Source organism: Phaeobacter sp. G2, from assembly GCA_025163595.1.
Classification (GTDB): Bacteria; Pseudomonadota; Alphaproteobacteria; order Rhodobacterales; family Rhodobacteraceae; genus Pseudophaeobacter.
The window spans coordinates 1-55,976 of record CP104100.1 but is presented as its reverse complement, the minus strand read 5'-3'; the positions used below and the strand labels follow the sequence as shown (position 1 = coordinate 55,976).

Genomic DNA, 55,976 nt, shown 5'->3' with positions numbered 1-55,976 from the left:
TCGCCCTCATTTCAGTTTGACCTATCGGTTTTGGAGGCTTTGCTCAGGCTTGCAGCAGCGAAAGCGCCAGGGCTCCAGAGGATGCGGCGCCTGAGTAAGCGTTCAGTTCGGTCCGTGCCAGATAGGTATTGACCAGTTTTTCCAACTGTTCCGGATCCGAAAACATGGTGAGATCGTCAGACCCAAACCGTTTTTTTGCAGCGTCCTGCATGATGCCGACCTGCTGGTCGATATCAAGCAGTGCCAGATCACTTGGCAATCCAAGTGCGGTCTGCATCATGGTTTGAAGCTGCGGCTGACCAATGATGTTGAGCCATTGTCCGGTGATTGACAGTTCTTCGCCTTCGTCATCGAAGGTGACCAGATCCACCAGTTCCCGTTCAGCATAAAGAGCGATCTGCATGGAAACGTCCTGCTGCCCAACCGCGTCTTCAAAAGACTGCACCACATTTTTGTCGGCGACTTCCTGCATTTTGTAGGTCAGGCCGGTCACGGGAGCGAGGCCGGGGCCAAACTTGAATGCATTTGTGAAGTCGATCCAGCGGTCGTCGCCTAGCTTGTTGGCCAAGGCATCATCCGCTTCGCTCCCATCTTCAAGCACTTTCTGAATCATCGCCTTTGAATTGATCTCACTGGCGAGACCAAATGCATTCAAGGCCACTTCCAGCAGGCGATAGTCAGAAACCAGATCCTCTGCGGTTTTGACCTTTTTGATGTTTTCCATGAAGTACTCGTTGTCGCGCTCCAGGACCGGGTCCTTGTTGAAGTGCTCAAACTGGCGGTCGTAGGTAGACTGCAAAAAGGCCCAACCAGTCAATCCGGTCGAAGGGATGGTGGGTGCAAAGCTCATGACGGACGGATCGCCATCAAGCGTTCTTCCCGTGGCAGCAAAGTGCGCAGGGACTTCAGACACCTGTAATGATTGTCTTCCAACAGGGCTTCTGTTGCTTCGGCCAGGGCCGAGCGGCTATCGGCGTCGACAAAGACCTGGCTCAGCTCTTCGATCCGACGCAGCATAGGCAGACGATCTTCTTCTGGGTCACTATCGCCGGTCAGAACCAGCTGCGCTGCATAGCACACGCGGCGGACAGGTGTATTGGCGTTTTCGGGATGGATGGCATCCCGTAGGCGCAGGATATTGGCATCCGGGGTAACGATAGACAGACGGCTCCGTCGGTCACCATTTTCGATGACAGCACCATTTACCAAAACCCGCTCTTTAGGGGCAAGTTTAAGAACAAGTCCACTCATATTTAGGTTGCTCCGCTACGGAGGCCGCGCAGGACGGCCATGTTGACTTCAATCAGCGCTCTCACATTCGCTTTACGCGATAGGACCTTGCTGGTGTGTTGGCGGGTGAACTCGGCTAGGTAAAACAGATTCTCTTTAACATCTTGCGGCAATTGGTTCTCTTTTGCAGCAAGATCAACTGCGAAGATGGTCCACATCTTGCGATTTTTATGCAGTGCCTCGGCTAATACAGCAAAGCCTTCGGCGCCCTTTTTCGTACTAGCGGTCTTGTGGGCGGCAAGTAAATTTTGGGTCGCACGAGCAACGATATCATACTCATGATCTGTGGTTGTCTTGGTCGAGGCATTCGCCGCGGTATAGGCACTCTTCGCTTTCAGAAGTGCGTTCACGTGTTTTCCTAACGTATTATTTCTTCAGATTCTCTGAGAAGGGACCCAGGGCGTGAAAGACACGCCCTGGGTTAGGTCTGTTAACGGAACAGCTGCTGTAGAGTTTCCGGAGCCGAGTTGGCAATGGACAGCGCCTGAACACCAAGTTGCTGCTGTGTCTGCAGAGCTTTCAGTCGGGCGGATGCTTCTTCCATGTTGGTGTCGACAAGCGAACCAATGCCGGACTTCATGGCGTCGGTCACTTTGGTGACAAACTCGTTCTGACGCTCGATACGTGCAGCCGAGGCACCCAGAGCCGCAGCGCCATCAACGGCAGCCTGGATCAGGGCTTCGATGTCGTCAATCGAGGCTTCAGCAGTTGTCGCATCAGTCATGTCAACGGATGACAGGGTGAGGCCGGCTTCAAAATCAACCGAATCGACGGTGATGTTGGAGGCGGTCACAGCACCAGATGCATCACGGTCCAGCGAAGACAGAACAGTGATGTCGCCACCGGCGGTGTTCAGCAGGTTGGCGCCGTTGAACTGAGACGCGCCAATTACCGAAGTAATCTGGTTTTTCAGCTCGTCCACGTCAGCTTCGAGTTTGGTGTGATCAACGTTTTCACCAGTTGCCGCAACAACTTTTTCCTTCATCTCTTTCAGAAGTTCGGTGATCTGCTCGGCGCCTGCAGTTGCAACAGCAACAGTGGATTCACCCAGCGACAGCGAGTCGGATACGGCTTCAAAACCTGCAACGTCCGATTCCATAACCTTGGAAATCGCCCAGATGGCAGAGTTGTCTTTGGCGGCGCCGACTTCTTTACCAGTAGAGATCTGGTTCTGAGTATCTGTCAGGTCGCTGTTGATGGAGGACAACGTCTGCAGAGCAACCATTGCGCCATTGTTTGTCAGAATGCTGGTCATAGCTTTATTCCTTTAGCGAGTGAGACACTTTGGTCTCAGTAGTTTTCCCTGCCCCGAAGGGCGTTTTGGCGTCTTTCTGACAATGCGTTCAGCCTGCCGGCTTTCGCGCCACCTCAGTTATGAGATGCAAGGAGACATTGCCGCGAAAGGTGCTAAGGGAGTGCTAATGCCGAAATCTACAATCCGTAGAATTTTACTAAACCCTGGCGCGACTTAGCTCGCCTGGCTTAGCTGCGTTTCTCCAGACGTTGACCCGTTATGGTGCCATAGCTTTCCTTGCGCCCGGCGCGGTCATATACATCAAGTCCCTTTTTGACCCGGCGCAGCTCAGCCATACGTGTAGCGACACTGCGGATGCCTTCCATGGCACTGTTGAGCAGCTCCTGGTTTCGCGAGACCTTTGTCTGCACTTGCGCGAGGTCCGCGCGTTCGAGTGTGCCGATCTCATTGAGCTGCGCGATGATTGTTTCTTTGCGGGTCAACAGTTCCTGGATCTGGTTCAGTTCACCGCGCACCAGGGCGCTGCGTTCCTGGTCCAGAATTTCGTCCAGCTCATCAATAAGGCTTTGAGGAGTCTGGTGAGTCAGTTGTGCGTTTAGATCAGTCATTCGAGGAATCCTTCATTGCGTGATACAGCGATTCGGCGAGGCCAATGCCGCCGGCTTCGGTAATTTGTTCGGCCTGGGCGCGGATCAGAAAACTGCTGAACTGATCTTCGCCCTCGCCGCCACCGCCAAGTCCTTCGCGGCTTTTTCCAAGCCCGGCAGATTTCAGCATTTCTGTAAGAAAAGAAGCTTCTAGCTGTTTTGCAGCATCGCGAATCGCAGCATCCTGTGATGCCGCCTGAAGCTTGGGCGGCGGTGGGGGCGCCGGATGAACTGTTGTTAGATTGGGCATTCTGCACCTCGTCTCTAGGTTTAATTCAGATTTGCTTGATTTTTTACAGACTGCCCCAAGAGCGGTTAAAATTACCGTAACTCCTTTGGCCTAAAGCTGGGGATATCGAGATAGAACGTCTGGAATCCTAATGCTTACAAATCTACTCTTTGGTCAGGTGCGCTCAGGCGCTGCAGACCCAGTTGGCGCCAAGGCGGCAGAAGGCCCGCAGCGGCAGCAAGCAAATCGCAGCTTTTCCGACCACCTGGACGATCGTGCCAGACAGCAAGAGACGAGATCGGCGGCGGAAAGAGATCGCTCGGTTCGGGCGGAGAAGGCAGAAGAGCAGCGGGAAGCAAAAGAGCGATCCAAAGCAGTTGACCAGAACGGCTCCAATGCCGGTAAATCAACTGCAGCTGAGAGCGCGGATGCACCTGACCCCAAAGACGGGGTGAAAACCGCCGAAACCGCTGTAGATTCGGACGCGATCGAAGGCAATATTCCCCAGCAAACTGAAGAATTTACCGAAGGCGCTGCTGCAGAGGGCTCTGAGGCTGATGCAACAGACGGTGACACCGAGGCTGATGCAACAGACGGTGACACTGAAGCTGAGACTGCAATGGTGGCTGGTGAAACAGAGAGCGCGGCGCAGGGGGCAGAGGTGCCGCCTTTGGGCCTGCGCCAAGACGCTGACCTGAAACCAACCACTGCAAGCGCCTCAGCAGATCCTGAGATGGCTGGAAAGACCGGCAAGACTGCACCTGTTGCCAATGCGCCTGTTAGCAATGCAGCGGCCGCTATCGCGGGTGGTGAAGGCGATGATGTCACCGCGCAGGTGACACTGGCAGAGGCCGCTCCCGAATCGATGACTGAGGCTGTTGAGGGCGAGGCGGTAAATGTTAGCCGCACGTCTGCTCAGCCAGCCGCCGCCGGCCTGGCTGCTGCGACGACAGCACAGACATCGACTGCCGCACAGAAAAGCTCCACCCAGGCGGTAGCGGCACAGACCCAAAGCCCAGCCGATGCTGTGGACGCGGGTCAGGCTGCAAAACCGGACCAGGCGCAGAGTGATACGCCAGAGGTCGCATCCACTGTACTGGCTGGTGCCCGGTCTCAGGATGGTGCTCTTCGTCCAGGCGATTCGCGTACCACCACCGGCAAATCGACACCTATGCCACAAACCGCCGGGGTGAATGAGGCCAAGGCCGCGCAGGTGGATGAGCCCGCCGCAGAGACCAAAGCCGAGACTTCGCAGCGGGAAACAACTGGAAAATCCGCGAGCTCCGGTGAGGTTCTGGCAGCCGTTGCGGGGCAAACCCGCACCGCAGCTCCCACTGAACCGGGCCGCCGCGCAGAAGGCCGCGCACGCGAATCACGTGAAGCGCAGGCCGTGGTATCCGGAAATGCGAGTGCCACTCCAGCCACCAAACCGACAGCCGCAGCTGTGCAGATCAGCGCTGTTCAACAGGCCTTTACGGCCCAGATGCTTGCCGGGGATGCCGCAGCTAAGGGCGGGCAGAGTGCCGATTCGCCACTGCTGAGCTTTGAAACCCCGTCGAATTTGCCGGGCCTGTCACAGCTATTGACCGAAGCCGTTTTTCAGCCCGGAACTGTGCATCGACCTGAAACCCCACGCCTGGTTGCGGCGCAGCTGGCCCAGGCTTTTGTTGCCAAGGGGGAGCGCAACGTTGATGTGGCGCTGAACCCAGAGGAACTGGGTCGGGTCAAGATGCGGGTCTCCACCAGCGAAACCGGCATTACCGTGGTCATCCAGACCGAGCGTGCTGAAACCGGCGACCTGATGCGCCGCCATATCAACGAGTTGGCGGATGAGTTCCGAAAAATGGGCTTTGAAACGGTTTCCTTCGAATTCAACGGTGGTGGCGCCTCGGGTGGTCACACCAGTAGCGAAGGCGATAGCAAATCCGGACCGGGCAGATCCGGAACAACTGAAATGGACGACCTGTCTGCAACTGAGCTTGCAGAAAAACAGGTACAACATCTCCGGCTGGGAAATGCCGGCGTGGACATGAGGGTCTAACTGATGACAACCGAAGTTTCCGGCAACAACTATAACACCGCAACAACAAACAGTTCCGCCGCTGGTGGCGGTACCAACCTGACATCTGATTTTGACACCTTCATCAAGCTGTTGACGGCGCAGGCCAAATATCAGGATCCGACAGAGCCGATGGACAACACGGAATACGCCTCACAGCTGGCGGAATTCTCGATGGTTGAACAGCAGGTTCTGACCAATGACAACCTTGGCTCGGCGCTGGAGCAGTTGGGACTGGGCAATATGGCGGCGCTGACCGGCTGGGTGGGCATGCAAGTGCGCGCAGCCACGGCGGCGAGTTTTGATGGCGTCAACCCGGTCAATGTGTCGCCCAACCCTGCAGCCGCAGCGGATGAAGTCACGCTGGTGGTGCGAAATGCCGATGGTGACGAGGTCAACCGCATTGAGCTGCCGGTGAGCGCGGAGCCCTATGATTGGGATGGAACCGATTTCAGCGGTGATATGGCCCCGGCCGGGGACTATACCTTTATCGTTGAGAGCTCGGTGGATGGTGAGGTTGTCCTGTCAGAGATGGCGGAAGTTTACACCACCGTTCAGGAAACCCAACTTGCAGGCAGTGACGTGGTCTTGATCAACGAGACCGGGTTTGCGATTCTGGCAACCTCTGTGACCGCGTTGCGGGATCCAAGCGCAGAAACACCTGCGCCAGAAGAGGCTTGATTCAGCGGGCGTCGCGAGGTCTAGAGAGGGTGCCCTGCGGTTAAACGGGGCACCGACCGGAGTGTGATGCCCTGCAAGGCCTGGATATAGATTTTGACCAGCGGTTTTTTCGATCGCTCACGGCGCAGGGGCTAGATGTCGCTGCGCCCTTGCCGTTGCAGGGGGGGCGCTCTAACCGGGTCTGGCGCTGTGGCGACAGGGTGGTAAAGCTCTATCAGCGTCAGCATGACAATCCGCTGTTTGCCAATGATCCCGCTCGGGAAGCCGCCGCGCTTGTGGCTCTTGCCGGGACTGGCATGGTGCCTGTCCTGTTGGGGGCGGGGCGCTTTGAAGGCCATGATTGGCTGATCTATGGTCACATCACCGGAGCGCCCTGGCAGCGCGACAGCGGCCATGTTGCCCAGCTTTTGGGTCGGTTGCATGACCAACCTGAATTCAGCGGCTTGCCGCGCGGCGTCAATGGCAGCGCCGCGCTGGAGGCGCAGGGGGATGCGATTCTCAACCGGTGCACCGCAGACCCCGATCGTGTGGCAGAGCTGCGGGCACTGCGCCCCATCGGTCAGGTGCCACCTTTGCCGCTGCTGTCGCTGATCCACGGGGATCCGGTGCCGGGAAACCTATTGGCGCATGATGGCACGCTGACCCTGATCGACTGGCAATGCCCGCAAATGGGCGACCCAAGCGAGGATCTGGCGCTGTTTTTGTCACCAGCCATGCAGGTGCTGTACCGGGGCGCTGCGCTGTCACCGGCTGAAGAGGAGGCCTTTCTTGCGGCCTATCCTGATACAGCGGTCGTGGGGCGCTACCTGTCGTTAAAGCCTTGGTTTCACTGGCGTATGGCGGCGTATTGCCTGTGGCGCTGCGCCGATGGAAATCCGGTGGACCAGCACGCCTTTGAGCTGGAACGGGCAGCCATGGATCAATCCTGCATTCCCAACAGAGCATAGGCTGGTGGCATGACGATGCGGCGGGCTGGGCCAAAGGGAAACCGGGCCATGCCCTGCATCACCGGCGAATAGGGCAGATCAGGCGCGCGGCCCTGTACCAGATCCGCCAGCAACCGCCCGGCATAGCTGCCCATGGCGACGCCATTGCCGTGATAGCACAGCCCCGCAAACATCCCCGGAGTATCGGGAACCGGCCCAACAAAGGGCACAAGGTTACGCGACATGCAGACCATCCCGGACCAGAAATGGGTGCCTTCTACGCCACGCCAGGCCGGAAACATGGTGTCAAAATGCTTGCGCAGAAGTCGGCGAATAGAGGCCTCTGCACGGGGCGAGGCAAACAGCCCGCCGCGCATACCAAACAGGAACCTCCGGTCCGGCATCAGGCGGAAATAGTGCAGCAGGTTGCGGGTGTCATAGGCCATCTGATCGCTGAACCAACCCTGTGCCTGCAACTCGTCATCCGTCAAAGGGCGGGTGACCATGACGCTTGATTGTGCGGGCAGATACCGACCTGACAGCCACTTTGGCAGACCGTCCCAAGAGTATCCATTGGTGGCAATGATCACTTGTTTGGCGCGAACTTGCCCACCAGGGGTGGTTAGGAGATGCCCGTCGGACGCGGACGCCAGGTGGGTTACGGGGCTGTTTTGGAAAAGACTGGCACCTGCGTTTTCAGCGGCGCGGGCAATGCCAAAGAGATACTTGCGCGGGTTGAGGCCAAACCCAACAGGTGCTGTCAGGGCGCCAAAGAAGGTTCCGTTCAGACCCTGATCTGCGAGCGCGTCTTGTTCCAGAAGATGCGCGGTGCCGCCCGCCGCGGTGATTTCCTCGGCTTCGCGACGCAGGGCAGCCATGGCGCGCGGGCTGTGCGCCATCCGGGTTTCCCCCTTGGAATGGGTGTCTGCTGCGATCCCGTGGCGGTCCAGCAGGCCGCGTACCAGATCAATTGCGGCCAGCTCTGCCTCCATATAGGTTCTGGTGGCTTCATCGCCGAACTTGCGCTGCATGGCGCTGCCCGACAGCATGGTACCGCCCAGGCAACAAAAGCCGCCGTTGCGCCCGGAGGCGCCCCAGCCGGGGGTTTCCGCCTCCAGAACCGCAACGCGGGCGCCACTTTCTGCCAGATGCAGCGCAGCTGACATTCCGGTAAAGCCACCACCGATGACTGCAACGTCAACCTGCATCTCTCCGGCCTGCTGAGGCCAGAGAGGGGCGGCTATGGTCTCATCCCACCAGCAATTTTCGCGGGGGCCGGGACCATAGGCATAGGCGGAAAAGATCCGCCGCATCAGCTGCGCTCCGCGGCATTTTCATCGCGCTTTTGCCGTACGATCTGGCGTTTGTTGACCAGCGAGGCGGTAAGGACGCCGATGGTGACAATCGCGATCATCAGGGTCGAAAGCGCATTGATCTCAGGAGACACCCCAAGGCGCACCGCCGAGTAGATCTTGATCGGCAGGGTTGTGGCCGCAGGTCCCGAGGTGAAGGAGGCGATAACCAGATCGTCCAGCGACAGGGTAAAGGCCAGGAGCCAGCCTGACACCACCGCAGGCGCGATAATTGGCAAGGTGACCAGGCGAAAGGCCTCGACGGGGGAACAGCCCAGATCCAGCGCCGCCTCTTCCAGCGACCTGTCAAAGGTCACCAGCCGTGAAGAGACCACCACTGAGACATAGCACATGGAAAATGTCGTATGGGCCAGCACGATGGTCAGCACACCGCGATCCAACCCAATGCCGATGAACAGCAAAAGCAGCGATAGGCCGGTGATGACTTCGGGCATCACCAGGGGCGCGTAGATCATCCCTGAAAACAGGGTGCGCCCCATAAACCGTCCCCCACGCACCAGAACATAGGCGGCCATGGTGCCCAGAACCGTTGCGATTGTTGACGAGACCACCGCGACTTTGATCGTCACCCATGCGGCGTTGAGAAAGGCTTCGTTCTGCATCAACTCGCCGTACCATTTGGTCGAGAACCCCGCCCAGACGGTGACAAGTTTGCTTTCGTTGAAACTGTAGATCACCAGAATCAGCATCGGCACATAGAGGAAGGCAAAGCCAAGCGTCAGCGAGACCGTATTGAACCAGCTCATGCGTTTCATTGTTCGGCCTCCTGCTGTTTTTGCTGATTGCGCTGGAACAGCACAATGGGAATGATCAAGAGCAGCAACAGCACAACTGCCACTGCAGATGCCACGGGCCAGTCGCGGTTGGAGAAGAACTCTTCCCACAGGACCTTACCGATCATCAGCGTGTCAGATCCGCCCAGCAGCGATGGAATGACGAATTCGCCCAGCACCGGGATGAAGACCAGAAAACAGCCGGCGATGATGCCGTTTTTCGACAGCGGGATAGTCACCAGCCAAAAGGCCGACAGGCGCGAACAGCCCAGATCCTCGGCGGCCTCAATCAGCGATTCGTCCAGCCGTTCAAGGGCGGCATAGATCGGCAGGATCATAAACGGCAGATAGGTGTAAACGATACCGATATAGACGGCGGTATTGGTGTTGAGGATGGTGAGCGGTTCGGAAATCACCCCGGTCCACAGCAAGAACTGATTGAGAAAGCCTTCGTTCGACAGGATGCCCATCCAGGCATAAACCCGGATCAGAAAGCTGGTCCAGAACGGCAGAATCACCAACATCATCAGGGTTGCACGCCATTCTTCGGGCGCGCGTGCCATGGCATAGGCCATCGGATAGCCAACCAAGAGCGTCAGCGTGGTCGAGATCAGGGCGATCTTCAGCGAGCTGAGATAGGCTTTCCAGTAGAGATCATCCTGGGTCAACCAGGCGAAGTTTTCAAAATCCAGCTCTGACAGGAAGGCCCAAATTCCGGTCGCCCAGTCAAAATGCGGCGTATAGGGCGGACGGGCCAGGGCCACATCGGAAAGCGAGATCTTAAACACGATGACAAAGGGCACCAAAAACAGCGCCAAGAGCCAGAGATACGGGACAGCGATCAGGGTAAAGCGGCGCATTATTCAGCCAACAGAACGCCTGCCGTGGCGGTCCAGGACAGCCAGACAGTGTCTTCCCAAGTGAAAGCACGACGTGAAATGCGGCGGGTGTTGGCGCTTTGCGCCTTGATCACCGCGCCAGAGGGCAGTTCGACATGATAGGTGGAGATATTGCCGAGATACGCGATATCGAGGATCTTTCCCTCCACCGCATTATCGACATCAGTGGGTTTGTCAGAAGTAATGGTGACTTTCTCTGGGCGTATCGCCAGATGACAGGGCTGACCGTCGGAGAAAGGGTTTGGCGATTTGACATTCAGGGGCGCTTGCCCGTCCTTCCAGGCCATTGAATAGCTGTCTTCGCCATTTGGGGTGGCGGTCCCGCCGATGATGTTCACCTCGCCGATGAAATCAGCAACATAGACCGAATTGGGCGTTTCATAGATACGGTCCGGGGTCGCGACCTGGATGATCCTGCCGTTGTCCATTACCGCGACGCGGCTGGCGACGGTCATCGCCTCTTCCTGGTCATGGGTCACAATGACAAAGGTGGTGCCGGTCTTTTCCTGAATGTCCATCAGCTCAAACTGGGTGTCCTGACGCAGCTTTTTGTCTAGCGCACCCAGGGGTTCATCCAGCAGCAGAAGCTTGGGCTTTTTGGCAAGTGAGCGTGCCAGAGCAACCCGCTGACGCTGACCACCCGATATTTGGTGCGGCTTGCGGCTGGCAAATTTCTCCAGCCGGGTCAGGCGCAGCATTTCGTCCACTCGGTTGCTGATCTCGGGCTTGGCCATGCCTTCGCGCTTCAGGCCAAAGGCGATGTTTTCCCAGATGCTCAGATGCGGGAACAGCGCGTAGGACTGAAACATCATATTGGTGGCGCGCTTGTTCGGAGGCACCGGCGCCATGTCTTGACCGGCCAGAAAGATCTTTCCCTCAGAGGGGGTTTCAAACCCGGCAAGCATCCGCATCATGGTGGTCTTGCCGCAGCCCGATGGGCCCAAAAGCGCAAAGAACTCTTTCTCATAGATGCCGATGGTCAGGTCGTCGATCGCCGTGAAATCACCAAATCGTTTTGTGACGTTCTGAAACTGGATCAAAGGCTTGGCCTCTGGATCGTTCCAGGGTTCGAATACAGGAATGGTCAAGCTGCGTCCCCCGCAATTTCTGAAAACGCGGACTGCAAGCCACGTTATCAGAGGTTTGTCGCAATTAGGCAATGGCAGGGCGCGCTGGGCGCCCCGCCGGATCAAGCGTCTGAGATCAGGTGCCTGATTTGATTTTGGTCCACATGCGGGTCACCACACGCTGTACCTTGGGGGCATAGGGGGTGGTGGTGAAGAGGTTGGCCAGTGTATCCGCATCGGGGTAGATCGCCGGATCGCCGACCACGTCTTCAGCCAGGAACTCTTGCGAGGCCATGTTGCCGTTGGCGTAATACACATAGTTCGATGCGGCCGCCATATTCTGCGGATCCATGATGAAGTTCAGGAAGGCATGCGCCGCATCCGGGTTTGGTGCATCAACTGGGATGGCCATCTGGTCAAACCACATCTGCGCGCCCTCGACGGCTGCATGATAGGCGATTTCGACGCCATTGTCGGCCTCAGCAGCGCGATCGCGGGCCTGCAGCACGTCCCCGGACCAGCCAACAGCAACGCAGATATCGCCGTTCGCCAGACCATTGATATACTCGGACGAGTGGAATTTCTGGATATAGGGGCGAATGCCCATGAAGACGGCTTCGGCCTTGGCCAGCACCTCGGGGTCATGGCTGTTGGGGTCTTCGCCGATGTATTTCAGCGCGGCCGGGATCATTTCAGCAGGCGCATCCAGGAAGTGCACGCCGCATTCGCTCAGCTTTTCCATATTGGCGGGGTTAAAGACCAGCTCAAGCGAGTTGATCGGCGCATCGTCGCCCAGCAGTTCTTTGACTTTGCCGATGTTTACGCCGATGCCGGTGGTGCCCCACATGTAGTTGATGGAATAGGCATTGTCCGGGTCATATTGTTCGGTGCGGGTTTCCACGACATCCCACATGTTCTTGTGGTTAGGCAGCTTGGACATGTCCAGCTTTTGGAAAGACCCGGCGATAATCTGACGCTGCAGGAATGTGCCACTGGGCACCACAACGTCATACCCAGATCCACCGGCCAGCATTTTGGTTTCCAGCAGTTCATTGCTGTCAAAGACATCGTAGATCAGTTCGATACCGGTTTCAGTCTCGAACTTTTCCAGCAGTGCTTCATCAATATAGTCGGACCAGTTGTAGACGCGTACTTCGTCTGCCATGGCGACCGAGCCGAGCAAGGCGACGGCGGTGGTGGTTGTGAGCATTTTGAGTGTCATGGAAATCTCCCTGTGGGTACCGGTGTGAGCCCGGCTGAACTAGATTTGATCAAGTTTTACCTCATTCGGCAATACTGTTTATGTTTCCACCGGGCAGAACTTCGTGCAAGCTGCTCAAAATTTAGGAGGATAATCGCAAGTGTCGGTGACCAAATTAGCATCTCACGCAGACCAGGCCGCCCCGGATGATAGGCCAAAACTGCCCGCCCATGAGACCGTCTATCAAAAGATGCGCGCGCAAATTCTCTTTGGCGAGCTGGCCCCAGGGCAGGCGGTCACCATCCAGGGGCTGACCGAGTCATTGGGGGCGGGCATGACCCCGGTACGTGAGGCCATTCGGCGGTTGATTTCCGATGGGGCTTTGATGTTTCAGGGCAACCGCCGGGTCTCGGTGCCCTTGCTGCGGTCTGAGGATATAGATGAGCTGATTTTTGTAAGAAAAACAATAGAGTCAGAGCTTGCACGCCGGGCTGCTCTGCGCATATCTGCCGATCAGATCGCCCGTTTGGAAGCCATTGATACCGCCCTGGATCAGGCGATTTCTGCGGGGGATGTCACCGGCTATTTGGTGCAGAACTACAGCTTCCATTCCGAACTCTATGCCTGCGCCGACGCGCCGATCATGTCGGATTTGGCAGACCGGCTGTGGCTGCGCTTTGGTCCTTCGCTGCGGGTGGTCTGCGGTCGCTTTGGAACCCAGAGTTTCCCGGACCGCCATAAGGACATCATTGAGGCCATGCGTCGGGGGGAGGCAGAAAAAGTGGCGCTGGCGATGGAAAAAGACGTCGAACAGGGCATGGAACAAGTGAGTCAGGGGCTGGTCAGCGCCAACTGATTCGATTGACAAGGAGAAATTTGATCATATTCTAGGGCCAATCTCTCATTGACGGAGTCTGCCTGATGAACGCGATCACCAATCACATGCCCACGGCCGAATTGCAGGCTTTGGATGCTGCCCACCATATGCACCCCTTTACCGCCAACGGCGAATTGGCCGAAAAGGGCAGCCGCATCATTACCCGTGCGACGGGTGTTACCCTGACCGATAGTGAGGGAAATGAGATCCTAGACGCCATGGCGGGCCTGTGGTGTGTCAACATTGGCTATGGCCGCGATGAGCTGGCCGATGTGGCTGCGCGCCAGATGCGGGAACTGCCCTATTACAACACCTTTTTCCAAACCACCCATGTGCCGGTGATTGCATTGGCCGCCAAAATTGCTGAGCTGGCACCAGGTGATTTGAACCACGTGTTTTTTGCGGGTTCAGGATCTGAGGCAAACGACACCAATATCCGTATGGTGCGGCACTATTGGGCGCTGAAGGGTAAGCCAACAAAATCGGTCATTATCAGTCGCCATAATGCCTATCACGGCTCTTCTGTGGGCAGTGGCTCGCTGGGCGGTATGAGCGGGATGCACGCGCAGGGCGGGCTGCCGATCCCGGATATTCATCACATCAACCAGCCCCATTGGTGGGCCGAAGGTGGCGACACCTCCGAGGATGATTTTGGTTTGGCACGGGCGCAGGAGCTGGAAGCCGCGATTCTGGAACTGGGCGAAGATCGGGTTGCCGCCTTTATCGCTGAACCTGTCCAGGGCGCTGGCGGTGTTATCGTGCCGCCTGCCACCTATTGGCCTGAGATCCAGCGCATCTGCGACAAATATGAAATCCTGCTGATCGCGGATGAGGTGATCTGTGGGTTTGGTCGCACCGGCAATTGGTTTGGCTCGCAAACCATGGGAATTCGTCCGGATATCATGACCATCGCCAAGGGATTGTCGTCCGGCTATGCGCCCATCGGCGGCTCAATTGTCAGCGATGAGGTTGCAGCGGTCATTGGCTCGGATGAGTTTAACCATGGCTATACCTATTCCGGCCATCCCGTGGCCTCGGCTGTGGCGCTGGAAAACCTGCGTATTCTCGAAGAAGAGAATGTCGTTGGTCATGTTCAGGATGTTGCGGCGCCCTATCTGAAAGAGAAATGGGAAGCGCTGGCAGATCACCCGCTGGTAGGCGAAGCCAAGATCGTCGGCATGATGGGGTCGATTGCCCTGGTTCCGAACAAAGACAGCCGGGCGGGCTTTGCGACCGAGGCGGGAACTGTCGGGTTTATCTGCCGCGAGCGCTGCTTTGCCAATAACCTCGTTATGCGGCATGTGGGCGATCGGATGATTATTTCACCACCACTGGTGATCACCCCTGAGGAGATTGATGTCCTGATCGCGCGGGCCCGGAGCTCGCTGGATGAGTGTTATGCAATTCTGCAGGAAAAGGATCTGCTGCACAGCGCCTGACCCTGCGCGGCAAAGAACAACCTGGCCAAAGCACCCCAGGCCTTGCACCCCATCAGGTGCGAGGCCTTTTTGTTTATGGTGAACAAGAGTTCCCCAGTGTTAGCGGAAACTGCACAAATCTGTCGCAAATCTGTCGTTGGGGGGCGCTGTGAGTCCAAAGTGTCTATCGTTGCGGCCTAAGCTGGTCTGATAATTATTAATGGATGATGCGGTTGCATCCCCCGGCAAGGGTATGCTTACATCACGTCAGAAGCGCAGAACCAATCTGCCGATTATAAAAAACGGGGAGCCTGCTTTGGCTGATGCGTCTAATACTGACGCGTTCGTAGAATTCGAACGCGTGCAAAAGAGCTACGATGGTGAAAATCTTGTCGTAAAAGACCTGAACCTCATTATGCCCAGAGGTGAGTTCCTCACCATGTTGGGCCCCTCGGGTTCCGGTAAAACCACCTGCTTGATGATGTTGGCTGGATTTGAGACGGCAACCCATGGCGATATTCGCCTTGGTGGCACCTCGATCAACAACATCCCGCCGCATAAACGTGGCATCGGCATGGTGTTTCAGAATTATGCCCTGTTCCCGCACATGACCATTGCCGAAAACCTCTCCTTCCCGCTGGAAGTCCGCAAGATGGGCAAATCCGAGCGTGAGGAAAAGGTAAAGCGCGCGTTGGATATGGTGGAAATGGGCAGCTTTGGTGGCCGTCGTCCTTCGCAGCTTTCTGGTGGACAGCAGCAGCGTATCGCCCTGGCGCGGGCGCTGGTGTTTGAGCCCGAGCTGGTTTTGATGGATGAACCGCTTGGCGCGCTGGACAAACAGCTGCGGGAAAAGATGCAGTTTGAAATCACCCACCTGGCGCACCGCCTGGGCATTACTGTGGTCTATGTGACCCATGACCAGACCGAAGCCCTGACGATGTCGGACCGGGTTGCGGTGTTTGAAGATGGCCGCATTCAGCAGTTGGCGCCGCCAGACAAGCTGTATGAAGAACCGCAGAACAGCTTTGTTGCGCAGTTCATCGGTGAAAACAACACGCTCGAAGGCACCGTCAAAGAGATCAACAACGGTGTCGCGCTGGTGCAGCTGGACGGTGGTGAGCTGATCGACTGTCGGCCCGTCAACGTCAGCAAGCCGGGCGAGCGGACGCGTGTTTCGATTCGCCCAGAGCGCGTTGAATACAACAAGGATCGTCTTGCCGAAGGGGTTCATACCCTGAAGGCAGAAGTGCTTGAATTCATCTACATGGGTGACATCTTTCGCACCCGACTGCGCGTTGCAGGCAACGATGAATTTGTGATCAAGACACGGAATGCGCCTGATCAGGTCCGTCTTAAACCCGGTCAGCAGATCGAAATTGGCTGGTTGCCCGACGACTGCCACGCCTTGGACGCCTGATCCATACCGTACACAAGCACAACTCCCGGCGAGTATGACCGGGAGGGTAAATATTAACGAACGAAATTCAACAAGGAGTGACTTCTCATGAAGATGACAAAACTGTCAGCATTGGCTATGACCACGGCGCTGATCGCGCCGGCGGCCTTTGCCGAAGACATGGCAAACGAACTGACCCTGGTATCCTGGGGCGGTGCCTATCAGGACAGCCAGAACAAAGCCTATGTTGAGCCCTACCTGGCGGCAAACGATGGCGTTAGCGCCGTCTGGGACGAAAGCTCGGCTGAAGCGGTTGCCAAGCTGCGCGCCATGAACGAAGCCGGCAATGTGACCTGGGATCTGGTCGACGTTGTTGCGTCTGACGCCATGCGCCTGTGTGACGAAGGTCTCGCTGCAGAGCTGGACCACGACGCAGACCTGGCCGCCGCTCCCGATGGCACACCTGCCTCGGAAGACTTTGGCGACCTGCTGGTTTCTGACTGCTTTGTGCCTCAGATCGTTTATTCGACCACCTTTGGCTACCGCACCGACCTGGTTGGCGCCGAGGCACCTACCTCTGTTTGCGACATCTTTGACCTGGCAAAATTCCCAGGCAAACGCTCGCTGCAGAAGCGCCCAATCGACAACATGGAATGGGCTCTGTACTGCGACGGCGTTGCCAAGGACGACATCTATGACGTTCTGGGCACCGACGAAGGTGTAACACAGGCCCTGGCCAAGCTCGACACCATCAAGGACAGCGTTGTCTGGTGGTCTGCTGGTGCGGAAACACCACAGCTGTTGGCCGATGGCGAAGTGATCATGGGCTCGACCTACAACGGTCGTCTGTTCTCGGCGATTGCCGAGCAGGATCAGCCAATTGGTATGCTCTGGGACATGCAGTCCTTTGACCTGGACGGCTGGATCGTTCCCGCCGGTCTGCCAGCGGACCGCAAAGCCCGCGCAATGGACTTCCTGAAGTTCGCCACCGACACTCAGCGTCTTGCTGATCAGGCGGCGTATATCTCTTACGGTCCTGCACGTGCCTCCTCGGCACCGCTGGTTGGTAAGCACGCAGTGCTGGGCATCGAAATGGCGCCTCACATGCCAACAGATCCTGCCAACTCTGGCAATGTGCACACCTATGACTATGAGTGGTGGGCAGACAACCGTGATGATCTGGACGCAAAATTCCAGGCCTGGTTGCTCCAATAATCTGACCTCGTTGTGATAACGGGAAAGGGCCCGGCATTGTCTGGGCCCTTTCTCCACCAATCAAAAAAGACCCGACGGGGATCCCCACCATGAGTGACACCACCCAAAATGGCCCTGTGCTGGCCGCTGATGGCACGCCGCTAAAGCGTAGCCTCGCGAAGGCACTGCGGCTGCAGAAGCTCAGGGCTTTGATGCTGATTGCACCGCTGCTCCTGTTTATCCTTGTGACCTTCATCCTGCCTGTTGGCGATATGCTGTACCGTTCGGTAGACAACCGAATCGTTCAGGAAATCCTACCCAAAACGGTGACAGCGCTCGAATCCTGGGATCCCGCCTCATCGGAATTGCCAGACGAGGCGGTTTTTGCCGCGCTGGCGGTGGATCTAAAGGCCGCGGCAGAGATCAAGGTGCACACAAAAGTGGCAAAGCGCCTGAACTACGAGAACCCAGGCCTGTCCTCGGTGTTTCGTAAATCCGGCCGCAAGATCAGAAAATGGGATGTTGAAAACGAAGGCCCCTACAAGGAACGCCTGATCGAACTCAACGATGGCTGGGCTGATATCGAGCTGTGGCGCACCATCAAGACATATTCCGGGACCCATACCGTGGGGTATTTCCTCAATGCGGTAGACATGAAACTGGGCGCTGATGGTGCCGAGATCCGTCCCGAGACAGAACGCATTTACAACACCATGTTGATCCGAACCATGCGGATGTCGCTGATCATCACCTTCAGCTGCATTATGCTGGGCTATCCGGTTGCTTGGCTGCTGGCCAATATCACCACCCGCAATGCCAACATGTTGCTGATCCTGGTGCTGCTGCCATTCTGGACCTCGCTGCTGGTACGGACATCATCCTGGAAAATCCTGTTGCAACAGCAAGGCGTCATCAATGACGTGCTGGTCTGGATAGGGCTGGTTGGTGATGACAATCGACTTGTGTTGATCAACAACGAGTTGGGTACCATCATTGCGATGACCCATATCCTACTGCCCTTTATGATCCTGCCGATGTATTCGGTGATGCAGACAATCCAGCCCACCTATCTGCGGGCGGCCAAATCGCTGGGCGCCACCAACTGGACAGCCTTCTGGCGGGTTTATTTCCCTCAGTCCATTCCGGGCATTGGCGCGGGATCGATCCTCGTCTTCATCCTGGCGGTTGGCTACTACATCACGCCTGCCCTGGTGGGTGGTACCAAAGGGACCTTCATCTCCAACCTGATTGCCTATCATATCTCGACATCGGGCAACTGGGGTCTGGGCGCGGCACTGGGCGCGATCCTTCTGGCGGTGGTGCTGCTGCTGTACTGGGTCTATGACAAGATTGTCGGCATCGACAACGTGAAGCTGGGGTAACCGACAATGAGTGCACTTCCTCCATATGCGACCACTGGCCAACGGGCCTGGTACTATTCCTTCCGGGTAATCTGCGGGCTTATCTTCTTCTTTCTGATTGCTCCGATCGTGGTGATCATCCCGCTGAGCTTTAACGCGCAGGACTTCTTTACCTTCACGCCGGAAATGCTGCGGCTGGATCCTGAAGGGTTTTCGCTGAAACACTATCGCGATTTCTTTGGCAACGATTCTTGGCAAAGCGCGATGTGGAACTCGCTGAAGATTGCCCCCATGGCTACGCTTGTCTCTGTGACTTTCGGAACCTTGGCGGCGATCGGCCTCAGCCAACCCCATGTGCCGTTCCGTCGGGCCATCATGGCGATTCTGATTTCGCCAATGATCGTACCGCTGATCATTTCCGCTGCGGGCATGTATTTCTTCTACAGCCGTATTGGCCTGCAGGGGACATATCTCGGGGTGGTTTTGGCCCACGCGGCCTTGGGTATTCCCTTTGTGATCATCACCGTGACGGCAACGCTGGTGGGTTTTGACCGATCGCTGACCCGTGCGGCGGCAAATATGGGTGCGGATCCGGTGACTACTTTCTTCCGCATTCAGATGCCTTTGATCTTGCCTGGTGTGATCTCTGGCGGCCTGTTTGCCTTCATCACCTCATTTGACGAGGTCGTGGTGGTTCTCTTTGTCGGCTCGGCTGGTCAGAAAACCCTGCCCTGGCAGATGTTCATCGGCCTGCGTGAGCAGATCTCCCCCACCATTTTGGCGGTGGCGACGATCCTGGTCGCGATCTCTATCGTGTTGCTTGCAACCGTGGAAATGCTGCGGCGACGTTCGGAACGTCTGCGGGGCATGAGCCCAAGCTAAACGCGGTAAATCACACAATATTATTAAGGAGGCCCCAGCGTTCTTGGGCCTCCTTTTTTATTGGGGTTTCGTGACTTGGGCCAAAGCGCCTATGCTGATCAAACAGATCCAACACGCGCACTGAGATGATGAAATACCCCTTTTCAAGCCCAGAAGTCGAAGCGGCATATCGCCTGCCGGACGAGACCGCCCGTGAGGGGCTCTTGCTGTTGCGCGACATGATTTTTGACATCGCTCGGGGTCGGCCAGAGATTGGGCAGATCGAAGAAACGCTGCGCTGGGGCCAACCGGCCTATCTGACACCGCAGACCAAGGCCGGAACAACACTCCGCCTGGGCGTGCCAAAATCCGCAGGGTTTGCCCTGTTTGTGCATTGCCAAAGCCGCCTGATACCCGAGTATCTGACAGCCTATCCGATGTGGGATCGGGTGGATGGAACCCGCGCAGTTCTGTTTGATCAGGTCACAGAGATAGATCCGCTGCGCCATGGTTGGCTGATCGAACAGGCCCTGACCTATCGGCTGCGCAAAAAGACGGCAGCAAAATAGCGCGTCCCAAGGTCAGCGTCCCAGGGTCAGCGGCGTTTGCGGTCTACCTTGCGTTTGACCTTTGCCGCCTTGTGTTTGGACCTGCTGCTTTTGCGTTTTGCGGTATGTCCTGCGGGGCTGCGTCGACGACCGCCGCCCTTTCCGCCCCCGCCAGCATAGCCGCCTCTGGGCAGGGCTTCCTCCTCGATTGACAACAGTTCCAGCTCCAGCCCGCCAGTGACTGGCGCCGCCTGTGTCAGGCGAACGGTGACGCGCTGGCCAATCGAGATGGTGAACCCGGTATCGGCCCCCATCAAGGTGCCGGCCTCGGCGTCAAAGTGGAAAAACTCCCGCCCAATGGTGCGCACCGGCACCAGGCCATCGGCGCCGGTCTCATCCATTTTCACAAAGGCACCAAAGCGGGCGATACCGCTGATCCGGCCGGTGAACTCACTGCCCACCCGTTCCGACAGATAAGCTGCCAGATAGCGGTCGGTGGTGTCGCGTTCGGCAATCATCGAGCGGCGTTCGGTTTCGGAAATATGAGTGGCGGTTTCTTCCAGGCGGTCGATCTCTGCCGGTTGCAGGCCATCGTCTCCCCAGCCATGGGCGGAGATCAGCGAGCGATGCACAATCAGGTCAGCGTAGCGCCGAATGGGCGAGGTGAAATGTGCGTAGTTGCGCAGGGCCAGGCCAAAATGGCCAAAGTTTTCAGGTGTGTAATAGGCTTGCTGCATCGACCGCAGGGTCGAGATATTGATCAGCTCGGCGTCATCGGTGCCCGCTGCGCCATTGAGCAAGGCATTCAGGTGCTTGGTCTGCAAGACCTGGCCCTTGGCCAGCGGAAAGCCCGCAGCCATGGCCGTTTCCCGCAGGGACTCCAGCTTTTCCGGGGCCGGTTCTTCGTGCACCCGGAACAGCAGTGGCGAACGCTTTTTGATCAGGGTCTCGGCGGCGGCCACATTTGCGAGGATCATGAATTCCTCAATCAGCTTATGCGCGTCCAACCGGTCACGAAAGGCCACCGAGGTGACCTGACCATTGTCGTTCAGCACAATTTTGCGTTCAGGCAGGTCCAGATCCAGCGGCTCGCGCCGGGCACGGGCCTTTTTCAGCGCTGTGTAGGCGGCATAAAGTGGTTTGATCACCGGCTCCAAAAAGCGCTCGGTGCGCTCCGTCACCTGGCCATCCATGGCGTCCTGGACCTCGGCGTAATGCAGCGAGGCAGCAGACCGCATCAGCCCGCGCACAAAGCGGTGCGAAATCTTGTTGCCCTCGGCGTCGATTTGCATGCGCACTGCCAGACAGGGGCGCGGTACGCCCTCGTGCAGCGAGCACAGATCGCCCGACAGACGGTCAGGCAGCATCGGCACCACGCGGTCCGGGAAATAAGAGGAATTGCCGCGCTTGCGCGCCTCACGATCCAGCTCGCCGCCGGTTTTGACATAGGCGGCAACATCGGCGATGGCGACCCAGATGATATGGCCACCGGGGTTCTGAGGATCGGTATCCGCTTCGGCGTAGCAGGCGTCATCGTGGTCGCGGGCATCGGCCGGGTCGATGGTGATCAGCGGCATGTCGCGCAGATCTTCGCGCCCCGATAGCCCCATGGGTTTGGCGGCATCTGCTTCGGCCACCACCGCATTGGGAAAATCATCGGGAATACCATGCTGATGAATGGCAATCAGCGACACCGCCTTGGGGGCAGAGGGATCGCCCAGCCGGTTGATCACGCGGGCGCGGGGCAGGCCCATGCGGCCCTTGGGGCCAGCCTGCTCGGCCTCGACCAGCTCACCATCACGGGCGCCCTGCATGGCGTCCTCAAGCACGATCCATTCATTAGAAGAGGACTTTTCAATCGGTACAATGCGGCCGCCCTCGGCGCCCTTGCGGAAGATGCCGATAACCCGTTTGGGGTTCACGCCAATGCGGCGGATGATGCGGGCCTCGTAGTGGTGATCGGATCCATCTACCTTGCTCAACCGGGCCAGAATGCGGTCACCCTGTCCCAGGGCAGGGCCTGCGGGGGTGGTTACCACCAGCACGATCGGTTCGACCCCTTCGCCGTGCCACTCCAGCGGCTGGGCATAAAGATCGCCATTCTCGTCCGGCGCCTTGACCAGCAGCACCGTCACCGGGGGCAATTGCTCGGGGTCGCGATAGGTTTTGTTGCGTTTTTGCAAATGCCCTTCGGCCTCCAGCTCCTTCAGCAGGCGCTTGAGATCAATCCGGTCGGCGCCCTTGATGCCAAAAGCCTTGGCAATGTCGCGTTTCGATGTCTGGGTCGGGTGGGCGCTGATCCAATCGAGGATCTCGGCCTTGGAGGGAATACGGGTCATATACCCCGCCTAGCATGGCTGGGAGGAGAGGTCATGGGCAAAAGCGCTGCGTCAGATGCAACTCTGCTATCGGTGGTCGGGCAGATCCGCCGCAGTGTCGACATCCCTAAGCTGATCAGTGAGCGCAATGCGATAGCCGGGCAGACTGCGCAAGCTGTCCGCCAGCGCCTGTTCGCTGGACCAGCGCACATTGCGAAACAGGCTGCGGGGCAGGCGTTTGGGGTGTTTGGCCCCGACCAGCCAATAGCCGCCATCCAGTGCGGGGCCAAAGACTGCGTCATGCCCCCCGAGCGCGGCAAAGGCGCGGGCAATATGGGCGCGGGTCACGCCGGGGATATCGGCGCCAATCAGGCAGACCGGTCCGGGGCCAAATTTGCGCAGCATTGCCCCCATGCGCTGTCCCAGATCCCCCCGCCCCTGCGGCTGACGGGCCAAATCGCCAGGCCAGACGCGCGAGGTGACGGCCAGATCTGGCGCAACGGCCAGAACGAGCTCCCAGCGGGGATCTCGCAAGCGGCGGATCAGCCGGGCAGATTGATGGCGAAACCACCAGGTGGCGGCAATCTTGCCAATGTCACGCCCAAGCCGGGTTTTGACCCGGCCGGGGCGTGGCTCTTTCACCATGATGATTAGAACCGGCCTCACGCCAGCTCCAACACCATATCGCGGTGATCAATGCCAGCATCATCATAGATGGGTCCAAAGGCCTGAAAGCCGAGCTTTGTGTAGAACCCCAGCGCGTGGATCTGGGCGCCGAGTTTGACGCGGGCGATGCCGGGTGTTTTTTGCGCAATTTCGATGGCTGCGCGGATAATATCCGCCCCGAGGCCAGTGCCACGGGCGCTTTGCAGCACACAGACCCGACCGACCTTTGCCACATCGCCCTGAAACAGGATGCGTGCGGTGCCAACCGGGGCGCTGCCGTCCTGTGCCAACAGATGGGTTGCGACTGCGTCAAACGCGTCCTGTTCTTCCGCGATTGGCACGCCTTGTTCTTTGACAAAAACGGTGTGGCGCAGGGCAAGGCAGGTGGCAAAATCCCGGGTCTCGGCGATTGTGATGCTCATGCAAAATAGTCTTTCAGGATGCGGGCATAGATGGATTTCAGCTGGGTGATCTGTTCAACCGGCACACATTCATCAACCTGATGCATCGTCTTTCCGACCAGGCCAAACTCAACCACTGGGCAGTGATGTTTGACAAAGCGCGCATCCGAGGTGCCGCCGGTGGTCGACAGCTCGGGTTTGATCCCCGTCTCGGCCTCCACGGCACCTGCAACCAGATCCGAAAGAGCACCGGGCGGGGTGAGAAAGCTCTCACCGGAGATTTTTATCTTCATCTCGATTGAGACGCCAAATTCTGCCGTGACCCGGTCCACCTCGGTCTGCAACCAGCTGCTGAGACTGGCGCCACTGTGGCTGTCGTTGAAGCGGATGTTCACCGTTGCGCGGCTTTGGGCCGGGATCACATTGGTCGCAGGGTTGCCGGTGTCGATGGTCACAACCGCCAGGGTCGAGGCATCAAAATGATCGGTGCCCTGGTCCAATTGGTGGCTGGCCAGGCGGTCCATCAGCCGCGCCATGGCGTTGAGCGGGTTATTGGCACGGTGGGGATAGGCGGAGTGCCCCTGTTTGCCGGTCACGGTGAACCAGGCGGACATCGAACCGCGGCGGCCGACCTTGATCATCTCGCCCATGGTTGTGGGGCAGGTGGGTTCACCAACCAGACAGACGTCCATCTTTTCCCCCGTTGCCGCCATATGGTCGAGCAAGGCAGTGGTGCCGTCGATGGCATCGCCTTCCTCATCGCCGGTGATGGTCAGGATCACCGCGCCGTCGGGTGGGGTGTCGGTGACAAAATCAATGGCAGCGGCGGCAAAGGCCGCAACGCCAGATTTCATGTCGGTTGCCCCCCGGCCATACATCACCCCGTCTTTTATCTCAGCGCCAAAGGGGGGCATGGTCCAGGCGGTCTCATCCCCCAGGGGCACCACATCGGTATGGCCATTAAAGCCAAAGCTGCGCCCATGGCCCTTGTCCCCCCAGCGGGCAAAGAGGTTGGAAATGCCACCACGATCCACCCTTGTGCAGGTAAACCCAGCTTGCGACAGCAGCTCTTGCAACATCTGCAGCGCGCCACCTTCTACAGGGGTTACAGAGGGGCAGCGGATCAAATCCGCAGTCAGACGAACCGGGTCGATGGGGGCCATGTGGGTGCTCCTGTGCGGCGTACGGGGGCACGCCCAAAATTAGGTTTTGAGTGATTTAACGCGCTTTTGGAGCCCGTGCAAACAGAGCCAGATCACGCTGTAAGGCGCAGCCCAACGCCGTCGCGGCCTGTCTGGGGCCTTGTGGCGCAAAAGCTGCGCCCTGATCTTGGGGAAACTTACTAGCTGACACCTCGTAAAAATGCGTGGTAAAGAACAGTTAATAAAAAAGACCAGAGGCAGGTCACCAGCGAGCGGAACCACAAAAATGTGGATTTTGCCAATATATAAAGGGCCAAAAAGGTCCAGGCAGCGCAGCGGATCTTTCGCTGTGGCGTGACGGGTGAGTTGTCTCTCCAATTGAGGATTGGAGCAAGGCAAATGGCGACAGCATCAGAGCTGGGATACGATACAGGTGCGTCTGCGACCGAGATGGCCGAAACGATTTTTGGCGACGGTGTCACCGTGGTCAGTGCTGATTACAGCGGCGACAGCCGATCATCGGCGATCTATTCAAACGGGGACGCCCTGGCCCCCGGCGCCACCCCCGGGGATAGCGGCGTGATCCTGTCAACGGGACGGGCCAGCAGCTACACCAACTCTAGCGGTGATCCCAACCGGGCGACTGACACCTCGCGCAATACCAGTGGCGAAAACAACAACTCGGATTTCAATGCTGCGGCCGGTGCCAGAACCTATGACGCCTCCTACCTGGATGTGAGCTTTATTCCCGACGCTTCGGTCATGACCGTGGAGTTTGTGTTTTCCTCCGAAGAGTTCCCGGAATATCAGGGCTCGATCTATCAGGATGTGGTGGCTGTGTGGGTCAATGGCTCGGTGGTCGAAATGGACGTCGGCGGTGGCGCCGCAAATCCGGGCAATGTCAGTGCCTCGATCAATGAAAATCTCTACCTTGATAACACCGGTGATGATTTCAACACCGAGATGGACGGCCTGACCATCACCATGACGTTGACCATGTATGTCAATCCCGGCGAGGTAAATGACATCCGCTTCGGCATCGCGGATGTGGGAGACAGCAGCTACGATAGTAATCTGTTGATCGCAGCTGACTCGGTGCAGACCGATCTGGTGGCGCTGACCGATGAGGTCCATGTGGCAGCGGATGGCAGCAAGGTTGTCGATGTGCTGGCCAATGACGTCAGCCCCTCGGGCGGGGTGTTGACGGTCACCCATGTCAACGGGGTGGAGGTCTCCGCTGGGTCTGTGGTGACGCTGCCGACGGGGCAACAGGTCGAGGTGAATGCAGATGGCACCCTGACGCTGCACGGTGACGGGGATTTTGAAGATTTCAACTTTACTTATACCGCCAGCAATGGGGACAACAGCGATACCGGCTTTGTAAAAGCCAGCTCGATTCCGTGCTTTGTGGCCGGGACGTTGATCCGCACCCCGGAGGGGGACGTGCCGGTTGAGACCCTGCAGCCCGGCGATCTGGTGACAACCAGAGACCAGGGGCCGCAACCGCTGCGTTGGATCGGATCCCGCAGTGTCCGTGCTGAGGGCGAGTTTGCGCCGATCCTCATCCGTGCGGGCAGCTTTGGCACCCACCGCGATCTGATGGTTTCGCCGCAACACCGCATTTTGCTGCGTGACGCCTATGCAGAGCTGTTGTTCGGTGAGGGCGAGGTGCTGGTTGCAGCCAAGGATCTGCTGAATGGCGGCAGTATTTCCCGCCAGTTTGGCGGTGACGTCACCTATGTGCATCTGTTGTTTGACCAGCATCAGGTGATCTATTCTGAAGGGCTGACAACCGAAAGCTTTTTACCCGGCCCGCAAACGGCTGAGCTGTTTGAACAGCCGGTCTTGCAAGAGATTTATGCGCTGTTCCCCGAACTCGACCCGGAAACCGGCTTTGGCTATGGCGCGTCTGCCCGGCCTGGGTTGAAGGGATTTGAGGGCAGGCTGCTTGCGGCAGTGCAGGCCGCCTGATCTGATGTGCTGGCTGGGCATCATCGATTTTGCGCGAGGGTGTTCGGACCTGTCCGGGCTGGTTCAGGCCCTGCGGGCTGAGGGTGGTGACGACGCCTTGATGCTGCGCGGCACCCTGGTGGTTGAAATGTCGATCCCAGACAGTCCCCGACTTGAGCCCCTGTTGCAATTTTCCCAGGATGGCGACTGGCCGATCTCCCTGGGGATCCAGGCAGTGCCGGGCGGCGGCGTCAGCCTGATCTTGCACCAGAGCGGCCGTCTCTCCCATGCGACGCTCAATCCCAGCGGGGCAGGGCACAGCGGACAGGTCAGGCTGACCTATGCCTGGGACAGTCTGGCAGGATACGCGCGCCTTGCCCTGGAATGCGCCGACAGTGATCGGGTACAGATCGCCTTGCTGCCGCCGCCATGCCCCTGGCGCTATCAGGATCTTAAAACTCTGGTCTCCCCGGGACCGTTGCGTTTCACCTCGGCGGCGCTGACCTATTTGGCTGTGTCCAACGCGCTGGAGCCCGTAGGACCGATGCCAGGTCTTGCTCCAGAGACGCCGGTGGCAACACCGCAGGGGTATCGCCCGGTTGACACCCTGCAGCGCGGTGATCTGGTCCTCAGCGAGTCCGGCGAAAGCCTGCCAGTTTTGCATGTCTTGCGCCGCGAAGTGCCAGCCATGGGGATTTTTCGCCCGGTTGTCCTGCGGGCGCCTTTCTTTGGATTGCAGCAGGCGATTCAGGTTTCGGCCTCGCAACGGCTGGTGCTGAGCGGCAGTGAGGTGGAATATCTGTTTGGACGGCCCGCAGTTCTGGTACCGACGCGCCATTTGATGGGGACATCGGTGGCAACAGCTGTGGCAGTACCGGATCATCCCAGGGGCAAGGGGATGACCACCCGTTATACGCAGCTGATCTTGCCGGATCACGCGCCGTTGCTGGCTGCGGGCGGGGTTCTTGAAAGCCTGTACCTGGGCAGCCTGCGGCGTGATGCAACACGTCTCAAAGCCAGCCAGTTGGCGGCAGTGGATCGCGCCACGGTGCCGGAACATGGCCCCCCCAGGTATCCGGTTCTGGGTGCTTTTGATGCTGCGGTTCTTGCGGAACGACGGGTGGCCTGAGGGGTTCAAGCTTGCTTGAACCTGTTGAACCACCTAAGACTTATTCAAAAGTGACGTATCCGGTTCTGAGGTATTGATTTGCGCGCTCTTCGCTTTATCCCCCCGTTTCTGCTCCTTCTTTGGGGAAATGCGCTGGCGGCGCAGGTGGTCGATGTCAATACGGTGACCCGTCCGCCCTTTTCAATGATTGAAAACGGGCGTGAGACCGGCTTTACTATCGAGCTACTGCAGGAAATTGCCCACCGTCAGGGCTGGGACCTTGCCATTCACCGCAAGGACACCTTTGCCGAGATGCTGACGGGGGTTCGCGACGCAGAGGTGGATCTGGCTGCGGCAAATATCTCGATTACCTCGGCCCGTGAAGCAGAAATGGATTTCAGTCAGCCGGTGTTTGAAAGCGGGCTACAGATCCTGGTGCAGGCTGCGGACGTGCGGGAACCATCGTTGATGAAGGCGCTGCTGTCCTGGGATCTGGCCCTGGCGATCGGGCTGGCGTTTTTGCTGTTGCTGGTTGGCGGCATGTTCATGTGGGCCCTGGAGCGTCGTGCCCAACCCTATTTTGACCGTCCCCTGAAAGAAGCCTGGTTTCCGTCTTTTTGGTGGGCGCTCAATCTGGTGGTAAACGGCGGCTTTGAAGAACGGGTGCCGCGCACTGCTATTGGGCGGATGTTTGGCGTGATGCTGGTACTGTCTTCCCTGTTTATCGTGTCGATCTTCGTCGCCAAAATAACTGCGGTGATGACGGTCGACGCCATCAGCGGTTCGATCTCCTCTGTGAATGACCTTTACGGCAAACGCACCGGCACCATTGAGGGGTCCACCGCCGCTGGTTTCTTGCAGCGCCGTGACATCGACTATCAGGGCTTTGAAACCCTGGATGAGATGCTGGCGGCCTTTGAGGCAGGGGATATTCGTGTCGTGGTTTTTGATGCACCAGTTCTGAACTATTATGTGCAGCATGGCGGCAGCGAATATGGCCGCACCATCGGATCAGTCTTCCTGCGTGAATACTACGGTTTTGTTTTCCCACAGGGATCTGAATTGACCGAGCAGGCCAACCGGAGCTTGTTGGAAATGCAGGAAGATGGCAGCTATGAGGCGCTGTATCGCAGCTGGTTTGGTCGATTGAACTAACGGTATCCCCGGCCAGAGCCTATCTCTGGCATTTTCCCGTTGCGTAGCCGCTAGTGAAAAACGGGTTCTTCGCCCTCAAAGAAGGGGGTCATCTGGGCCACGATCACGGCGTTTTCTTCCAGCGCACGTTGCATCAGCGCATGTTCTTCCTCACCAATCTCGTGGCCTTCTTCCTGACGTTCGGCAAGGGTGCCATAGCCGGTGACATCCAGCGGTGCAGTATCGGCCTGTTTCAGGATGGCGACAGTCTCGCGGACGGCCTCTGCCTCATCGACGCCAGAGGCATAGATCATCAGGGCTGCCCCGGTTGCGCCTTCGGGCAGACCATCGCCTTCTTTGCGACCGATCTGAACCAGGAGCGTATAGACCTGTTGGCGGGATATCTTCTTTTTTTCCATATCGTCGCCATAGCCCTGTCGGCGCCTTGGGGTCAATCGAATTCAGATTGTTCAGGCTTGCGGCAGGCCTGCAAAGGTTTCAAACCTATAAAACCCGTGGTCAGCTACAGGAGATCCCATGCGGTTTTCGCTTTCACAGATTTCGCCCCAGGTTTGGAAAAACGGTGGTGGCTCTACGCGGGAACTGGCCCGCGAAGACACCGCCAAGGGGCACATGATCTGGCGCGCCAGCCTGGCGCGGATCGACCGGGACGGGGCGTTTTCTAATTTCCCCGGCCTGTCGCGTATTCATTGCATCGTTTCAGGCGCTGGGTTGCAGCTGTCCAACGCCGATGTGCAGCTAGTGGCGGACCCCCTAAAGCCGTTGCATTTTGATGGCGGGCTGGATCTCACTGCGCGGCTGAGGCTGGGCGCTTGCGAGGCCTTTAACCTGATCTATGACCCAGACCGTATGAGCGCCGAGATGAAAATCTGCGACGCGGGCCGACACCACTTTGACGATGGAACCCAACTGATCTTTGTTCTGGAGGGATCCCTGCGGCTGGAGACTTCTGCGGGTGTTGAGCAGCTCAGCAGCGGCGAGGGATGGCAGGGTGTCGCTGGTGGTATTGTGGATATTGCGCAGGATGGCAGGGCGGTGCTGCTGCGCTTGGGGCACCTTTAGACAGGTCAGTAGGTAGTCACAAATGTCCGACTAAAATAGCCGCTCAAAACAAAATGCGCGCCCCCTTGGGATCAAGGAGACGCGCAGCATGGAACCTTAGCGCGGCGGGATCAGTCGCGCAGCAATTCGTTGATACCGGTCTTGGACCGGGTCTGTGCATCGACGCGCTTGACGATCACCGCACAATACAGGCTGACGTTGTTCTTTGATGGCATCGAGCCAGAGACAACCACCGAATAGGGCGGCACTTCGCCATACATCACTTCGCCGGTTTCGCGGTCGACGATCTTGGTCGATTTGCCGATATAGACGCCCATGCCCAGAACCGAGCCTTCGCGCACGATGCAGCCTTCGACCACCTCGGAACGGGCACCGATAAAGCAGTTGTCCTCAATGATGGTGGGGCCGGCCTGCATGGGTTCCAGCACGCCGCCAATGCCAACGCCACCCGACAGGTGTACGTTTTTACCGATCTGGGCGCAGGAGCCAACGGTGGCCCAGGTGTCAACCATGGTGCCTTCGTCCACATAGGCGCCGAGGTTCACAAACGAGGGCATCAGTACCACGCCGGGGGCGACATAGGCGCTTTTGCGCACGATGCAGTTGGGAACGGCGCGGAAACCGGCCTCTTTCCACTCGGCATCGCCCCAGCCCATGAATTTGCTGTCGACCTTGTCCCACCAGCTGGACCCCTGCGGACCCCCGGACTGCATTTCCATATCCTTGATACGGAAGCCCAGCAGTACGGCCTTTTTGGCCCACTGGTTGACGTGCCAGTCGCCGCTGTCCAGTTTTTCGGCAACCCGCAGCGACCCGGAGTCCAGCGCCTGCAATGTGGCCTCGATGGCTTCGCGCTGCTCACCTTTGGTGGCGGGCGTGATGCTGTCACGGGCCTCCCAGGCGGCTTCGATCGCGGTTTCCAGCTGAGCGTTGGACATTGGGGGGTACTCCGGCATGTGTGTAAAATTAGGATTCGCAGCTTTCTAACGGCAATCTGCGCGCAGGTCATGCCCGGATTACGGCCAAAATGACGCCCTACCCGGCGTTTTGACCTCTTTAGCGTACCCGGCGCAGGTGGCGGCGCAGGATTTCGCAGGCGGCAGGGGCATCCTGGCGCTGCATCGCCTGCACAATGGCGGCGTGATCCTGATCTATGCGGGGGCGCCACTGGTGCCGCCAATTGGCAAACAGATGCCGCGCCGAGGCAATGTGCAGATCATCAATCGAGGCCAGCAACCGGGGCATCTGGCAGGGGGCCAGAATGATGCGGTGGAAAGCCCGGTTACAGCGCTCCCAGGTGGCCATGTCCTCGGCTGAGTCGCAGTCAATACGGGCCGCCTCTGCGGCATCCAGATCCGCCTTGGTGATCCGGGCAAACCCATGGGTGAGCGCCAGGACCTCCAGAGCAACCCGCATTTCGATCACTTCGCGGATCTCACTGGGGTTCAACGCGCTGACACGGGTGCCGCGCCGGGGTTCGGAAATCGCCAGCCCGTGGGCTTCGAGCCGCAAAAGTGCCTCGCGCACCGGCACGTGGCTGGTGTCAAAATTCCGGGCAATATGGTCCTGTCGCAGCTTTTCCCCTGCCTTCAGCGCGCCGGTAACGATCTGCTCGCTCAGAGCCTGATAGATTGTATCTGCGATTGTTGCGGTCATGACAGGTCGATAGGGCGGCTGCGATGGTGGTGCAAGGCTCAGGCCAGCGGATCCGGGGCAATATTGCCGCCACAGAGCAACACCGCCACTCTTTCGCCCGCGGCGGGCTGATAGGCGCCCGAAATCAGCGCTGCCAGGGCGGTGGCGCCGGCGGGTTCGACCAGTAGCCGGCGCTCGCGCCACAGGGCGGTCTGGGCCGCGGTGATAGCCGCATCCGTGACGGTGAGCGAGGTCAGATGCCCGGCCTGGCGCTGCTGCTGTGCCAGATCAAAACAGATCGAACCGATCCGCCGCGCCCCCAGCGCATTTGCGGCGACGCCGGAAACCTCAACATCCACTGGCGCCCCAGTCGCCAGGGCCGCATGCAGGGCGCAGGAGGTTTCGGGCTCCACCGCGATGATCTTTTTGGCGCCCTGGAACCAGGCCATGGCGCCGGCGATCAAGCCACCGCCACCAACTGCGATGATTACCGTATCAGCCGCCAGACCCTGGTCCTGCCATTCGGCAAAACAGGTGCCCTGACCGGCGACGGTGCCGGGGGCATCATAGGCATGCACCTGTCCGGCGCCGGTGTCCTGCTCATAGGCCTGGGCCTGTTCCAGCGCATTGGCATAGGCGCCAGAGACCACCTGCAGATCAGCGCCAGTGTTGCGGATCAGGGCGATCTTGGCGGGGCCTGCCATTTCCGGCACATAGATCCGCGCCTTGTGGCCCAGCTGATGGGCGGCATAGCCGACGGCGGCACCGTGATTGCCCCCGGATGCGGCGACCAGACCTGCGGCTGGCACATCCTGGCTCAGCAATGTGTTAAAGGCACCGCGCGCCTTGAAACTGCCGGTGTGCTGCATGTGCTCCAGCTTCATCTCGATGGGATAGCCCAGGCCAAACCCCAGCGTCTGCATTACCGGTGTGATCTGAATATGGCCTGCGATGCGGCCAGCGGCGGCTTTGATTTCGGTGGTCCAGTCCATGTGCAGTCTCCCCTGGCTGTGCGGGCCAGACCTTAGCGATTGTCGAAGGTGATACAAGCCTTTGCAGCGGGCTACCAATTCTGTTCAAACTGCGACCAGCGGGGCTGGTGCCTGTCACCCCAGGGAGGCTAAGCTGAACCGCAATAGTTCAAATAGGATTGCCTGATACACCATGAGTGATGATCGCCATAGCCGCTTCCCGGATGCCCATTCAGACCGAGATCGCGCCGAACATGTAGAACTGACACCGCAGTCCGCCTCGCGGGCCTATAGTTTGGCCTTTGCGGATGAAGAGTTCCTGTGCCGCGAGGAGCTGCGCCCGGTCCGCCTTCAGTTGGAACTGCTCAAAGCGCAGCTGATGCTGGACGAACAGGGCATTGACAGCACTATCGTCATGTTTGGCGGCGCCCGTATTCCCAGCCCGGCCAACAAGGAAAGCGCCCGGACACAGACGTTGGCGGATCTGTCTCATTTCTACGATGAGGCGCGCGACTTTGCGCGCATGATGACCGAGAGCTCAATGAAGACCGGCGGGCGCAAGAATGTGATCGTCACGGGCGGTGGCCCGGGGGTGATGGAAGCAGGCAATCGCGGTGCGCTGGATGCGGGGGGCAAATCGGTGGGCCTGTCCATCGTGCTGCCACACGAACAGGCACCAAATGGCTATGTCACACCCGAGCTGAGCTTCAACTTTCACTATTTTGCCATCCGCAAGATGCATTTCCTGATGCGGGCGGCGGCGATCACCGTGTTTCCGGGTGGCTTTGGCACCCTGGATGAATTGTTTGAGAGCCTGACTCTGATTCAGACGGGCCGGATGGAGCGGGTGCCGTTTATTCTGTTTGGTCGGGCCTTTTGGGAGAAGATCATAAACTGGGATGCGCTGGCGGATGCCGGCACGATTTCTGAGCAGGATCTTGAGCTGTTTAAGTTTGTCGAAACCGCCGAAGAGGCGGCCGAGATCATTCATAACTGGTCGCCTGAACCCGCCCGCGACAGCCTGCCTGGTCGCGAGCGTTAGGGTCCAATCATGGCCGGTGTTTCCCTCGATCGGAGGGAGGCGCCGGGCTAGGCGAATTCTGCTGGCAGAACGCCAATTTCGATGCCCTTGGGCAGGCTGGTCACGATCCGGGCGCCATCGACATCCTTGATCGCATAGCCATAGCCGCGCAGGCGGAACTGCCATTCGCGGGGGCTCAGCGCTTTTTCGCGCTCTTCGCGGATCAGGTCGAGCACATAGGGCTCAAGATTGCTGTTCGCCGCCTGCGGCACCTGTGTTTCCAGTTTCATGCTCAGTCCTCATGGATTCTTTTGATTGTTTCTGAGGGTGAAACTGTCGGTCGGCTGTGGCCGGAATATATCCGGTTTGAGGAAAGAATGTGGCAGGGCGGCAGTGTCGCCGGAAGGCCACATAAAAACGCCTCGGGCGTAAGACCCCGAGGCGTCAGTGTATCAGGACTGCGCGGGGCAGGTTCGGCGTTTATGATTTTACGCCTGTCTCTGCCTCGATCTGCTTACGGCTTTTGCGGGCGCGTTCGGTTGCGGATTTCAGCTGACCACAGGCGGCCATGATGTCTTCGCCGCGGGGTTTGCGGATCGGCGAGGCATAGCCAGCATCGTGGATGATATCGGAAAAGGCGTGAATGCGGTTGCCAGAGGAGCGTTTGTAGGGCGCTCCGGGCCATTCATTAAACGGAATGAGATTGATCTTGGCCGGAATGCCTTCGATCAGCTTGACCAGACGGTGGGCGTCTTCCTTGCTGTCGTTTACATGATCCAGCATCACATATTCAAAAGTGATGCGTTCGGAATTTGCCAGCCGGGGATAGGCGCGCAGGGCCTCCAGCAGAGTCTCAATGTTCCAGCGTTTGTTGATCGGCACCAGTTTGTCGCGGACCTCATCCGTCGTGGCGTGGAACGACACCGCCAGTAGGCAGCCGATTTCCTCCGCTGTGCGGGCGATTTCCGGCACCACGCCTGATGTCGACAGGGTGATGCGGCGACGGCTGAGCTGGATGCCTTCGGGATCCATGGCGATCTTCATCGCGTCGCGGACATTGTCAAAGTTATACAAAGGCTCGCCCATGCCCATCAGCACGATGTTTGACAGCAGGCGGGCCTCTTCGGTGTTGCGGGTGCCGGGCACGGGCCATTCGTCCAGATCGTCGCGCGCCATCATCACCTGACCGATGATTTCGGCGGCTGTCAGGTTGCGCACCAGTTTCTGGGTGCCAGTGTGACAAAAGGAGCAGGTCAGGGTGCAGCCCACCTGGCTGGAAATGCACAGGGTGCCGCGATCGGTTTCGGGGATATAGACCACCTCAACCTCGTGACCGCCGGCAATGCGCACCAGATATTTGCGGGTACCATCCTCAGAGACCTGTTTGCTGACCACCTCGGGGATGGCGATCTCAAACCCGTCTTCCAGCTGAGCGCGCAGAGCCTTGGAGAGATTGGTCATCTCGGCAAAGTCGCGTTTACCCCACTGGTAGATCCACTGCCAGATCTGGCCGACTCGCATTTTTGCCTGCTTTTCAGGGATGCCAATATCAATCAGCGCCTGGCGCATTTTCTCGCGGGTCATGCCGACGAGATTGGTCTTGCCGCCCTCGGGCAGCTTGCGGGGCAGGGTCAGAACGTCTTGGGTGATCGGCGCGTTGGCGGTCATGGCAGCGTGACTCTAAATCAGGAGGGTGGATGCGGCTCTATATAGGAATTTGTTCAAAGATCAAAAGGAATCCGATGTCGGTTTCGGCACTGGGGCAAAGCTGCAGGCGGCAAAAAGGCCGCCCAGCGGGTGCGGGGCGGCCTGATCTCAGCGCTGAATTTGGTGTTTCAGGCCTTATTCTGTGGCCGGTTCCCAGGCAAAGACCTGAAACGGCGCGTCGACTGGGGTGTCAAACAGCGAGTTGGTGAAATTCGACAGGATTTTCTGGGCATAGATCACCAGGAGGTCCATCATCGCCTTGTTGTCGTATCCGGCTTTGAAGAAACGCGAGGTTGCGGCCTCGCTCGGGTGGCCATGTGTTTCACGGATGGCCAGCGCAAAGCTGCGCAAGGCTTCCAGTCGGTCGCTTGGCAGTGGGGTTTCATCGCGCAATGCATCAATGATTGCAGTGTCGATCTTCTCGGCCTGCGCGATCATCGTATGGGCTGGCACGCAGTAGTGACACTGGTTGGCAACATTGATTGTCAGCCAGACGACTGTGCGTTCTTCCGGGCTGAAACCGGAGGCCTCTGCCAGTCGGTGGAGCTGAAAATACCCTTCCAGCAGGGAGGGGCTTTCGGCCATGACGGCATAGAGGTTTGGAACCATGCCATAGGTCTTGATGGCCTCTTCCAGCCGGGGTTTTGCGGCCTCTGGGGCGGTTTCAAGGGTATGGAGTGTGGCGGTGACCATGTCGTTAATCCTCTTGATTGGGTTTGCGATAGCTAGGGGCGTCGGCAAAAAAGGATAACTGGCAGTAATCAACAAAGGTATGTGCAGCATAGAACCAACTTCCCGAATATGTGTTTTGGCGTGAAGGTTCTGTGGGTTAGCGTGGTCTAATCGGCGCACGACAAGGTTTCCCCAGGGCGGGCGCAGCGCGCCTTGGGACGCACTGCGTTTGGTCGGTCGGTTGTGGGGGTACGGGGGGAGCGAAAGCATAGAAAAAGCCCGGTCAAAGGACCGGGCTGAAACGGAAAAGATAGATCTTTAAAGATGTGCAGCGGTTAGCTGCCGCAGCGCTTTTCGGCGTCTTCAATGGCTGCGGTAAACCCAAGCAGCGAGAAGGTGTCCTTGGTCTGGGTGCCCCGCGCTGAGCGCGCCGTCAGCACCGCACCAGCGCCACGTTTCATGGCGGTGATGATCTTGGCATCATCTGCCGCCGTCGCAGGCCAGGCCCATTCGCCCTCGGTGAAAAGTTCAAACTCGCTGTCGCCAATTGTCATGTTGACCGTTGATCCGGGCGCAAAGGGGTAGCCACCGGTAAAGGTCACCTGACCATTGCCGCCATTGTCGGGGCGGAAAAAGACAAAGAGCTGAATTTCACTGCGGCGCACGGCGACCACGCGGCCATCGCGGGTATTGACGGTTTCTTTGGGGGCAGACACGCCCCAGCATTCTTTTGGGCTGTCACCCTGAAAGACGCTCCAATCCACATTGGCACCGACGCGATTGTCGGTGGTGGTTTGCTGCGCGGTTGCAGTTGTGGCCATAGCGGCCAGACACAGGCCCGCGATCACACGGGCGAGTTTCGATGCCATTTGTCCCGACTCCAAGACTGTCTCTACCTCAATTTCTGTGAGAGCGAGCAGCGTTTAGACCGCCGTCTCTACCAGATGCTCTCGCTTGCCATACACAAGCACACTAACGTAACAAGCGCTACGGGCGAAAGTGCGTTTGGCAGGAATTCGCCAAGAAAAGAGGCTGAAACGATGACAAAACCAGTTCCAATGGCAGAAGTTTGGCGCGGATCCCTACTGGAGAGCCTGCATCTGGGCCATGCGGTGATCTGCGATGACAGCGGTCAGATTGTGCGCAGTTGGGGCGATGCGGATGCGGTGATCTACCCGCGCAGCTCGGCCAAGATGATCCAGGCGCTGCCGCTGGTTACCTCTGGGGCGGCCGCCAAATATGGGCTCAGCTCAGAACAGTTGGCACTGTCCTGTGCCTCCCATAATGGCGCTCATATCCATACCGACCGGGTGAATTCCTGGTTGGCGCAGCTGGAGCTGGGCGATGATGATTTCCGCTGCGGGCCGCAAGAGCCGGATGATATCCCGGCCCGCAACGCGTTGATCAAGACCGACACCAGCCCCTGCCAGGTGCATAACAACTGTTCCGGTAAACACGCCGGGTTTTTGACCCTGAATCAGCACCTGGGTGCTGGGCCGGACTATGTCGAGATTGACCACCCGGTGCAGCAGGCCTGCCTCACGGCTTTTGAAGAAGTTACGGGCATGGAGAGCCCCACCTATGGCATTGACGGCTGCTCGGCGCCAAACTTTGCCACCACGGTACATGGCCTGGCGCGGGCGATGTCCTGGTTTGCCTCGGCTGCGGATCGCTCTGATCGGGCGTCGGATGCGGCGGCGCAGCTGGTTTCGGCGATGGCGACCCATCCGGATCTGGTGGCGGGAGAAACCCGCGCCTGCACCAACCTGATGCGGGCCATGGGCGGCAAGGTTGCGGTGAAAACCGGAGCCGAAGCGGTGTTTGTTGCCATCATTCCCGAAAAGAAACTGGGCGTTGCGGTGAAGATCACGGATGGCGCCACCCGCGCCAGTGAATGTGTCATTGCCTCCATCCTGGTGGGGCTGGGAGTGTTGGAGGCGGACCACCCGGAGACCCGTAAATATGTCAATGCGCCCCTGTTGAACCGGCGCGGCATTCATTGCGGCTCGGTGCGCCCCAGTGCCGAGATGCTGTTCTAGCCTGAGCCACCTGCCAGGGGTCTGAAAATAAAGGGGGGGCTCCCGCCCGTCGGCGTTTCGGGGCCGAAACCCCTCCCGTTGGGCCCGGCGCCGCGCTGTCGCGCGGCGCGGCAGCGCCTGGAACCGGGGGCGCGGTGATGGGGTTAGAGCATGTCCCAGATAAGTTTGATCGCCAAGGCAACCGAGGTAAGCACCAGCAGGGGTTTGATCAGGCCCGCGCCTTTGGTCTGGGCCAGAGTGGCGCCAGCCTGTGCACCGGCAATCTGCGCAACGCCCATGCACAACCCGGTGATCCACCAGGGCGTTGCCACCAGGGCAAAGGCGCAAAGCGCCCCGGCATTTGAGGCCAGGTTCAGCAGTTTGGTATGGGCGGTTGCCTTGAGGATGCCGTAGCCCGCAAGCGAGACAAAGGCGAGCATATAGAAGCTGCCAGCCCCCGGTCCCAGTAGCCCGTCATAGGCCCCACAAAGCGGCACCATGGTCAGGGCAAAGGTCGCGGGTCCAAGGCGGCGGGTACGATCCTGATCGCCAAGCCCCTTTTTGAAGGCAAAAAACAGAGCAATGCCGATCAGCAAAACCGGCAGGATCATCCGGATCCAACCGGTGGGCAAGATGGTGATCAACAGGGCGCCAAGGATGGAAGCCACAAAGGCAATCAGCGCTGACCCTGCCTGATCCCGCAGTTTAACATGGCCGCCTTTGGCATAGGCGCGAGCGGCCGTGGCGGCGCCAAACAGGCCCTGGATCTTGTTGGTGGCCAGTGCCGTGACCGGATTGGCGCCGGCCAGCAGCAGCACAGGCACGGTGATCAAGCCACCGCCCCCCGCAACCGCGTCGATAAACCCGGCAACAAACCCCGCTGCCATCAGCAACAGCAGGGTCTCAATACCCACTTCCAGCATCTGGAATTATCCTTTGAAATCGGCGCGGGCATAGCCCTGAATGTACAACAGTGCGGTCAGATCACCATGGTTGATGCGGATCTCACACTGGGCCGCGACCGAAGGTTTCGCGTGCAGCGCCACGCCGGACCCGGCGCGCAGCAACATGCCCAGATCATTGGCGCCATCGCCCACAGCAATCACATCCGCCTCGCTGATCGCAAGCTTGGCGGTGATCTGCTCGAGCGCTTCCACTTTTGCTTCGCGACCGAGGATTGGCAGGCCTGGCTTGCCGGTGAGTTTTCCATCCGCCACCAGCAATGTGTTGGCGCGGTTCTCATCAAAGCCGAGCTCAGCCGCGATGCGGGTGGTGAAGGCGGTAAAACCACCAGAGACCAGGGCGGCATAGGCGCCTTTGGCCTTCATCGTGGCCAGCAAGGCCGGACCACCGGGCATCAGGGTGATGCGGGTGTCCAGAACCTGGCCTATCACCGCTTCGGGCAGGTCTTTCAGCAGAGCGACCCGTTCCGTCAGGGCGCCATCAAAATCCAGCTCTCCGTTCATGGCGCGGGCGGTGATGTCTTTTACACGGGGGCCAACGCCGGCCTCTTCGGCCAGCTCGTCGATGCATTCCTGCTCGATCATGGTCGAATCCATATCGGCCAGCAGCATCTTTTTGCGCCGGTTGGCGGCGGGCTGCACAACCAGATCCACGCCAAGCGCCTGCAGGTCTTCCCAGACTTTCCATTGATTGTCTGGCCGGGCTTCAAGCGCGAATTCTGCTGCGATATCAGGGGCAAGCCAGATGGCTTCGCCGCCGCCCCAGGCATTGCGCAGGGAGTCGACCAGGGCCGGGTCCAGGCAGGGTGTGGCAGGGTTGCAAAGCAGCGTGGCAATATACATGAGACAGTTCCATCTGGCGCGTGGGTTGCGCTCTCATAGCCTCCGGAGCCGTTGGGAACCAGCCCCCAAACCTTTGGGCGCCGCGAGCCGACCCCTGTTTAGGACGCAGGACGAGGTTGTGATGGCGATGGAACGGCGCTCCAGCGGGGGAATGAGGTATTGCTGCCAAGATGACCCTCACCATGGCGATGATCGGTACTGTCAAAATGGCTCCGGTCCTGTCCCATAGGGCGCTTCGGGTTGCCAAGGGCCCGACTGCAGGGGAGGCTCAGCAGTTGTTGAGAAATTGCACCCGCATCGCCCCGTTGGGCCAATCCATGCCTGGCTTCGATTGCTGAAACAATTGCTGAGCGATGATTTGATATTTTTGAGGTGTCAGCACTCCGATGCTGATCATGGTCTTTTTGGCCCAGCAGTCGGCCTGCGCTTCGGCTCCAGGGAAGTAATTGCCCAGAGTATGGCCCAGCGCATGGTGGGCGCATTCGTGATAATAGAAGAATTCGACAGTGGCGGGATGCATGTTGGCGGTGACATTGGGATTCCACAGCACAACGGGCATGCCGTTTGGCGCATTCGTGGCAATCGCAATGTCAGAAATTGTCTGGTCCGGAAAATAGCTGACCGGAATGTTCTGTGCGTTGAAGCAAGTGGGATAAGATTGTGCCTGGGCGGTTTTTCCAAAAATCATCAGGCCAAGGCAGGCGGCAAAGAGAAAACGAATCATGTCTACTACTCCAGAATCAATGGTCTTGCGCAGTCGGAGGAGATGCCCAGAGCTGCGATGATTACCCTGCCCAAAGCCTAACACGGAAGTAACGCTCGCCAAGAAGTTTCCGAAAGGCGTCACGATGTGTCGTAAAAATAATCCAAAGCGGCGCTTACTCGTCTTTTTGCACTTGCAGCACGCCTGACTGCCCCCTAGCTCTGGCGGCGGGACACCCTTCCCCAACGAAGGGCAGATATCTGTAAGGATAGCATCTATGGCTACTCAGCAACCGGCGACGCGGCCGGGTAATCCGCGTTTTTCTTCTGGCCCCTGCGCCAAACCCCCTACATTTGAATTGTCCAAACTGGCCGACGCCCCTCTGGGTCGCAGCCATCGCGCCAGCGTCGGCAAGGCCAAGCTGAAGGATGCCATCGAGGGCACCCGCGAAATTCTGGGCATCCCCGCAGATTATCGTATTGGTATTGTTCCCGCGTCTGACACCGGTGCGGTCGAAATGGCCCTGTGGTCGCTTTTGGGCGAACGCAAGGTGGAGATGCTGGCCTGGGAAAGCTTTGGCGCGGGCTGGGTCACCGATGTGGTGAAGCAGCTGAAAATCGACGCCGAAGTGAAAACCGCCGACTATGGCCAGATTGTCGATCTTGCCTCGGTGGATTGCACCAACGATGTGGTCTTTACCTGGAACGGCACCACCGCCGGTGTGCGGGTTCCCAACGCCGACTGGATTGCCGATGACCGCGCTGGTCTGACCATCTGCGACGCCACCAGCGCCGCCTTTGCGATGGATCTGCCCTGGGACAAGCTGGATGTGACCACCTTCTCCTGGCAAAAGGTTCTGGGCGGCGAAGCGGCTCATGGTGTGATCGTGCTGTCGCCCCGCGCGGTGGAACGGCTGGAAAGCTACACCCCGGCCTGGCCCCTGCCCAAGATCTTCCGCATGACCAAAGGCGGCAAGCTGATTGAGGGAATCTTTACCGGTGCCACCATCAATACGCCGTCGATGCTGGCGGTTGAGGACTATCTGTTCGCGCTGGATTGGGCGCGTTCGGTTGGCGGTCTGAAGGGCCTCATCGCCCGTGCTGACGCCAATGCGCAGGCCGTGTTTGATTTCTGCGATGCCAACGGCTGGATCGCCAATCTGGCCGAGGATGATGCGACACGCTCCAACACCTCGGTCTGCCTGAAGTTCACCGATGACCGCATTCAGGATGGCGCCGCCTTTGCCAAGGCCGTGGCCAAACGTCTGGAAGCTGAAAACATTGCGCTGGACATTGGTGCCTACCGCGACGCGCCTGCGGGTCTGCGGATCTGGTGTGGTGGCACGGTGGAAACCGCTGACATCCAGGCCATGTTGCCCTGGCTCGCCTGGGCCTTTGAGGCCGAGATCGCCGCACAAGGCTAAATCTCAGGACTGATCTTGTCGCCCGGCGGAGACGCCGGGCAGCGCCCGACGCTCCCCTAAGCCAAATCCCCATTCAGGCCGCATTCGGCCCCCGATATTCAAAGGACCGCACCAACATGGCTCCCAAGGTACTCATCTCCGACAAACTCTCCGAAGCCGCCGTACAGATCTTTCGCGATCGCGGCATCGACGTGGATTTCCAGCCTGACCTGGGCAAAGACAAAGACAAGCTCGCCGAAGTCATTGGCCAGTATGACGGTCTGGCGATCCGCTCGGCGACCAAGGTGACGGACAAGATCCTCGCCAATGCCACAAACCTCAAGGTCATCGCCCGCGCCGGCATCGGCACCGACAACATCGACAAGGAGGCCGCGTCGAAAAAGGGTGTGATCGTGATGAACACGCCCTTTGGCAACATGATCACCACCGCGGAACACGCGATTGCGATGATGTTTGCCGTGGCGCGTCAGATCCCCGAGGCCTCCACCTCGACCCATGCCGGCAAATGGGAAAAATCCAAATTCATGGGCACTGAGCTCACCAATAAAACCCTGGGCGTTATCGGCGCCGGCAACATTGGTGGCATCGTGTGCGATCGCGCCCGTGGCCTCAAGATGAAGGTTGTGGCCTATGATCCCTTCCTGGGTCAGGAAAAGGCCGACAAGATGGGCGTCGAAAAGGTCGAGCTGGACGAGCTGCTCGCCCGCGCCGATTTCATCACCCTGCACGTGCCCTTCACCGATGCCACAGCCAATATCCTGAGCCGTGAAAACCTGGCCAAGACCAAAAAAGGCGTGCGCATCATCAACTGCGCCCGTGGTGGTCTGGTGGACGAAGAGGCCCTGGCCGAAGCCCTGAAATCGGGCCATGTCGCTGGTGCCGCCTTTGACGTGTTCTCGCAAGAGCCCGCCAAGGAAAACGCCCTGTTCAACCTGCCCAACGTGGTCTGCACGCCGCATCTGGGCGCGGCAACAACCGAGGCACAGGAAAACGTCGCCCTGCAGGTGGCAGAGCAGATGTCCAACTACCTGCTGACCGGCGCCGTTGAAAACGCGCTCAACATGCCAAGCGTCACCGCCGAAGAAGCCAAGGTCATGGGCCCCTGGATCAAACTGGCCGAGCACCTGGGCGCCTTTGTGGGTCAGATGACCGATGAGCCGATCAAGGCGATCAACATTCTTTATGATGGTGTCGCCGCCGAGATGAACCTGGACGCGCTGAACTGCGCGGTTGTGGCGGGCATCATGAAAAAGGTGAACCCGGATGTGAACATGGTCTCCGCCCCGGTGGTGGCCAAGGAACGTGGCATCCAGATCTCGACCACCAATCAGGACAAAACCGGCGCCTTTGATGGCTATATCAAGGTGACAGCCGTCACGGATAAACGCGAACGCTCGGTTGCAGGCACCGTGTTCTCCGATGGCAAACCCCGGTTTATCCAGATCAAAGGCATCAACATCGACGCCGAGGTGGGCGCGCATATGCTCTACACCACCAACAACGACGTGCCGGGCATCATTGGTGCGCTGGGCCAGACCATGGGTGAACACGGCGTCAATATCGCCAACTTTACCCTGGGCCGGTCTGAGGCCGGTGGCGAAGCCATTGCGCTGCTCTATGTGGACGACGTGGTCCCCGCAGACGCCCGCGCCAAGTTGGCTGAAAGCGATCTGTTCAACCAGATCAAACCCTTGGTTTTTGACGTTGCCTGATTAGGGCGATACCGCTCTTGAAGTAATAAATGCTCCCGTCTTATCAGGCGGGGGCATTTTTTCTTGTCGCTGTATCGTGTTGTGCTGGATTCGGTTTTATCACTACCCAGGCAAAAACCAGCATCGACGCCAGAAAAACCAAAGATCCGATTTTGGCGAGTGTTTCGTTGAGCTCCAGAATGGCCAAGGCGATACCCGGCACTAGGATCAGCAGGGCGATAAGCGTGAGAGCGAAATGCGTCTTTGCCAACCCTGTCACGGCGGCACGTGGCATCAGGTGATAGTAAAAAGCAAAGAGAGCGCAGCTTACCCACCCCAAGAGATTAAGATGGCCGTGGGCTGGCGATAACAGGTGGTTCTGGCTGGCTGCCATGACAATGCCCCAGACTATGCCACCTAGGGCAGAGAAAATCGCCATGATCATGAAGCTACGGCTTAATCCTGTCATTGGGTGTTTCCTTTCCTTTGTCCGCAGATGAAGTCTGCCAAGTGTTCAGGAATATTGGAAATTTATTGTTTGTATGATATATATAGATCGCATGAATTTGTCCGGATTCGATCTTAACCTTCTCAAAGTGCTGAATGCCCTGTTGCACACGGGATCGACGACGGGTGCTGCAAAAGAAGTTGGCCTATCGCAGCCTGCGGTTTCGGCCGGGTTAAAACGCCTGCGGCACGCGTTGCAAGATCCGCTTTTTGTGCGCCAGGGGCGTATGCTTGCGCCAACTGAATTCGCCCAGAACCTGAAAGTACCTCTGCGCGAGGTGCTTGACCGTACCGAGGGAATCCTATCGGGGAGCAACTCATTCTCCCCCAAGACAACCGAAGCAGTCTTTCGGCTGTTGGGAAGTGATTTCTACGCTGAACTCTTATTGCCGCCGTTGGCCTGCCTGCTGGCAAAAGAGGCACCGGGTATCAAGGTGCAGCTGGTTGATTCCAGATTGGACCAAGATATCGAGGCTTTGGAAAATCGAGGTTTGGACATGGCCCTGGTTCCGCAAACTATGTTTCCCAAATGGGTCGAGACGCGTGATCTCTTGTCCTCGCAGTTTCTGGTGATTGCCCGGCAGGGGCACGCTGCCCTGTCCCGAAGGGGGACAGTACCGGGTGGTGTTATGCCCCTGGATCTGTACTGCGGGCTCAATCATGTTCTTTTCTCAGCTGCCGGGAAACTGCAGGGTCAGGGCGATCAGGCCCTTGCTGCACTTGAACAGCGGCGAAACGTTGTGATGACTTTGCCCGGATTTTCAGGTGTTTGTAACGTGGTATCCCAAAGTGATCTGTTGGCTTTGGTGCCGGAACAGTTTGCGCGACGCGTGGCCCCCAAGCTTGGCTTGGATATCTATCAGCCACCGTTTCATGTAGAGCCGGTGCAAAGCGTTCTGGCCTGGCATACGCGTCTGTCCACTGCGCCGGCTCATCGTTGGCTCAGAGATCATATCAAGGCGTTGCTTGAGGCTGTGTAGTTATTTAAGTGTTTATTCTTGTTATTTTAGGGCAGCAAGGCTGCGATCATAATAGATACTATATGTAAGGGTATTGAATGCTGAATCAGATTTACGCGATTGGTGATATTCACGGCCAGCTGGAGATGCTGGAACAGGCGCTGGCGCGGATCGAGGCGGATGGCGGGCCGGAGGCGCGGGTGGTTTTCCTGGGCGATTATGTTGATCGCGGGCCGGACTCGCGCGGGGTGGTCGAGCTGTTGTCGCAGGGGCTGGCGGCGGGGCGCAATTGGGTCTGCCTGCTGGGCAATCACGACCGGATGTTTTCCATGTTCATGGAGGATTACCCGCGCAATGACGACCGGCTGCTGGTGGGCTACCACTGGCTGCATGATCGCATCGGCGGGGTCGAGACGCTGCAGTCCTATGGGGTCGAGGTGCCGGAACGCACCCGAATTTATGACGTCCATAGCGCTGCGCGACAGGCGGTGCCGGATCACCACCGTGCCTTTCTGACCGGGCTGGTGGATTACCACCAAGAGGGCGATTTGTTGTGCGTTCATGCGGGTATTCGCCCCGGTGTGGCGCTCGAAGATCAGATCCAGAATGACAAGATCTGGATTCGAGATGAATTTTTGGAATATCAAGGCGCACACCCCTGGCTGGTGGTGCATGGGCATACGCAGATCCATGTAGCCGAACATCGCGGCAATCGGGTCAACCTTGATTCCGGCGCCGGCTTTGGTCGTGCGCTCACGGCCGCCGTGTTTGAAGGGCGGGACTGCTGGGTGCTGGATGCAGAAGGGCGCAGTCCCTTGTTGGCCCCCTAAAAGCGCCCGCAGATCCGAAAAAAGACAATTGTGCGTAATTTGCACATTTTCAATAAAGGAATTCGGTGTAAGCTGACAGTGTGATCGGCGGTTCGGTAATGAGTTGCCTTTGGGCTTAAAGCCCGCGTTGTCAGTGTTGCCGTCGATTACCAGCTTTTGCTAGGCTTAGGGTTGATTGATCTGGTTCCAGTCTAGGACCACCTTGCCACTATCTCCCGATTTCATCGCCGCGAATCCCTTGGCAAACTCATCGACACCAAACCGATGGGTGATGACGGCGCTCACATCCAATCCGTTTTGCAACATGGCGATCATCTTGTACCAGGTTTCAAAGATCTCGCGGCCATAGACACCCTTCAGCGTCAGCGCCTTGAACACGATGCGGCTCCAGTCGACGGGAGATTTGCCCGGCGGGATGCCCAGCAGGGCGATGCGTCCGCCCATCACCAGGGCTTCGACCATCTGATCCAGCGCCGCCTGGTTGCCCGACATCTCTAGCCCCACATCAAACCCCTGGCGCATGCCAAGTTCGGCAATGACGTCCTGCAGATCTTCGTGGGCCACATTGACCGGGCGGACATTGGCCACTTTGGCGGCCAGTTCCAGCCGTCCGGGGTTCACATCGGTGATCGCCACATGGCGGGCACCAGCGTGGCGGGCCACAGCAGCGGCCATGATGCCAATGGGGCCGGCGCCAGTGATCAGCACGTCTTCGCCCACCAGATCAAAGCTGAGCGCCGTATGCACCGCATTGCCCAATGGATCGAGAATCGCGCCGATGTCATCCGAAATGTCATCGGGCAGGGGCACAACATTAAAGGCCGGCAGCGCCAGATACTGGGCAAAGGCGCCCTGTTCGTTGACGCCGATACCGCGGGTTTCGGGATCCAGATGGAACTTGCCGGCGCGGCTTTGCCGGGAATGATGGCCAATCAAATGCCCCTCGCCCGAGCAGCGCTGGCCAATCGCCAGATCGGTGACATTGCGCCCCAGCTCGACAATTTCACCGGCAAATTCATGCCCGGTGATCAGCGGCACGGGCACCGTCTTTTGCGCCCAGGCGTCCCAGTTCCAGATATGCACATCGGTGCCACAGATGCCGGTTTTGTTGATCTTGATCAGCACCTCATCCGGGCCAATCTCTGGCACCGGTGCCTGCACCATCCACAGGCCTTCTTTGGGATGGGATTTTTCCAGCGCTTTCATGGTGTTTGGACGGGTCATTGCAGGATCCCCAAGTCTTTGCCCACCTTGCCAAAGGCCGTCAGCGCGCGGGTGAGTTCATCCCGTGTCAGGGCGGCGTTCATCTGGGTGCGAATACGGGCCTGGCCGCGCGGCACCACCGGGAAGAAAAATCCCGAGACATAGACACCCTCGTCAAACAGGGCTGCCGCCATGTCCTGTGCCAGCTGCGCCTCGCCCAGCATCACCGGCACGATGGGGTGTTCACCGGGCAAGAGGTCAAACCCCAGATCGGTGAGGCCTTGGCGCCAGAAGCGGGTATTTTCAAACAGCTGCGCGCGCAGATCGGCGCCTTTTTCAACCAGCGAGATGGCTTCCAGCCCGGCAGCAACGATAGAAGGCGGCAGCGAATTGGAGAACAAATAGGGCCGCGCCCGCTGCCGCAGCAGGTCGATCACTGGCTGCGGCCCGGCGATGTAACCGCCAATGGCCCCTCCCAATGCTTTGCCCAAAGTCCCGGTGACGATGTCCACATCGACGCCAAAGTGATCCGGTGTGCCAGCGCCCTTTGGCCCCATGAACCCGGTAGCGTGGCAGTCATCCACCATCACCACGGCGTCATATTTATCCGCCAGGGCGCGGATTTCCGGCAGCTTGGCCAGATAACCATCCATCGAGAACACCCCGTCGGTGGCGATCATGATATGGCGGGCTCCATCCGCGCGGGCCTGTTTCAGCCAGGCCTCCAGATCATTCATATCACTGTTGAGATAGCGATAGCGCTTGGCCTTGCACAGGCGCACCCCGTCGATGATCGAGGCATGGTTGAGACTGTCCGAGATAATGGCATCCTCTGGCCCCAACAGCGGCTCGAACAGCCCGCCATTAGCGTCAAAACAGGCGGCAAACAGAATGGCGTCATCCTTGTTCAGGAACTTTGCCAGGCGTTGCTCCAGTTCCCGGTGGATGTCTTGCGTGCCGCAGATGAACCGGACCGAGGCCATGCCAAAGCCCTTACCCTCCATCACGCCGCGCGCCGCTTGGATCAGATCAGGGTGATCCGCCAGACCCAGGTAGTTATTGGCGCAGAGGTTGATGACCTCCTTGTCCCCCACCGTGATCTCGCCCCCCTGTGGGGAGGTGATCATTCGTTCCCGCTTATACAGGCCATCGGCCTCAATCTGGGTGAGCGTCTCAGAGATATCGTTCAGAAATGCAGTGCTCATAGCGGGAAACTCCTTATCCGTGGAATCGCATCTACCATAGCGGAAAAGATTCCCAAATAGAAGATTTCACTATCCCGGAAAAAAATCCGCAAAGGTGGATTTTGTACGAAGGATCCTGCCTGCCTCTGGGTGGGCGTGAAACTACAAATCAAAGGTCGTGCTAGGCGGCACCTCCAGGCGGCGCCCGGCCTGCTTCCGGAGGGCACGCTTGTTCAAATTGTTAGAGGGGTGCCAAATACTGCACCGCTCATAATTCGACAAAAGAGAAAGCAGAAGAATACGAAGACAATCGCCAGGTTGAGCCTCCTGCTTCAACAAGCGCTAAATCACTCTTGCTGAACGCGACTTCGATATTAGGTTATAGCAGGTCACTCATGCGTTCTTCACAATCAGAAAAACCCGTGCTGCCCCATTGGGTGCGGTGATCGCATGGCCCACGTCGGCAGCGTAGCGGGCGGTGTCGCCAGCCTGTAGGCTATCCTTGGCACTGCCGGATGTGACCTCGATCTCGCCGTCCAGAACCGTCAGCTGTTCCATCGCGCCGCGGGTATGGGGCTGGCTGGTCAGGGCGCCGCCTTTGTCGAACCGAATGTCATAGACCTCATGCCCGCCGGCCTCTTCCGGCGGCGACAGGATACGGATGCGGCAGCCTTCGCCGATGTTTTCGATCTTGGGCACATCGACGGCGCGCAAGACCTCGATGTGGTCCTGCTGGTCGCCGGATTCCAACAGGCCGGCAAAATCCACCTGTAGCGCCCGGGTGAGGTTCCACAGGGTGGCAATGGTGGGGGAGCTTTCGCCGCGTTCGATCTGGCTGACCATCGAGCGGCTGACGCCGGAGAGGTTGGCCACCGCCTCAAGGCTGAGCCCCTGGGCGCGGCGGGCCTCTTTCAGGCGGGCGGGCAGCAGGGTCAGGATATCGTCTGGGTTTTCCGTCATAACAGATGTCCTGCGGGTCCGGAGGCAATTTGTCAATGACGGGACGTTCAGTTGTGCACTAGGCCCGTCAGGGGCAGACAGCGCATGCTGCATCTGCATAATGCGCGCAACTGACTCGTGAGGAGAGAGATCATGACTGATATCGTCATTCTGGATGGTGCCCGCACCGCAATTGGTACCTTTGGTGGCGCGCTTGCCAATACCGCGCCTATTGATCTGGCGACAGTGGCTTCAAAGGCCGCGATGGAGCGCTCTGGCGTTGACCCGGAACAGATCGGCCATGTGGTATTTGGTCATGTGATCAACACCGAGCCGCGGGATATGTACCTGTCGCGGGTGGCGGCGATGCAGGCGGGCGTGCCCCATGGCACGCCTGCGATGAACGTGAATCGGCTCTGTGGTTCGGGGGCACAGGCGCTGGTTTCGGGTATTCAGTCGCTGATGCTGGGGGATGCAGATTACGCCCTGGCTGGTGGTGCGGAAAACATGTCGCGCAGCCCCTTTATCATGCAGCAGCAGCGTTGGGGCGCCAAGATGGGCGATGTGAAATCGCTGGATATGATGCTGGGGGCGCTGAACTGTCCCTTTGGCACCGGCCACATGGGGGTAACCGCAGAGAATGTCGCGGATGAGCACGATATTACCCGCGAACAAATGGACGAATTTGCCCTCGCCAGCCAGACCCGTGCGGCGGCAGCGATTGAGGCTGGCTATTTCAAAAGCCAGATCGTGCCTGTCGAGGTTAAGGTAAAGCGCGATATGGTGCCTTTTGAAGTGGATGAGCACCCCAAAGGCAGCACGATGGAAGCGCTGGCCGGGCTGCGGGCGGTGTTCCAGAAGGACGGTCGCGTCACAGCGGGCAACGCCAGCGGCATCAATGATGGCGCGGCCGCCCTGGTGATGGCACGGGCAGAGGCGGCCGAAAAGGCAGGCCTGAAGCCCAAGGCGCGGGTTCTGGGCTATGCCCATGCGGGGGTACGGCCCGAGGTGATGGGCATCGGCCCGGTGCCGGCGGTGCAAAACCTGCTGGCCAAAACCGGACTCAAGGTCTCTGATTTTGACGTCATTGAAAGCAATGAGGCCTTTGCCTCGCAGGCGCTGGCGGTGAACAAGGAGCTGGGCCTGGATCCGGCGAAGGTGAACCCCAATGGCGGTGCCATTGCCCTGGGTCACCCGGTTGGGGCCACAGGCGCGTTGATCACCGTGAAGGCGCTTTATGAGCTGGAACGGATTGGTGGATCCAAAGCGCTGATCACCATGTGTATTGGCGGCGGTCAGGGAATTGCCCTGGCGATTGAACGTCTGTGACATTGAGACGGGGTAGGGGGGCTTTGCCCCTCTGGCCCTTTGGGCCATTCACCCCAAGGTATTTTGGCTAAGATGAAAGGGGGGCGCCGTGCTTGCGGCGCCCGTTCTTGTTCAGCTCAGCAACTGACTGATGAGGAGCGTCAGCAGGATCCCAGCGGTCGCGCCAGCTGCAGTGGGGATTTGCCAGGTGCGATTCTTTTTATCGCCACTGGGCTGTTGGGATTGGGCGATCAGCGCCTGTTCCATCAGGGCGGGCAGACGCGGGCCAAAGCGGGCCATGACCTTGGCGGTTTTCATCAGATCCGAGGCAATGGCGCGGGGGCCGATGCTTTTCTTGATGTAATCCTCGACCACGGGCTGGGCCACTTCCCAGATGTTGATCCTGGGATCCAGCGAGCGGGCGACGCCTTCGACCACCACCATGGTGCGTTGCAGCAGGATCAGCTCGGTCCGGGTTTCCATGCCGAACCGTTCGGTGACCTCGAACAGGTAGTTCAGCAGGTTACCCATGGAGATCTGGCTGGCATCCATACCAAAGATTGGCTCACCGACGGCGCGAATGGCGCGGGCGAATTCATCTACATCGCGATCTGCAGGCACATAGCCGGCCTCGAAATGTACCTCGGCGACGCGTTTGTAATCACGTTTGATAAAGCCAAAGAGGATCTCGGCGTAGACCCGGCGGGTGTATTCGTCGATATGGCCCATGATGCCAAAATCATAGGCAATGATATTACCATTGGCGGCGACCTTGAGGTTGCCCTGGTGCATGTCGGCGTGAAAATAGCCGTCGCGCAGGGCGTGGCGCAGGAACAGCGACAACACCCGTTCCCCGAGCGCATGGCGATCATGGCCCGCAGCGTCCAGTGCGGCATTGTCGCCCAAAGCCACCCCATCGGCCCAGTCCAGGGTCATCACCCGGCGGGCTGACGCTTCCCAACGGATACGGGGCAGTTGGAAGCCTTCGTCGGCGCTGGTGTTGGCGGCAAATTCGGAGGCGGCTGAGCTTTCAAGCCGCAGGTCCAGCTCACCCTGTACCACCCCGTCAAAATGTTCGATCACATCCATCGGGCGCAGTCGGCGGGCGCCGGGGGCAAAGAGATCAACAATGCGGGCGGCAAAGTAGAAGGCATCGACGTCTTTGTTGAAGGCGCGTTCAATGCCGGGGCGCAGGACTTTGACAGCGACGTCTTCGCCTGTCTCGGTCAGCCGGGCGCGATGCACCTGCGCGATGGAGGCGGCGGCAATTGGCTCGCTGAATTCGGAAAACACTTCGGCCAGAGGGCGGCCAAGCGCGCGCTCAACCTCGGCCATGGCTGCCGCGCGGGGAAAGGGCGGCAGCTGGTCCTGCAACACCCGCAATTGCTGGGCCATATCTTCGCCGACCACATCCGGGCGGGTCGAAAGCACCTGACCAAATTTGATATAGGCGGGCCCCAGCGCTGTCAGGGCGCGTGTTGCAGGGGGCATGTTTGGATCGCCCTTGTAGCCAAGCCACTGAAAGGGCCAGCCCAGGGTGTAGGCCAGGGCGCGCAGGGGGGCGGGCGCGTCAAAGGCGTCCAGCACCACGTCCATGGCGCCAGTGCGCACCATGGTGGCGCCGGTGCGGATCAGGCGGATGATATTATGAGGGCCGCGCATGGTTCAGATTTTCCAGCCGGAATGTAGCGCCGCGATTCCCAGCGACAGGTTGCGGTATTTGGCATTGGCAAAGCCTGCGGTTTTCACCATCTGCAGGAAGGTCTCTTGATCCGGGAAATTGCGGATCGATTCCACCAGATACTGATAGCTGTCGTAGTCATCTGCGATGAGCTTACCCATGCGGGGGATGACGTTGAAACTATAGAGATCATAGAGTTTTTGCATGCCGTCGTTGGGCAGCTGGCTGAACTCCAGCACCATCAGACGACCACCGGGTTTCAGCACCCGGTAGGCTTCATTCAGGGCCTCCTGCGGGCGGGTGACGTTTCGGATGCCAAAGGAGATGGTGTAGACGTCGAATGTATTGTCCTTAAACGGCAGGGCCATGGCGTCGCCGGTGACCCAATCGAGGCTCTCGGCCATCTGTTCGGCCTCGGCACGTTTGCGGCCTTCCTCCAGCATGGGCGCGGTGAGGTCCAGCACGGTGGAATGGCCGTGGCCGGCGCGCCTCAGGAAGCGAAAGGAGATATCACCCGTACCACCGGCCACATCCAGCAGGCGCTGGCCCGGGCGCGGCGCCAGCCAATCCATCATCGCGTCTTTCCAAACCCGGTGAATCCCGAGGCTCATCACGTCATTCATGATGTCATATTTGGAGGCCACGGAATTGAAGACGCCCTGCACCCGCCCAGCTTTTTCATGCTCGGGGACGGTTTCAAAGCCAAAATGAGTGGTGCTGTCTGATCTGTCTGCCATGGGGACTTGCCTCTGCCGATACCGCCCCCTCTTATAGAGACCAAGGCCGGGAAGACAATTGGGCGAATATGCAGCAGGGGGCGGGGATGAAGAGATTAGCCAATGCGGCGACTGGCCTGGATCTTTCATTCATTTGGGCCACGGCTTTGGTTTATTTGCGCTGTCATGGATGGTTGGATGCGGTGTCTGAACTGATCTTTGTGCTGCTGGCTGCTGTGCCGGTTATATTTTCGGTTTCAAAGCAGCGCTATAAGAGGTTCGGCGTTGCCAGAATTTCCAAATATTGCGAAGGCTATGGAGAGATTATGGAACTTGCCGAAAGTAAGCTGAACAATGCCTGAACTGCCCGAAGTTGAAACCGTGATGCGGGGATTGCAGCCCTCGATGGAGGGCGCGGTGATTGCGCAGGCGCAGGTGAATCGGCCTGATCTGCGCTGGCCCTTTCCGGAGCGGATGGCAGAGCGGCTGACGGGGGCGCGGGTTGTGGCGCTGCGGCGGCGGTCCAAATACATCCTGGCGGAGCTGGACCGGGGCGAGACCTTGCTGGTGCACCTGGGTATGTCGGGGCGGATGACGGTGTCGGGCGATCCCTTGGGGCAGTTTGTGCATGATCACCCGCAGGCGGCCAAACATGACCATGTGGTCTTTGACATGGAAAACGGTGCGCGGGTGACGTTCAATGATCCGCGTCGCTTTGGTGCTATGGATCTGATCGACACAGCTGGCCTGGCTGAGCACAAGCTGCTGCGGGTGCTGGGGCCAGAGCCGCTGGGCAATGATTTCCACGAAGATCACCTGATTGCTGCATTCAAAGGTAAGAACTCCCCGGTGAAATCGGCACTGCTGGATCAGGGAATCATCGCGGGGCTGGGTAACATCTACGTCTGCGAGGCGCTTTTTCGGGCGCAAATTTCACCCAAACGCAAAGCGGGGCAACTCGCCGCAGCCCGTGTTGCGGCGCTGGTCCCGATCATCCGGCAGGTGCTGGAGGAGGCCATCATAGCCGGGGGGTCTTCGCTAAAAGATTTCCGCCAAGCCAATGGGGAGCTTGGATATTTTCAGCACAGCTTTGATGTCTATGGCCGCGAGGCAGAACCCTGCCGACGACAGGGGTGTGGCGGGACTATTGCCAGAATCACCCAGTCGGGGCGATCCTCTTTCTACTGTGGCAAGTGTCAAAGATAGCTTGAATGCGATGTTTGTCGTGGTAATGACTCGGTTCTGAACGGAACAACGAAAGCAATAATTATGGCCTATGAGACGATCAACGTCGATGTGCAGGACCACGTTTGTCTAATCAAACTGCATCGCCCCGAGGCGTTGAACGCACTCAATGCAGCGCTCGTGAGCGAGCTTTGCACTGCTTTGGAAGAAGCCGACGCCAGCGACAAGGTGCGCTGCATTGTGCTGACCGGATCGGAAAAGGCATTTGCCGCCGGTGCTGACATCAAAGAGATGTCGGAGATGAGCTTTACCGATGTCTATACCAACAACCTGTTTGCGCAGGTGAATGATCGCATCGTGGCGATTCGCAAACCCATCATCGCAGCCGTTGCAGGCTATGCGCTGGGCGGTGGCTGCGAGCTGGCGATGCTGTGCGATTTTGTCATTGCGGCGGAAACCGCAAAGTTTGGCCAGCCAGAGATCAACCTTGGCGTTGTGGCCGGCATTGGCGGCACCCAGCGTCTGACGCGGTTTGTTGGCAAATCCAAATCCATGGACATGAATCTCACCGGTCGTTTCATGGGCGCCGAAGAAGCCGAGCGCGCTGGTCTGGTGTCGCGGGTGGTGCCTGCCAAAAAGCTGATCGAAGAGGCCATGGGCGCGGCACATAAGATTGCCGAAAAATCCCTGCTCACCGCGATGGCAGTCAAGGAAACGGTCAATCGCAGCTATGAGCTGCCGCTGAGCGAAGGCATGTTGTTTGAACGCCGGGTGTTCCACTCGATGTTTGCAACCGAAGACCAGAAAGAGGGCATGGCGGCCTTTTTGGAAAAACGCGAAGCCCAGTTCCGCGATAAGTAATCGGTTGGGGCCAGTCCTCCTGGTCTGCTCCCAAGGTCGGGGCGGTTCTTTGGGATTGGCCCCGGCAGTTTTGCGGTGGTTTGGCTACCCCCGTGAGGCACTCGCATAGGTATTTGGCAATGTGCTTGCATATTGCAGCCCATCCCATTAAAGACCGCAGCCATACATGCGCGTGCAGCCCGCTTGGCTAGAATCACTCCGAGATCCGATCCGGGTTTGGCTGGCCTGCGCCGACATATAAACACGAACCCGAAGATAAGGTCACAGAGACATGGCAAATACCCCCCAAGCAAAAAAACGCGCACGTCAGAACGAAAAGCGTTTTGCAGTAAACAAAGCCCGCCGTTCGCGCATCCGCACATTCCTGCGTAAAGTTGAAGAAGCTATCGAAGCTGGCAACAAAGAAGATGCAGCCGCCGCTCTGCGTCTGGCCGCTCCTGAGCTGATGCGTGGCGTGACCAAAGGCGTCTACCACAAGAACACCGCTTCGCGGAAAGTGTCCCGCCTGACCGCACGGGTCAAAGCGCTGGGTTGATTCCCAACCGGGAATTTCCTGCAAGCCGGAAATTGAAAAAACTGAAGGCGTCGCATTTTTGCGGCGCCTTTTGATTTTCTCCTTATCCCACGGAGACCTTCTGCAGCTGCGAGAGATTCTTTGTCAGCAAAGCATGAGTCAACATCATAGTTTCATTGCCGCTGCCCCCCGCAAATTGCTACCACATATACAGCGATTCACTCGCTGGGGGACAGGCTGCTCACGGTAATCTTGACGGGCATCAAGGTTACTAGAAGGCGTAGAAGTTCACGGGAGGCCAGTTTGGCTTCTTAATGATTCTACGCCCTGCTGTATTGGATTTTCAATCAGCAGCCTTGTCTCACTTGTGTGCAGAAACGGTTTATAGTTTCGGGATCAGGGCCGCTGTGTGTTTGTGGCTTTTGTTGAACAATCCGTTGCCCCACAGGGGAGTGTGGTCAGGAAACCCCTGTCCGCAGGCGCAGAAGTTATGGGTGAAACGCAGCTCTGAAATGGGCGAAAAAGAATGATAGGCGAAAGATAAACAGGCCGCTGCTTGTTTTTGGGGATGCATGAGGCGCAGCAC

At 58.5% G+C, this 55,976-nt stretch carries 58 protein-coding genes (1 of these 58 running past the window's edge); 26 read left to right on the top strand and 32 right to left on the bottom strand.

The annotated features are described in order from the left end of the window. A protein-coding gene (locus N1037_00290; protein ID UWS79491.1) for a hypothetical protein crosses the window boundary here: on the top strand, positions 1 to 20 show its 3' end. 148 nt of this gene lie to the left of the window's left edge; only the last 20 of its 168 coding nucleotides appear in the window; the start codon falls outside the window, past its left edge; the stop codon is at positions 18 to 20. Positions 21 to 43: 23 nt separating this feature from the next. Here N1037_00290 and N1037_00285 read toward each other — a convergent pair whose 3' ends face one another. From N1037_00285 to N1037_00260, 6 genes are all read right to left on the bottom strand, one after another. Further along, the gene (locus N1037_00285) at positions 44 to 850 is read right to left on the bottom strand and encodes a DUF1217 domain-containing protein (GenBank protein ID UWS79490.1); all 807 of its coding nucleotides are present in this window, start codon (positions 848 to 850) and stop codon (positions 44 to 46) included. Continuing rightward, positions 847 to 1,251, bottom strand: coding sequence for a flagellar biosynthesis repressor FlbT (gene flbT / locus N1037_00280; GenBank protein ID UWS79489.1), 405 nt, complete (start codon positions 1,249 to 1,251; stop codon positions 847 to 849). Before flbT ends, N1037_00285 begins: the two co-directional genes overlap by 4 nt. A 2-nt stretch (positions 1,252 to 1,253) precedes the next feature. Further along, positions 1,254 to 1,640, bottom strand: a complete 387-nt coding sequence (gene flaF / locus N1037_00275; protein UWS79488.1) for a flagellar biosynthesis regulator FlaF — start codon at positions 1,638 to 1,640, stop codon at positions 1,254 to 1,256. Between the two features lie 80 nt (positions 1,641 to 1,720). Next, positions 1,721 to 2,545, bottom strand: coding sequence for a flagellin (locus N1037_00270; protein ID UWS79487.1), 825 nt, complete (start codon positions 2,543 to 2,545; stop codon positions 1,721 to 1,723). A 227-nt stretch (positions 2,546 to 2,772) separates the two neighbouring features. Then, a complete protein-coding gene (locus tag N1037_00265) occupies positions 2,773 to 3,153 on the bottom strand; it encodes a flagellar biosynthesis protein FlgN (protein UWS79486.1) in 381 nt (126 codons plus the stop codon). After that, positions 3,146 to 3,442: a rod-binding protein gene (locus N1037_00260; GenBank protein ID UWS79485.1), complete on the bottom strand. Its 297-nt coding sequence runs from the start codon at positions 3,440 to 3,442 to the stop codon at positions 3,146 to 3,148. Before N1037_00260 ends, N1037_00265 begins: the two co-directional genes overlap by 8 nt. A gap of 130 nt (positions 3,443 to 3,572) precedes the next feature. On the opposite strand from N1037_00260, the gene N1037_00255 reads away from it, so the two are divergent. The 3 genes from N1037_00255 to N1037_00245 all read left to right on the top strand — a co-directional run bounded on the left by N1037_00255 (position 3,573) and on the right by N1037_00245 (position 7,108). Then, on the top strand, positions 3,573 to 5,462 hold the full coding sequence (locus N1037_00255; GenBank protein ID UWS79484.1) for a flagellar hook-length control protein FliK: 1,890 nt from the start codon (positions 3,573 to 3,575) through the stop codon (positions 5,460 to 5,462). Between the two features lie 3 nt (positions 5,463 to 5,465). Continuing rightward, a complete protein-coding gene (gene flgD, locus N1037_00250; GenBank protein ID UWS79483.1) occupies positions 5,466 to 6,161 on the top strand; it encodes a flagellar hook assembly protein FlgD in 696 nt (231 codons plus the stop codon). Positions 6,162 to 6,361: 200 nt separating this feature from the next. Beyond that, on the top strand, positions 6,362 to 7,108 hold the full coding sequence (locus tag N1037_00245; protein ID UWS79482.1) for an aminoglycoside phosphotransferase family protein: 747 nt from the start codon (positions 6,362 to 6,364) through the stop codon (positions 7,106 to 7,108). Here the strand turns inward: N1037_00245 and N1037_00240 are convergent. The 5 genes from N1037_00240 to N1037_00220 all read right to left on the bottom strand — a co-directional run bounded on the left by N1037_00240 (position 7,081) and on the right by N1037_00220 (position 12,421). After that, a complete protein-coding gene (locus N1037_00240; GenBank protein UWS79481.1) occupies positions 7,081 to 8,400 on the bottom strand; it encodes an FAD-binding oxidoreductase in 1,320 nt (439 codons plus the stop codon). The genes N1037_00245 and N1037_00240 overlap by 28 nt on opposite strands. Then, entirely contained in the window at positions 8,400 to 9,215 is an 816-nt protein-coding gene (locus tag N1037_00235) for an ABC transporter permease subunit (protein ID UWS79480.1), read from the bottom strand. Before N1037_00235 ends, N1037_00240 begins: the two co-directional genes overlap by 1 nt. Further along, positions 9,212 to 10,093: an ABC transporter permease subunit gene (locus tag N1037_00230; protein ID UWS79479.1), complete on the bottom strand. Its 882-nt coding sequence runs from the start codon at positions 10,091 to 10,093 to the stop codon at positions 9,212 to 9,214. Before N1037_00230 ends, N1037_00235 begins: the two co-directional genes overlap by 4 nt. Continuing rightward, positions 10,093 to 11,220 (bottom strand): ABC transporter ATP-binding protein, encoded by a 1,128-nt coding sequence (locus N1037_00225; protein ID UWS79478.1) that lies wholly within the window; start codon positions 11,218 to 11,220, stop codon positions 10,093 to 10,095. The genes N1037_00230 and N1037_00225 overlap by 1 nt, the downstream gene beginning before the upstream one ends. A gap of 115 nt (positions 11,221 to 11,335) precedes the next feature. Next, on the bottom strand, positions 11,336 to 12,421 hold the full coding sequence (locus N1037_00220; protein ID UWS79477.1) for a polyamine ABC transporter substrate-binding protein: 1,086 nt from the start codon (positions 12,419 to 12,421) through the stop codon (positions 11,336 to 11,338). A 145-nt stretch (positions 12,422 to 12,566) separates the two neighbouring features. Between N1037_00220 and N1037_00215 the strand changes: the two genes are divergently transcribed. The 7 genes from N1037_00215 (at position 12,567) to N1037_00185 (ending at position 20,076) form a co-directional block, all read left to right on the top strand. Then, positions 12,567 to 13,256 (top strand): GntR family transcriptional regulator, encoded by a 690-nt coding sequence (locus N1037_00215; protein UWS79476.1) that lies wholly within the window; start codon positions 12,567 to 12,569, stop codon positions 13,254 to 13,256. A 65-nt stretch (positions 13,257 to 13,321) separates the two neighbouring features. After that, positions 13,322 to 14,716 (top strand): aspartate aminotransferase family protein, encoded by a 1,395-nt coding sequence (locus N1037_00210; GenBank protein UWS79475.1) that lies wholly within the window; start codon positions 13,322 to 13,324, stop codon positions 14,714 to 14,716. A 295-nt stretch (positions 14,717 to 15,011) separates the two neighbouring features. Continuing rightward, positions 15,012 to 16,112: an ABC transporter ATP-binding protein gene (locus N1037_00205; protein ID UWS79474.1), complete on the top strand. Its 1,101-nt coding sequence runs from the start codon at positions 15,012 to 15,014 to the stop codon at positions 16,110 to 16,112. Positions 16,113 to 16,199: 87 nt separating this feature from the next. Further along, positions 16,200 to 17,306, top strand: a complete 1,107-nt coding sequence (locus N1037_00200; GenBank protein UWS79473.1) for an extracellular solute-binding protein — start codon at positions 16,200 to 16,202, stop codon at positions 17,304 to 17,306. An 89-nt stretch (positions 17,307 to 17,395) separates the two neighbouring features. Continuing rightward, positions 17,396 to 18,667 (top strand): ABC transporter permease, encoded by a 1,272-nt coding sequence (locus N1037_00195; GenBank protein UWS79472.1) that lies wholly within the window; start codon positions 17,396 to 17,398, stop codon positions 18,665 to 18,667. Positions 18,668 to 18,673: 6 nt separating this feature from the next. Continuing rightward, positions 18,674 to 19,528, top strand: coding sequence for an ABC transporter permease (locus tag N1037_00190; GenBank protein UWS79471.1), 855 nt, complete (start codon positions 18,674 to 18,676; stop codon positions 19,526 to 19,528). Positions 19,529 to 19,656: 128 nt separating this feature from the next. Continuing rightward, positions 19,657 to 20,076 carry a DUF1801 domain-containing protein gene (locus tag N1037_00185; protein UWS81409.1) on the top strand — a complete coding sequence of 140 codons (420 nt, stop codon included), beginning with the start codon at positions 19,657 to 19,659 and terminating at the stop codon, positions 20,074 to 20,076. Positions 20,077 to 20,102: 26 nt separating this feature from the next. Here N1037_00185 and rnr read toward each other — a convergent pair whose 3' ends face one another. The 4 genes from rnr to dapE form a co-directional block, all read right to left on the bottom strand. Continuing rightward, entirely contained in the window at positions 20,103 to 22,394 is a 2,292-nt protein-coding gene (gene rnr, locus N1037_00180; protein UWS79470.1) for a ribonuclease R, read from the bottom strand. Between the two features lie 66 nt (positions 22,395 to 22,460). Further along, positions 22,461 to 23,039 carry a TIGR04282 family arsenosugar biosynthesis glycosyltransferase gene (locus N1037_00175; GenBank protein UWS79469.1) on the bottom strand — a complete coding sequence of 193 codons (579 nt, stop codon included), beginning with the start codon at positions 23,037 to 23,039 and terminating at the stop codon, positions 22,461 to 22,463. Next, on the bottom strand, positions 23,036 to 23,461 hold the full coding sequence (locus N1037_00170; protein UWS79468.1) for a GNAT family N-acetyltransferase: 426 nt from the start codon (positions 23,459 to 23,461) through the stop codon (positions 23,036 to 23,038). The genes N1037_00175 and N1037_00170 overlap by 4 nt, the downstream gene beginning before the upstream one ends. Then, entirely contained in the window at positions 23,458 to 24,603 is a 1,146-nt protein-coding gene (gene dapE / locus N1037_00165) for a succinyl-diaminopimelate desuccinylase (protein UWS79467.1), read from the bottom strand. Before dapE ends, N1037_00170 begins: the two co-directional genes overlap by 4 nt. A 378-nt stretch (positions 24,604 to 24,981) precedes the next feature. On the opposite strand from dapE, the gene N1037_00160 reads away from it, so the two are divergent. The 3 genes from N1037_00160 (at position 24,982) to N1037_00150 (ending at position 28,795) form a co-directional block, all read left to right on the top strand. Continuing rightward, on the top strand, positions 24,982 to 26,553 hold the full coding sequence (locus N1037_00160; GenBank protein UWS79466.1) for a Hint domain-containing protein: 1,572 nt from the start codon (positions 24,982 to 24,984) through the stop codon (positions 26,551 to 26,553). 4 nt (positions 26,554 to 26,557) lie between these two features. Further along, the gene (locus tag N1037_00155) at positions 26,558 to 27,661 is read left to right on the top strand and encodes a Hint domain-containing protein (protein UWS79465.1); all 1,104 of its coding nucleotides are present in this window, start codon (positions 26,558 to 26,560) and stop codon (positions 27,659 to 27,661) included. Positions 27,662 to 27,739: 78 nt separating this feature from the next. Then, positions 27,740 to 28,795 (top strand): transporter substrate-binding domain-containing protein, encoded by a 1,056-nt coding sequence (locus tag N1037_00150; protein ID UWS79464.1) that lies wholly within the window; start codon positions 27,740 to 27,742, stop codon positions 28,793 to 28,795. A 50-nt stretch (positions 28,796 to 28,845) separates the two neighbouring features. Here the strand turns inward: N1037_00150 and N1037_00145 are convergent, their stop codons facing one another. Then, positions 28,846 to 29,193, bottom strand: a complete 348-nt coding sequence (locus N1037_00145; protein ID UWS79463.1) for a hypothetical protein — start codon at positions 29,191 to 29,193, stop codon at positions 28,846 to 28,848. A 118-nt stretch (positions 29,194 to 29,311) separates the two neighbouring features. Here N1037_00145 and N1037_00140 point away from each other — a divergent pair, with 118 nt between their 5' ends. Next, a complete protein-coding gene (locus tag N1037_00140; GenBank protein ID UWS79462.1) occupies positions 29,312 to 29,857 on the top strand; it encodes a HutD family protein in 546 nt (181 codons plus the stop codon). A 110-nt stretch (positions 29,858 to 29,967) separates the two neighbouring features. Here N1037_00140 and dapD read toward each other — a convergent pair whose 3' ends face one another. The 3 genes from dapD to N1037_00125 all read right to left on the bottom strand — a co-directional run bounded on the left by dapD (position 29,968) and on the right by N1037_00125 (position 32,484). After that, the gene (dapD, locus tag N1037_00135) at positions 29,968 to 30,795 is read right to left on the bottom strand and encodes a 2,3,4,5-tetrahydropyridine-2,6-dicarboxylate N-succinyltransferase (GenBank protein ID UWS79461.1); all 828 of its coding nucleotides are present in this window, start codon (positions 30,793 to 30,795) and stop codon (positions 29,968 to 29,970) included. 118 nt (positions 30,796 to 30,913) lie between these two features. Beyond that, positions 30,914 to 31,513: a GntR family transcriptional regulator gene (locus N1037_00130; protein ID UWS79460.1), complete on the bottom strand. Its 600-nt coding sequence runs from the start codon at positions 31,511 to 31,513 to the stop codon at positions 30,914 to 30,916. Between the two features lie 38 nt (positions 31,514 to 31,551). Then, on the bottom strand, positions 31,552 to 32,484 hold the full coding sequence (locus N1037_00125; GenBank protein ID UWS79459.1) for a threonine/serine dehydratase: 933 nt from the start codon (positions 32,482 to 32,484) through the stop codon (positions 31,552 to 31,554). A 172-nt stretch (positions 32,485 to 32,656) separates the two neighbouring features. On the opposite strand from N1037_00125, the gene N1037_00120 reads away from it, so the two are divergent. Continuing rightward, complete coding sequence (locus N1037_00120) at positions 32,657 to 33,505, top strand: TIGR00730 family Rossman fold protein (protein ID UWS79458.1); 849 nt, start codon at positions 32,657 to 32,659, stop codon at positions 33,503 to 33,505. A gap of 47 nt (positions 33,506 to 33,552) precedes the next feature. Here N1037_00120 and N1037_00115 read toward each other — a convergent pair whose 3' ends face one another. The 4 genes from N1037_00115 to N1037_00100 all read right to left on the bottom strand — a co-directional run bounded on the left by N1037_00115 (position 33,553) and on the right by N1037_00100 (position 36,732). Next, a complete protein-coding gene (locus N1037_00115) occupies positions 33,553 to 33,774 on the bottom strand; it encodes a hypothetical protein (GenBank protein UWS79457.1) in 222 nt (73 codons plus the stop codon). 190 nt (positions 33,775 to 33,964) lie between these two features. After that, complete coding sequence (gene rlmN, locus N1037_00110) at positions 33,965 to 35,152, bottom strand: 23S rRNA (adenine(2503)-C(2))-methyltransferase RlmN (protein UWS79456.1); 1,188 nt, start codon at positions 35,150 to 35,152, stop codon at positions 33,965 to 33,967. A gap of 174 nt (positions 35,153 to 35,326) precedes the next feature. After that, the gene (locus N1037_00105; protein UWS79455.1) at positions 35,327 to 35,884 is read right to left on the bottom strand and encodes a carboxymuconolactone decarboxylase family protein; all 558 of its coding nucleotides are present in this window, start codon (positions 35,882 to 35,884) and stop codon (positions 35,327 to 35,329) included. Between the two features lie 314 nt (positions 35,885 to 36,198). Further along, positions 36,199 to 36,732 (bottom strand): invasion associated locus B family protein, encoded by a 534-nt coding sequence (locus N1037_00100; GenBank protein ID UWS79454.1) that lies wholly within the window; start codon positions 36,730 to 36,732, stop codon positions 36,199 to 36,201. A gap of 171 nt (positions 36,733 to 36,903) precedes the next feature. Here N1037_00100 and N1037_00095 point away from each other — a divergent pair, with 171 nt between their 5' ends. Then, on the top strand, positions 36,904 to 37,902 hold the full coding sequence (locus N1037_00095) for an asparaginase (protein ID UWS79453.1): 999 nt from the start codon (positions 36,904 to 36,906) through the stop codon (positions 37,900 to 37,902). Positions 37,903 to 38,045: 143 nt separating this feature from the next. On the opposite strand, the gene N1037_00090 is transcribed toward N1037_00095, so the two are convergent. From N1037_00090 to N1037_00080, 3 genes are all read right to left on the bottom strand, one after another. Next, a complete protein-coding gene (locus tag N1037_00090) occupies positions 38,046 to 38,804 on the bottom strand; it encodes a TSUP family transporter (GenBank protein UWS79452.1) in 759 nt (252 codons plus the stop codon). Between the two features lie 6 nt (positions 38,805 to 38,810). Continuing rightward, the gene (serB, locus tag N1037_00085) at positions 38,811 to 39,686 is read right to left on the bottom strand and encodes a phosphoserine phosphatase SerB (GenBank protein UWS79451.1); all 876 of its coding nucleotides are present in this window, start codon (positions 39,684 to 39,686) and stop codon (positions 38,811 to 38,813) included. Positions 39,687 to 39,954: 268 nt separating this feature from the next. Further along, a complete protein-coding gene (locus N1037_00080; GenBank protein ID UWS79450.1) occupies positions 39,955 to 40,512 on the bottom strand; it encodes a hypothetical protein in 558 nt (185 codons plus the stop codon). A gap of 154 nt (positions 40,513 to 40,666) precedes the next feature. On the opposite strand from N1037_00080, the gene N1037_00075 reads away from it, so the two are divergent. Further along, positions 40,667 to 41,812 carry a phosphoserine transaminase gene (locus tag N1037_00075; GenBank protein UWS79449.1) on the top strand — a complete coding sequence of 382 codons (1,146 nt, stop codon included), beginning with the start codon at positions 40,667 to 40,669 and terminating at the stop codon, positions 41,810 to 41,812. Positions 41,813 to 41,928: 116 nt separating this feature from the next. Continuing rightward, on the top strand, positions 41,929 to 43,524 hold the full coding sequence (serA, locus tag N1037_00070) for a phosphoglycerate dehydrogenase (GenBank protein ID UWS79448.1): 1,596 nt from the start codon (positions 41,929 to 41,931) through the stop codon (positions 43,522 to 43,524). Between the two features lie 43 nt (positions 43,525 to 43,567). Here serA and N1037_00065 read toward each other — a convergent pair whose 3' ends face one another. After that, on the bottom strand, positions 43,568 to 43,972 hold the full coding sequence (locus N1037_00065) for a cbb3-type cytochrome c oxidase subunit I (GenBank protein UWS79447.1): 405 nt from the start codon (positions 43,970 to 43,972) through the stop codon (positions 43,568 to 43,570). Between the two features lie 91 nt (positions 43,973 to 44,063). Here N1037_00065 and N1037_00060 point away from each other — a divergent pair, with 91 nt between their 5' ends. Together N1037_00060 and N1037_00055 are read left to right on the top strand one after the other, a co-directional pair. After that, positions 44,064 to 44,990, top strand: a complete 927-nt coding sequence (locus tag N1037_00060) for a LysR family transcriptional regulator (protein ID UWS81408.1) — start codon at positions 44,064 to 44,066, stop codon at positions 44,988 to 44,990. 77 nt (positions 44,991 to 45,067) lie between these two features. After that, positions 45,068 to 45,799, top strand: coding sequence for a serine/threonine protein phosphatase (locus N1037_00055; protein ID UWS79446.1), 732 nt, complete (start codon positions 45,068 to 45,070; stop codon positions 45,797 to 45,799). 165 nt (positions 45,800 to 45,964) lie between these two features. On the opposite strand, the gene tdh is transcribed toward N1037_00055, so the two are convergent. The 3 genes from tdh to N1037_00040 form a co-directional block, all read right to left on the bottom strand. Then, positions 45,965 to 47,023: an L-threonine 3-dehydrogenase gene (tdh, locus tag N1037_00050; protein ID UWS79445.1), complete on the bottom strand. Its 1,059-nt coding sequence runs from the start codon at positions 47,021 to 47,023 to the stop codon at positions 45,965 to 45,967. Further along, positions 47,020 to 48,207 carry a glycine C-acetyltransferase gene (locus tag N1037_00045; GenBank protein ID UWS79444.1) on the bottom strand — a complete coding sequence of 396 codons (1,188 nt, stop codon included), beginning with the start codon at positions 48,205 to 48,207 and terminating at the stop codon, positions 47,020 to 47,022. Before N1037_00045 ends, tdh begins: the two co-directional genes overlap by 4 nt. Positions 48,208 to 48,579: 372 nt before the next feature. Continuing rightward, positions 48,580 to 49,146 (bottom strand): XRE family transcriptional regulator, encoded by a 567-nt coding sequence (locus tag N1037_00040; GenBank protein ID UWS79443.1) that lies wholly within the window; start codon positions 49,144 to 49,146, stop codon positions 48,580 to 48,582. A gap of 132 nt (positions 49,147 to 49,278) precedes the next feature. Here N1037_00040 and N1037_00035 point away from each other — a divergent pair, with 132 nt between their 5' ends. After that, entirely contained in the window at positions 49,279 to 50,454 is a 1,176-nt protein-coding gene (locus N1037_00035) for an acetyl-CoA C-acyltransferase family protein (GenBank protein UWS79442.1), read from the top strand. A 111-nt stretch (positions 50,455 to 50,565) separates the two neighbouring features. On the opposite strand, the gene ubiB is transcribed toward N1037_00035, so the two are convergent. Together ubiB and ubiE are read right to left on the bottom strand one after the other, a co-directional pair. Continuing rightward, complete coding sequence (ubiB, locus tag N1037_00030; GenBank protein ID UWS79441.1) at positions 50,566 to 52,095, bottom strand: 2-polyprenylphenol 6-hydroxylase; 1,530 nt, start codon at positions 52,093 to 52,095, stop codon at positions 50,566 to 50,568. Between the two features lie 3 nt (positions 52,096 to 52,098). After that, entirely contained in the window at positions 52,099 to 52,851 is a 753-nt protein-coding gene (gene ubiE, locus N1037_00025; GenBank protein ID UWS79440.1) for a bifunctional demethylmenaquinone methyltransferase/2-methoxy-6-polyprenyl-1,4-benzoquinol methylase UbiE, read from the bottom strand. Between the two features lie 86 nt (positions 52,852 to 52,937). Between ubiE and N1037_00020 the strand changes: the two genes are divergently transcribed. From N1037_00020 to rpsT, 4 genes are all read left to right on the top strand, one after another. Then, a complete protein-coding gene (locus tag N1037_00020) occupies positions 52,938 to 53,192 on the top strand; it encodes a hypothetical protein (protein ID UWS79439.1) in 255 nt (84 codons plus the stop codon). Further along, a complete protein-coding gene (gene mutM, locus N1037_00015; GenBank protein ID UWS79438.1) occupies positions 53,185 to 54,036 on the top strand; it encodes a bifunctional DNA-formamidopyrimidine glycosylase/DNA-(apurinic or apyrimidinic site) lyase in 852 nt (283 codons plus the stop codon). Before N1037_00020 ends, mutM begins: the two co-directional genes overlap by 8 nt. Positions 54,037 to 54,099: 63 nt before the next feature. Next, positions 54,100 to 54,876, top strand: a complete 777-nt coding sequence (locus N1037_00010; protein ID UWS79437.1) for an enoyl-CoA hydratase — start codon at positions 54,100 to 54,102, stop codon at positions 54,874 to 54,876. A 271-nt stretch (positions 54,877 to 55,147) separates the two neighbouring features. Then, a complete protein-coding gene (rpsT, locus tag N1037_00005) occupies positions 55,148 to 55,411 on the top strand; it encodes a 30S ribosomal protein S20 (protein UWS79436.1) in 264 nt (87 codons plus the stop codon). The last annotated feature ends 565 nt before the right edge of the window (positions 55,412 to 55,976 follow it).

Coding starts and splice junctions, on each gene's coding strand:
- N1037_00095 (UWS79453.1), top strand. CDS start 36,904: ATGACAAAACCAGTTCCAATGGCAGAAGTTTGGCGCGGATCCCTACTG.
- N1037_00040 (UWS79443.1), bottom strand. CDS start 49,146: ATGACGGAAAACCCAGACGATATCCTGACCCTGCTGCCCGCCCGCCTG.
- N1037_00270 (UWS79487.1), bottom strand. CDS start 2,545: ATGACCAGCATTCTGACAAACAATGGCGCAATGGTTGCTCTGCAGACG.
- N1037_00100 (UWS79454.1), bottom strand. CDS start 36,732: ATGGCATCGAAACTCGCCCGTGTGATCGCGGGCCTGTGTCTGGCCGCT.
- N1037_00045 (UWS79444.1), bottom strand. CDS start 48,207: ATGAGCACTGCATTTCTGAACGATATCTCTGAGACGCTCACCCAGATT.
- N1037_00105 (UWS79455.1), bottom strand. CDS start 35,884: ATGGTCACCGCCACACTCCATACCCTTGAAACCGCCCCAGAGGCCGCA.
- N1037_00120 (UWS79458.1), top strand. CDS start 32,657: ATGAGTGATGATCGCCATAGCCGCTTCCCGGATGCCCATTCAGACCGA.
- N1037_00190 (UWS79471.1), top strand. CDS start 18,674: ATGAGTGCACTTCCTCCATATGCGACCACTGGCCAACGGGCCTGGTAC.
- N1037_00240 (UWS79481.1), bottom strand. CDS start 8,400: ATGCGGCGGATCTTTTCCGCCTATGCCTATGGTCCCGGCCCCCGCGAA.
- N1037_00195 (UWS79472.1), top strand. CDS start 17,396: ATGAGTGACACCACCCAAAATGGCCCTGTGCTGGCCGCTGATGGCACG.
- N1037_00125 (UWS79459.1), bottom strand. CDS start 32,484: ATGGACTGGACCACCGAAATCAAAGCCGCCGCTGGCCGCATCGCAGGC.
- N1037_00285 (UWS79490.1), bottom strand. CDS start 850: ATGAGCTTTGCACCCACCATCCCTTCGACCGGATTGACTGGTTGGGCC.
- N1037_00145 (UWS79463.1), bottom strand. CDS start 29,193: ATGGAAAAAAAGAAGATATCCCGCCAACAGGTCTATACGCTCCTGGTT.
- N1037_00235 (UWS79480.1), bottom strand. CDS start 9,215: ATGAAACGCATGAGCTGGTTCAATACGGTCTCGCTGACGCTTGGCTTT.
- N1037_00210 (UWS79475.1), top strand. CDS start 13,322: ATGAACGCGATCACCAATCACATGCCCACGGCCGAATTGCAGGCTTTG.
- N1037_00115 (UWS79457.1), bottom strand. CDS start 33,774: ATGAAACTGGAAACACAGGTGCCGCAGGCGGCGAACAGCAATCTTGAG.
- N1037_00265 (UWS79486.1), bottom strand. CDS start 3,153: ATGACTGATCTAAACGCACAACTGACTCACCAGACTCCTCAAAGCCTT.
- N1037_00220 (UWS79477.1), bottom strand. CDS start 12,421: ATGACACTCAAAATGCTCACAACCACCACCGCCGTCGCCTTGCTCGGC.
- N1037_00155 (UWS79465.1), top strand. CDS start 26,558: ATGTGCTGGCTGGGCATCATCGATTTTGCGCGAGGGTGTTCGGACCTG.
- mutM (UWS79438.1), top strand. CDS start 53,185: ATGCCTGAACTGCCCGAAGTTGAAACCGTGATGCGGGGATTGCAGCCC.
- rlmN (UWS79456.1), bottom strand. CDS start 35,152: ATGACCGCCAACGCGCCGATCACCCAAGACGTTCTGACCCTGCCCCGC.
- N1037_00185 (UWS81409.1), top strand. CDS start 19,657: ATGAAATACCCCTTTTCAAGCCCAGAAGTCGAAGCGGCATATCGCCTG.
- N1037_00255 (UWS79484.1), top strand. CDS start 3,573: ATGCTTACAAATCTACTCTTTGGTCAGGTGCGCTCAGGCGCTGCAGAC.
- N1037_00200 (UWS79473.1), top strand. CDS start 16,200: ATGAAGATGACAAAACTGTCAGCATTGGCTATGACCACGGCGCTGATC.
- N1037_00130 (UWS79460.1), bottom strand. CDS start 31,513: ATGACCGCAACAATCGCAGATACAATCTATCAGGCTCTGAGCGAGCAG.
- N1037_00160 (UWS79466.1), top strand. CDS start 24,982: ATGGCGACAGCATCAGAGCTGGGATACGATACAGGTGCGTCTGCGACC.
- N1037_00230 (UWS79479.1), bottom strand. CDS start 10,093: ATGCGCCGCTTTACCCTGATCGCTGTCCCGTATCTCTGGCTCTTGGCG.
- N1037_00140 (UWS79462.1), top strand. CDS start 29,312: ATGCGGTTTTCGCTTTCACAGATTTCGCCCCAGGTTTGGAAAAACGGT.
- N1037_00055 (UWS79446.1), top strand. CDS start 45,068: ATGCTGAATCAGATTTACGCGATTGGTGATATTCACGGCCAGCTGGAG.
- rnr (UWS79470.1), bottom strand. CDS start 22,394: ATGACCCGTATTCCCTCCAAGGCCGAGATCCTCGATTGGATCAGCGCC.
- N1037_00170 (UWS79468.1), bottom strand. CDS start 23,461: ATGAGCATCACAATCGCCGAGACCCGGGATTTTGCCACCTGCCTTGCC.
- rpsT (UWS79436.1), top strand. CDS start 55,148: ATGGCAAATACCCCCCAAGCAAAAAAACGCGCACGTCAGAACGAAAAG.
- N1037_00065 (UWS79447.1), bottom strand. CDS start 43,972: ATGACAGGATTAAGCCGTAGCTTCATGATCATGGCGATTTTCTCTGCC.
- N1037_00035 (UWS79442.1), top strand. CDS start 49,279: ATGACTGATATCGTCATTCTGGATGGTGCCCGCACCGCAATTGGTACC.
- serB (UWS79451.1), bottom strand. CDS start 39,686: ATGTATATTGCCACGCTGCTTTGCAACCCTGCCACACCCTGCCTGGAC.
- N1037_00090 (UWS79452.1), bottom strand. CDS start 38,804: ATGCTGGAAGTGGGTATTGAGACCCTGCTGTTGCTGATGGCAGCGGGG.
- N1037_00060 (UWS81408.1), top strand. CDS start 44,064: ATGAATTTGTCCGGATTCGATCTTAACCTTCTCAAAGTGCTGAATGCC.
- serA (UWS79448.1), top strand. CDS start 41,929: ATGGCTCCCAAGGTACTCATCTCCGACAAACTCTCCGAAGCCGCCGTA.
- ubiE (UWS79440.1), bottom strand. CDS start 52,851: ATGGCAGACAGATCAGACAGCACCACTCATTTTGGCTTTGAAACCGTC.
- N1037_00075 (UWS79449.1), top strand. CDS start 40,667: ATGGCTACTCAGCAACCGGCGACGCGGCCGGGTAATCCGCGTTTTTCT.
- ubiB (UWS79441.1), bottom strand. CDS start 52,095: ATGCGCGGCCCTCATAATATCATCCGCCTGATCCGCACCGGCGCCACC.
- tdh (UWS79445.1), bottom strand. CDS start 47,023: ATGACCCGTCCAAACACCATGAAAGCGCTGGAAAAATCCCATCCCAAA.
- N1037_00260 (UWS79485.1), bottom strand. CDS start 3,442: ATGCCCAATCTAACAACAGTTCATCCGGCGCCCCCACCGCCGCCCAAG.
- N1037_00020 (UWS79439.1), top strand. CDS start 52,938: ATGAAGAGATTAGCCAATGCGGCGACTGGCCTGGATCTTTCATTCATT.
- N1037_00010 (UWS79437.1), top strand. CDS start 54,100: ATGGCCTATGAGACGATCAACGTCGATGTGCAGGACCACGTTTGTCTA.
- flbT (UWS79489.1), bottom strand. CDS start 1,251: ATGAGTGGACTTGTTCTTAAACTTGCCCCTAAAGAGCGGGTTTTGGTA.
- dapD (UWS79461.1), bottom strand. CDS start 30,795: ATGTCCAACGCTCAGCTGGAAACCGCGATCGAAGCCGCCTGGGAGGCC.
- flgD (UWS79483.1), top strand. CDS start 5,466: ATGACAACCGAAGTTTCCGGCAACAACTATAACACCGCAACAACAAAC.
- dapE (UWS79467.1), bottom strand. CDS start 24,603: ATGGCCCCCATCGACCCGGTTCGTCTGACTGCGGATTTGATCCGCTGC.